The organism is Stenotrophomonas sp. GD03877, assembly GCF_029840555.1.
Lineage (GTDB): Bacteria > Pseudomonadota > Gammaproteobacteria > Xanthomonadales > Xanthomonadaceae > Stenotrophomonas > Stenotrophomonas geniculata.
This window is the reverse complement of sequence record NZ_JAOCCT010000008.1, coordinates 54,672-112,053: the sequence shown is the minus strand read 5'-3', so window position 1 is coordinate 112,053 and position 57,382 is coordinate 54,672. Positions and strand designations below refer to the sequence as shown.

The following is a 57,382-nucleotide window of genomic DNA, read 5'->3' as shown; positions in this document are numbered from 1 at the left end:
TGCCCGACCCAGGCCATCACCGGCCCGCAGCGTCTGGATGCACGACGCTGTATCTCCTACCTGACCATCGAGCACGACGGCGCCATTCCCGAAGACATGCGCCCGTTGATCGGCAACCGCATCTACGGCTGTGACGACTGCCAACTGGTCTGCCCTTGGAACAAGTTCGCCAAGCGTACCGACGAAGCCGATTTCCGCGCACGCAACAACCTCGATACCGCGCGGCTTGACCAGCTGTTCGCCTGGGATGAAGCCGAGTTCCTGCGCCGCACCGAAGGCAGCCCGATCCGGCGCAGCGGCCATGAGCGCTGGCTGCGCAACATCGCCGTGGCGCTGGGCAATGCACCGTCCTCGGCCGAAGCGCTGGCCGCGTTGCAGACCCGCGTCGATGATCCCTCGCCACTGGTGCGTGAACACGTGCAGTGGGCGCTGGGCCAGCACACGGTGCGCTGACGTGCGATCCTGAGCCCCCGTTCCGCCCGCAGCACGCCGTTCCCATGCAGCCACGCAACAACGACATCCTCACTCCCAGCCAGCTCAACACCCTGGCCCGCGACCTGCTGGAAGGCAGCTTCCCGGCGATCTGGGTCGAGGCCGAGCTGGGCAGCGTGGCGCGTCCTTCTTCCGGGCACCTGTATTTCACCCTGAAAGACGCACGTGCACAGCTGCGCGCGGCGATGTTCCGGATGAAGGCGCAGTACCTGAAGTTCGTGCCGCGCGAAGGCATGCGCGTGCTGGTGCGCGGCAAGGTGACCCTGTATGACGCCCGTGGCGAGTACCAGATGGTGCTGGACCACATGGAGGAAGCCGGCGAAGGCGCATTGCGCCGCGCCTTCGAAGAGCTGAAGGCACGCCTGGAGGCCGAGGGCCTGTTCGACCCGGCGCGAAAGCGGCCGATGCCGGCGCACGTGCAGCGCCTGGCGGTGATCACCTCGCCCACCGGCGCCGCCGTGCGCGATGTACTGAGCGTACTGGCCCGCCGCTTCCCGCTGCTGGAAGTGGACCTGCTGCCGACCCTGGTGCAGGGCAGCAGCGCCGCTGCACAGATCACCCGCCTGCTGGAGGCCGCCGATGCAAGTGGTCGCTACGACGTGATCCTGCTGACCCGCGGCGGCGGTTCGCTGGAAGACCTGTGGGCCTTCAACGATGAAGCACTGGCCCGTGCGATCGCCGCCAGCCGCACCCCGGTGGTGTCGGCGGTTGGCCACGAAACCGACTTCAGCCTGAGCGACTTCGCCGCCGACCTGCGCGCGCCGACACCATCGGTGGCCGCCGAACTGCTGGTGCCGGACCAGCGCGAACTGGCGCTGCGCCTGCGCCGCACGGCGGCACGCATGGTGCAGTTGCAGCGGCACACAATGCAGCAGGCCATGCAGCGCGCCGATCGCGCGCTGCTGCGCCTCAACGCACAGAGCCCGCAGGCCAGGCTGGATCTGCTGCGTCGCCGCCAGCTGGACCTGGGCCGGCGCCTGCATGCCGCGTTCAACCAGCAGCAGGAACGCCGTGCCGCATGCCTGCGCCATGCAGCGGCGATGTTGCGCGGGCACCATCCGCAGCGCCAGCTCGACGCGATGCAGCGCCGCCTCGCCGCCCTGCGTGGGCGTCCGCAGGCTGCAATGCAGCGCCTGCTGGAACGCGATGCACTGCGCCTGCGCGGGCTGGCGCGTTCGCTGGAAGCGGTCAGCCCGCTGGCGACCGTGGCCCGTGGCTACAGCATCCTGACCCGCAGTGACGATGGCACCCTGGTACGGAAGGTCGACCAGGTGCAGCCTGGCGATGCGCTGCAGGCGCGCGTCGGCGACGGCGTGATCGACGTGCAGGTCAAGTAGAGGGTTGTTCGGCAGGGCTGCGCCCTGCACCCACAGAGGCTTCAAGCCAAGGCAACGTCAACGTCAAAAGCAGGCATTCCGTGGGATGGCGGGGCGATGTCGGAGTGCGGGGACGCCGCAAGTACGTCCTTGTAGGCTTGGCAGCCGCATCCATGCGGCTGACACCCCGCACTCCGACACCGCCCCACCTCTGACAGATTCCGGTGGCTGTTGGTAGGTGTCGACCTTGGTCGACACGGTAGATCCACGCATGTGTGGATGAATCTCCATCGGAATCGAATATTTCGAATCGAGATCGAAAAGCATCCGCGCATGGCGTGGATCTACAGCAGGTCGCAGAAATCTGTCGAAGGCGGGGTGGGTCCGGTTGCGGGAGTGTCCGCGGCATGGATGCCGCGGCCAAGCCCCCATGGACGGGTTTACGGCGTCTCCCGCAACCGGAACCACCCCGCCATCCCACAGGAGACCAGCTTCTGCTGTTGCCGTTGCTTGAAGCCTCGGCAGGTGCCGGGCGCAGCCCGGCCGACACCCCCAACAGGCAGCCGGCGCCCGGAACAGGTACCCTATGCCGCCATCAGACAACCAACGTGACATGACCGACGCCCTCGTCGCTCCGCAGTGGGCCTCCCGCCTGCGCGACATCGCCGACTTCCCCAAGCCCGGCATCCTCTTCAAGGACATCATGCCGCTGCTCGCCCATGGCGAGGACTTCCGCGGTGCCATCACCGCGATGGCCGACCGTTGGCGCGACCAGAAGCTGGACGCGGTGGTTGGCATCGAATCGCGTGGTTTCATCCTCGGTGCCGCCATGGCGCTGGAACTGGGCGTGGGCTTCGTGCCGGTGCGCAAGCCGGGCAAGCTGCCGGGTCAGGTGCTGCGCGAGGAATACACGCTGGAATACCGCAGCGACTGCATCGAAGTGCACGCTGATGCGCTGCCGGCCGGTGCCCGCGTGGCGATCATCGACGACGTGCTGGCCACGGGCGGCACGCTGGTCGCCGCGTTGTCGCTGGTGCGCCGCCTGGGTGTTGACGTGGTCGGTGCCGGCGTGCTGGTCGAGCTGGACGGCCTCGGCGGCCGCGCGCGCTGGGAAGCGGACCTGCCGCTGCATACTGAATTGGTGTTCTGATCGATCGATGGGTGCCAACCAAGGTTGGCAGCACCTTTCGCGACTGACGCTACGGAATGGGCCAACCAAGGTTGGCCGCTACCAGGTCAGGTCGTTGCCAACCGTGGTTGGCAACGCTGCTTCAATCACATCATTCGCACGCGGAAGCGACGGCCCTTGATCTTGCCGGCTTCCAGCTTGGCCACGGCCTTGTTGGCCTGCTCGCGGGCGATCGCCACGTAGGAGCGGGTCGGGAAGATCGCGATCTTGCCGATGAACTTGCTCGACAGGCCGGCGTCGCCGGTCAGTGCGCCGAGGATGTCGCCCGGGCGCAGCTTGTCGGTCTTGCCACCGTCGATGCGCAGCGTGCGCATCGCGGCCTGCGGCAGCTCGGCCGGGCGCGCGGTCGCCAGCGGTGTCTTCTGCCAATCCAGCGGTTGCCCCATGTGCGCTTCGATGGCTTCGGCGCGGGTCTTTTCACGACCAGCCACCAGGCTGATCGCCAGGCCGCTGGCACCGGCACGGCCGGTACGGCCCACGCGGTGCTGGTAGCTCTCCACGTCGGTCGGCAGCTCGTAGTTGATCACCGCGGCCAGCTCTTCCACGTCCAGGCCACGTGCGGCCACGTCGCTGGCGACCAGCACGTTGCAGCTGCGGTTGGCCAGCAGCAACAGCACTTCCTCGCGATCGCGCTGTTCCATGTCGCCATGCAGGGCCAGTGCCGAGAAGCCGAACTGCTGCAGCGAGTTGGCCACTTCGTCCACGTCCTTGCGGGTGTTGCAGAACACTACCGCCGATTCCGGCGTGTACTTCAGCAGCAGGCCGGCAAGCGCCTTCTGGCGGTGTGCCGGTTCCACCTCGCAGAACAGGTGGCGGATGGCCGGGGCCTGGTCTGCGCCTTCCACGGTCACTTCCACCGCATCGCGCAGCAGGTCACGCGCCATGGCGCGGATGCTGTCGGGGAAGGTGGCGGAGAACAGCAGGCTCTGGCGGTCCTTGTGGGTGCGGCCGGCGATCTCGCGGATCGGCTCCTCGAAGCCCATGTCGAGCATGCGGTCGGCTTCGTCCAGCACCAGCGTGCGCACCGCGCCAAGATTCAGCGCGCGCTTGCGTGCCAGCTCCTGCACGCGGCCGGGCGTACCGACCACCACGTGCGGGTCATGGCCTTCCAGCGACGCCAACTGCGGGCCCAGCGGCACGCCGCCCACCAGCAGCAACAGCTTCAGATTCGGAATGCCGGTGGCCAGCTTGCGGATCTGCTTGCCGACCTGGTCGGCCAGTTCGCGGGTCGGGCACAGCACCAGCGCCTGCACGCGGATCAGGCTGGGGTCGATGGCCTGCAGCAGGCCGAGGCCGAAGGCGGCGGTCTTGCCGCTGCCGGTCGGCGCCTGTGCGATCACATCGCAGCCATCCAGGATGGCCGGCAGGCTCTGCGCCTGCACGGGGGTGAGGGTGGTGTAGCCGAGGGCGTCCAGGCCGGGCTGCAGGGCCGGGCTCAGCGGCAGGGTCGAGAAGTCAGTCATGGCGCATTGTACCCGTCCGCGCGGCCGCTCCCTGCCACAGGGCCTTCATCCATGTGGGTGCCGACCTTGGTCGGCACGCTCTTCCTCAGCCCAGCACCGCCAACACGCCCTGATGAATCGCCAGCCCCCCAAACAGCAGCCAGGCGAACAGGATCAGCGCCAGCAGCAGCGGCTTCAGGCCCGCCTGGCGCAGTGCCGAGACGTGGGTGGTCAGGCCCAGCGCGGCCATCGCCATCGCCAGCAGCACGGTATCCAGCTGCACCAGCCCGGCCTGCAGGCCCGCCGGCAGCAGATGCAGCGAGTTGAAACCGGCCACCGCCACGAAACCGAACGCGAACCACGGCACCACGATGCGCGCCTTGCTGCCGTCGGCGCTGGCCTTGCCGCCGCGCGCCAGCCACAGCGACAGTGCGACCAGGAACGGTGCCAGCAGCATCACCCGCACCATCTTGGTGATCACCGCCGTGTCGGCCGCCGCTTCGTTGACCGCGCGGCCTGCCGCCACCACCTGTGCCACTTCATGCACCGTCGCACCGGTGAACAGACCGTATTCGCGCGCGTCCATTGCCAGCCAGCCGTGCGACTGCACCAGTGCATACAACGCCGGATACAGGAACATCGCCAGCGTGCCGAACACCACCACCGTAGAGACCGCGACCGTGACCTGTGCAGCGCGGCCGCGCACCACCGGTTCGGCGGCCATCACCGCTGCCGCACCGCAGATCGCGCTGCCAGCACCGATCAGCATCGCTGCCTCACGCTCCATCTTGAACACGCGCACACCAAGCCAGCAGGCCAGGCCGAAGGTGCTGGCGACCACCAGCACGTCCATCAGCACGCCAGTGACGCCGACATGGCCGATGTCCTGGAAGGTCAGGCGCAGGCCGTACAGCACGATGCCAGCGCGCAGCAGCCAGTGCTTGGAAAAGCCGACACCGGCCGCGCTGCTCGGCGCCAGCCGCGGGTAGAACGTGTTGCCGACCACGATGCCGGCGACGATGGCCACGGTCAGCGCACTCAGGCCGTGTGCCTGCAACCAGGGCAGCTCGGCCAGGTACAGCGACGCCGCCGCGATCAGGCCCACCAGCAGCAGGCCGGGCAGGCGCGGCTCCCAGCGTTGGCGCAGGGCGGGCAGGGACCAGGGGGAGAGGGCAGGGGCGTTCATGGCACGGGCAGCGCTGGAGAGATGGGGCAAGCGTGCGCCTGAGTCGATGACCTGTAAAACGAATAATATGGGTGAAACCTACCCATCAAGGAGGTAAGTGCCATGCGCCTGACCTTGCGCCAGTTGCAGGTCTTCGTCGCCATCGCCGATCACGGCAGCACTACCGCCGCCGGCCAGGCCATCGCGCTTTCGCAATCGGCCAGCAGCGCCGCCCTGCAGGAGTTGGAAGCCCACTTCGGCACCCCGCTGTTCGACCGCATCGGCCGCCGCCTGGCGCTGAACGGGCACGGCCGCGCACTGCTGGAGCCGGCGCGTACCTTGCTGGTCAACGCCGCCGATCTGGAGCGGCAGCTGGCCGCCGGCGGCGACCCGTCGCAGGGCGCGCCGCTGCGGCTGGTGCTGGCGGCCAGTACCACCATCGGCAATTACCTGCTGCCGCCACGCATCGCCGAACTGCTGCGCCAGGCGCCACAGGCCGAGGTCGATCTGCGCATCGACAACAGTGCCGGCGTTGTCGCCGCCGTGCAGCGCCTGGACGTCGACGCCGGCCTGATCGAAGGCCCCTGCCACGAACGCGGCCTGCAGGTCACGGCCTGGCAGCAGGATCCGCTGGTGATCGTGGCTGCCGCCGACACCCCCGCGCGCTGGTCGCTGGATGAACTGCGCCGCGCACGCTGGCTGCTGCGCGAGCCCGGCTCCGGCACCCGCGAAGCCGTCGAACAGGCCCTGCTGCCGCATCTGCGCGGCTTCGCCCAGACCCTGCAACTGGGCAATACCGAAGCAATCAAGCAGGCCGCCATCGCCGGCCTCGGCCTGGCCTGTCTTTCGCGTCACGCGCTGGAAGAGCCCCTGGCCCTGGGCCGCCTGCGTGTGCTCGAAACCCCGTTGCCCGCCCTGCAACGCACCCTGTGGCTGGTCCGCCACCCGGGCAAGCAATGGTTGCCGGGGTTGCAGGCGTTGTTGGGGGAGGTGGGGTAATCCATCAGAACCCCAGTGGATCCCATCCATCGACAGTCCCTCCAGCGTTCATCCACGCATGGCGTGGATCTACCGTGTCGACCAAGTTCGACACCCACCAGAGCAGAATGCCGTTCCGACAGATCGCGGGAAGCTGTCAGAGGCGGGGCGGTGTGGGTTTGCAGGACCGTTGGCGCCACGGATGGCGCCATCGAGCCCCCAAGGATGGGTTTACGGCGTGTCCTGCAGACCCACACCGCCTCGCCAGCCCACAGGAAACCCGCTTCAGCTGTTGCTTTGGCGGTTGACGTTGCCTCTGCGGGTGCCGGGTGCAACCCGGCCGACGCCCCCAACCCGTACAATATCCGGATGCCTCTGATTACCCTACAGAACGTCGACTTCAGCGTCGGCGGCCCGTTGTTGCTGGAAAAGGCCGAACTGTCGATCGAGCCGGGCGAACGCATCGCCCTGATCGGCCGCAACGGCGCCGGCAAATCCACCCTGCTCAAGCTGCTGTCCGGCGACCACAAGCCCGATGACGGCGAAGTCCGCGTGCAGCAGGGCGTGCGTGTCACCCGCCTGGAGCAGGAAGTGCCGCACGGCGCGGCCGGCTCGGTGTTCGACGTCGTCGCCGATGGCCTCGGCGAACTGGGCCAGTGGCTGGCCGAGTTCCACCACCTGAGCCATGCCGAGGTATTCGACGGCGAAGCCCTCGGCAACGTGCAGGCCAAGATCGACGCCGCCAACGGCTGGGGCCTGGACCAGCGCGTCAGCGAAACCCTGACCAAGCTCGACCTGGACGGCGAGGCCGAGTTCGGTCGCCTGTCCGGCGGCATGAAGCGCCGCGTGCTGCTGGCCCGCGCGCTCGTGTCCAGCCCGGACGTCCTGCTGCTGGACGAACCGACCAACCACCTCGACATCGAAGCCATCGACTGGCTCGAAGCGTTCCTGAAGGGCTGGAGCGGCAGCGTGGTGTTCGTCACCCACGATCGCCGCTTCCTGCGTGCGCTGGCCACCCGCATCGTTGAGATCGATCGCGGCCAGGTCACCAGCTGGCCGGGCGACTGGGCCAACTACGAGCGCCGCCGCGAGGAACGCCTCAACGCACAGGCGCAGGAAAACGCGCGCTTCGACAAGCTGCTGGCGCAGGAAGAAGTGTGGATCCGACAGGGCATCAAGGCGCGTCGCACCCGCGACGAAGGCCGCGTGCGCCGCCTGAAGGCGATGCGCACCGAGCGCTCGCAGCGCCGCGACCTCAGCGGCAACGTCAAGATGGAAGCCGCGCAGGGCGTCAGCTCCGGCAAGAAGGTCATCGATGTCAAGGACATTTCGTTCGCCTTCGGCGAGCGCACCATGGTCCGCGACTTCACCACCACCATCCTGCGTGGCGACCGCATCGGCCTGATCGGCCCCAACGGCAGCGGCAAGACCACGCTGCTGAAGCTGCTGCTGGGTGAACTGCAGCCGGCCAAGGGCGAAGTCAATGCCGGCACCAATCTGCAGATCGCGTACTTCGACCAGTACCGCGCGGTGCTGCGCGAAGACTGGAGCGCGATCGAGAACGTGGCCGAAGGCCGCGATTTCCTCGAGTTCAACGGCAAGCGCAAGCATGTGCATGCCTACCTGCAGGACTTCATGTTCACCCCGGAACGCGCGCGTGCGCCGATCACCCGCCTGTCCGGTGGCGAGCGCAACCGCCTGCTGCTGGCCAAGCTGTTCGCGCAGCCGTCCAACCTGCTGGTGATGGACGAACCGACCAACGACCTCGACGTGGAAACCCTGGAGTTGCTGGAAGAGCTGCTGGGCGAGTACACCGGCACGCTGCTGCTGGTCAGCCACGACCGTGACTTCATCGACAACGTGGTGACCTCCACGCTGGTGATGGAAGGCGACGGCGTGATCGGCGAGTACGTGGGCGGTTACAGCGACTGGCAGCGTTATGCGGCCAGCATCGCAGCGCCTGCCGCGGCCCCGGCAGCCAAGCCTGCGGCGGCTGCACCGGCCGCCACGGCCGCTGCTCCGGCTGCCCCCAAGCGCAAGCTGGCCTACAAGGAAGCCCGCGAGCTTGAGCAGCTGCCGAAGACCATCGAGAAGCTGGAAGGCGATGTCGAAGGGCTGACCTCGGCGATGAACGACCCGTCGTTCTACACCCGCAGCAGCGTCGAAGTGACCGCGCACACCCAGCAGCTGGCCAAGGTGCAGGCCGAGCTGGATGCCGCGTACGCGCGCTGGGAAGAGCTGGAAGGTTGAGTATCGGTCGGCGCCAGCAGTGCCCGATTGATGTAGATCCGAACCCGCGTTCGGCTCGTCGTGATCTGACCGGAGAGCAGCCGAGCGTAGGCTCGGCTCTACCGAGGCATGCCAGCGGACGTTGTAGAGCCGAGCCTACGCTCGGCTGGTAGATCCACGCCATGCGTGGATATCACCCGCAGTGCGGACCAGGGTCCGCACCCACCAAAGCGGATTCCGCACCCATCGGGGGGGGGCGGTCATTTAACCCCGTGCAGATCCCGCAGCTGGCTGGGCCGGCTGCCGAAGTACGCCGCCAGATCGGCGATGTCCTGGTCACTCAGGTCCTTCGCCTGCGGCGTCATCAGCATGTGCTGGCGGTCACCGGCGCGGTAGGCCTGCAGCGCGTGCGCCAGGTAGTCACCGTACTGCCCGCCCAGCTTGGGGTAGGTCGGGTCGATCGGCGCGTTGCCGTCGGCCCCGTGGCAGTCGATGCAGCTCTGGTTGGTGGCCTTGCCCTTCACCTTGGCGCGGGCTTCACCGGCGGCCTCGCGGCCTGCGGGCAGGCCGGCCGAAGACGAAGAGCTGTGTTCGCCGCTGGCATGGCCCGGGTCGGCGGCGGATTTCTCGCTGTTTTCCACCTGCGACTGCGAACAGGCCGCCAGCAGCAGGGCAACGGACAGGGCGATGGCGTGACGCATCGGATGCGCGGCTTTCGACATGGGCGGGCCTTACTTGACGGTGGACAGGTAAACAGAGAGATCGGCGATCTCCTGTTCGCTGAAACTCATCGACTGCGCCTGCATCGTCGGATGCCGGCGCTTGCCCTGGCGGTATTCGGTCAGGGCCTGGGCCAGGTACTGCTGGGTCTGGCCGCCGATCTTCGGCACCCGGTAGCTGGGGTAGGCGTTCTTGTAGCCGGTGATCCCGTGGCAGCCCTGACAGGTGTAGGCCAGGACACGGCCATTGTCGAAGTTGCCGGTGGGGGCGGCGGGCGCCGGGGCCGGGGCCGGTGTGGCAGGAGCAGGAGCGGGCTGTGCGGCGGCCCCAAGGGGCAGGAGGACGGCCAGAGCGAGACAAGCGGCGAGCGGCTGCGGGCGCATGGTGTCGTTTCCGGGGATTCGGGTCTGGTCGTTCCGGCGTGGGGTACGGAACGACCCGAGTATAGCCTCAGGTTTCATCTAGCTGAAATGGGGTCGTTCCCACCGGTGGCGTGAAGGCACCATGACCTTTGGGATATGGTGTTGCCGTGAAGTGGTGCATTACTTTGCTACCACACCTGTCCACGCATCCATCAGGGACCTGACGATGTCGCACCCATTCTTCCTGTCCGGCCGTCGCAGCGGAATCTGCGTTGCCGCACTGCTGATCTCCACCTCCCTGCTGCTGGGCGGTTGCGCCGCAGGGCCCAATTCCGAAGCCAAGGCCGCCGAGACCAAGGAGGAGAAGAAGGTCGACGCGGTGCCGGTCGAAGTGGCGGTCGCCAGTCACCGTGCGGTCGCTGCCAGCTACACGGGTACCGCCGCGCTGGAGCCGCGCGCCGAGTCGCAGGTGGTCGCAAAGACCTCGGGCGTGGCGCTGGCGGTGCTGGTCGAGGAAGGCCAGCGCGTCACCGCCGGCCAGCCGCTGGTGCGCCTGGATCCGGACCGCGCACGCCTGGCCGTTGCCCAGAGCGAAGCGCAGATGCGCAAGCTGGAGAACAACTACCAGCGCGCTCAGAAGCTGGTGGGCCAGCAGATGGTCAGCGCCGCCGATGTCGACCAGCTGCGTTTCGACCTGGAGAACGTCCGCGCGCAGTACCGCCTGGCCACGCTGGAACTGTCCTACACCACGGTGGTGGCGCCGATCTCCGGCGTGATCGCCTCGCGCTCGATCAAGACCGGCAACTTCGTGCAGATCAACACCCCGATCTTCCGCATCGTCGACAACTCGCGGCTGGAGGCCACCCTCAACGTGCCCGAGCGCGAGCTGGCCACGTTGCGCGCCGGTCAGCCGGTAACCCTGGCCGCCGATGCACTGCCGGGCCAGAGCTTCACCGGCACCGTCGACCGCATCGCGCCGGTGGTGGATTCGGGCAGCGGCACGTTTCGCGTGGTCAGCGCCTTCGACGGCGCCGCCCACGCGCTGCAGCCCGGCATGTTCGGGCGCATCCGCATCGATTACGACCAGCGTACCGATGCGCTGGTGGTGCCGCGCCTGGCGCTGCTCGACGACGGTGAGCCGGCGGTGTTCCGGGTGCGCGAAGGCAAGGTCGCACGCGTTCCGGTCAAGCTGGGTTACGCCGAGGGCCCGTGGGTGGAGATCCGTGATGGCCTGGCGGCCGGTGATCAGGTGGTCACCGCCGGCAAGGTCGCGCTGCGCGACGGCACCGCAGTGCAGGTGATCGCTGATCCGAAGGCAAAGGCGAAGACGGTCGCAGCGGCCGCCAAGCCGGCAGACAAGGCCGGGAGCAAGCAATGACCGCCCCGGGCCACGACCACGGTGCCTCGCCGGCGAGCGACGGCGCCGCCGCCGGCATGCGCGGCGGCCTGGTGGAATTCGCCACCCGCCGCCGCGTGACCATCGCCATGTGCACGGTCACCCTGCTGCTGTTCGGGCTGATCGCGCTGGGCAACCTCAAGGTCAACCTGCTGCCCGACCTGAGCTACCCGACGCTGACCGTGCGCACCGAGTACACCGGTGCGGCGCCGACCGAAATCGAAACCCTGATCACCCAGCCGGTCGAAGAAGCGGTGGGCGTGGTCAAGAACCTGCGCAAGCTGAAGTCGGTCTCGCGCACCGGCCAGAGCGACGTGGTGCTGGAGTTCGCCTGGGGCACCAACATGGACCAGGCCAGCCTGGAGGTGCGCGACAAGATGGAAGCGCTGAACCTGCCACTGGAGGCCAAGGCCCCGGTGCTGCTGCGCTTCAATCCGTCCACCGAGCCGATCATGCGCCTGGTGCTGTCGAACAAGGTGGCACCGGCCAGCGATGCCGACGCGATCCGCGAGCTGACCGGCCTGCGCCGCTATGCCGATGAAGACCTGAAGAAGAAGCTGGAGCCGGTCACCGGCGTCGCAGCGGTCAAGGTCGGCGGTGGCCTGGAAGACGAGATCCAGGTCGACATCGACCAGCAGAAGCTGGCGCAGCTGAACCTGCCGATCGACACCGTCATCAAGCGCCTGAAGGACGAGAACATCAACATCTCCGGCGGTCGCCTGGAGGAGGGTTCGCAGCGCTTCCTGGTGCGCACCGTCAACCAGTTCGCCGACCTGGAGGAAATCCGCAACCTGCTGGTGACCACCCAGGCCGCCAATGGCAGCGCGGCCGACTCGGCACTGCAGCAGATGTTCAACATCGCCGCATCGACCGGTTCGGCGGCCGCGATCGCGGCGGCGTCGGCGGCGCAGAGCGCGTCCTCCGGCGGTGGTTCCAGCGTGGTCGCCAACGGTGTGCCGGTGCGCCTGAAGGATGTGGCCACCGTGCGCCAGGGCTACAAGGAACGCGAAGCGGTGATCCGCCTGGGTGGCAAGGAATCGGTCGAACTGGCGATCTACAAGGAAGGCGACGCCAATACCGTGTCCACCGCCGAAGCGCTGCGCAAGCGCCTGGAGCAGATCAAGGGCACGTTCCCGTCCGACGTCGAGATGACCACCATCGAGGACCAGTCACGCTTCATCGAGCACGCCATCGCCGACGTCAAGAAGGATGCGGTGATTGGCGGCCTGCTGGCGATCCTGATCATCTTCCTGTTCCTGCGCGATGGCTGGAGCACGTTCGTGATCAGCCTGTCGTTGCCGGTCTCGATCATCGCCACGTTCTTCTTCATGGGCCAGCTCGGCCTCAGCTTGAACGTGATGTCGCTGGGCGGTTTGGCACTGGCCACCGGCCTGGTGGTGGACGACTCGATCGTGGTGCTGGAGAGCATCGCCAAGGCCCGCGAGCGTGGCCTGGGCATCCTGCAGGCGGCCATCGTTGGTACCCGCGAAGTGAGCATGGCGGTGGTCGCCTCGACCCTGACCACCATCGCGGTGTTCCTGCCGCTGGTGTTCGTCGACGGCATCGCCGGCCAGCTGTTCCGCGACCAGGCACTGACCGTGGCGATCGCCATTGCGATCTCGCTGCTGGTGTCGATGACGCTGATCCCGATGCTGAGCTCGCTGAAGGGACGGCCGCCGCTGGCGTTCCCGGAAGAGGCACCGAACGAGCCGTGGCAGCCGCAGAACCGCTGGCAGAAGCCGGTGGCGCTGGGTCGCCGTGGTGCCGTGGCGACCGCGCGCTGGAGCTTCTATGCACTGGCCTGGCTGGTCGTGCGGGCGTGGCGTGGCGTGGTGGCGGTGGTCGGTCCGGTGATGCGCAAGGCCAGCGATCTGGCGATGAAGCCCTATGCGGGTGCCGAGCGCGGCTACCTGCGGCTGCTGCCAAGTGCGCTGGCGCATCCGGGCAAGGTGCTGGGCGTGGCCTCGATCATCTTCGTGGCGACCATGGCGCTGGTGCCGATGCTCGGTGCCGACCTGATTCCGCAGCTGGCGCAGGACCGCTTCGAAATGACGGTGAAGCTGCCGGCCGGCACGCCGCTGAAGCAGACCGATGCGCTGGTGCGCGAGCTGCAGCTGGCCCACGGCAACGGCGAGGGGGTTGCCTCGCTGTATGGCGTCAGTGGCAGCGGCACCCGCCTGGATGCCAGCCCGACCGAAAGCGGCGAGAACATCGGCAAGCTGACCGTGGTGATGGAAGGCGGCGGCAATGCACGTACCGAAGCGGAGATCACCGAGCGCCTGCGTGACACCATGGGCCAGCATCCGGGTGCACAGGTCGACTTCGCGCGCCCGGCGTTGTTCAGCTTCTCCACGCCGCTGGAAATCGAGCTGCGCGGGCAGGACATGGCGACCCTGGAAGTGGCCGGCCAGCGCCTGGCGGCGATGCTGCGCGGCAACGCGCACTACGCCGACGTGAAGTCGACGGTGGAGGAGGGCTTCCCGGAAATCCAGATCCGCTTCGACCAGGAACGCGCGGGTGCGCTGGGCCTGACCACGCGCCAGATCGCTGATGTGGTGGTCAAGAAGGTGCGCGGTGATGTCGCCACCCGTTACAGCTTCCGCGACCGCAAGATCGACGTGCTGGTGCGTGCACAGGAAGGTGATCGTGCCAGCGTGGAAAGCATCCGTCGCCTGATCGTCAATCCCGGCAGTACCCGTCCGGTGACGCTGGACGCGGTTGCCGAAGTGGTTGCCACCACCGGCCCCAGCGAGATCCATCGTGCCGACCAGACCCGCGTGGCCGTGGTCTCGGCCAACCTGCGCGACATCGATCTGGGTGCGGCCATGCGTGAAGTGCAGCAGATGGTGGCCGAGCAACCGCTGGGCGCGGGTGTCGGCCTGCACATCGGCGGCCAGGGTGAGGAGCTGGCGCAGGCGGCGAAGTCGCTGATCTTCGCCTTCGGCCTGGCGATCTTCCTGGTCTACCTGGTGATGGCCTCGCAGTTCGAGTCGCTGCTGCATCCGTTCGTGATCCTGTTCACCATCCCGCTGGCGCTGGTCGGCGCGATCCTGGCACTGATGCTGACCGGCAAGCCCATCTCGGTGGTGGTGTTCATCGGCTTGATCCTGCTGGTCGGCCTGGTCACCAAGAACGCGATCATCCTGATCGACAAGGTCAACCAGCTGCGCGAGGCCGGCGTGGCCAAGCATGAGGCGCTGGTAGAGGGCGCACGTTCGCGCCTGCGGCCGATCATCATGACCACGCTGTGCACGCTGTTTGGGTTCCTGCCGCTGGCGGTGGCGATGGGCGAGGGCGCCGAAGTACGCGCGCCGATGGCGATCACCGTGATCGGTGGCCTGCTGGTGTCGACCCTGCTGACCCTGCTGGTGATCCCGGTGGTGTACGACCTGATGGATCGCCGCGGCGATGCCTATTACCGCGAGCGTGGCCGCAAGCACGCCGGTGAGATCGAGCCGGGTGCGGCGGGCAGCGCGGCGGGTGCGGAGGAACCGGCATGAGTGTTGCCGAGTTCTCCATCCGCCGCCCGGTCACCACCATCATGTGTTTCGTGTCACTGGTGGTGATCGGCCTGATCGCCTCGTTCCGGCTGCCGCTGGAAGCGCTGCCGGACATCTCCGCGCCGTTCCTGTTCGTGCAGATTCCGTACACCGGTTCGACGCCGGAGGAAGTGGAGCGGACCATCATCCGCCCGGTGGAGGAATCGCTGGCGACGATGACCGGCATCAAGCGCATGCGTTCGTCGGCCACCTCCGAAGCGGCGCTGATCTTCATCGAGTTCAGCGACTGGGACCGCGACATCGCCATCGCCGCGTCCGACGCGCGCGAGCGCATCGATGCGATCCGCAGCGACCTGCCGGACGACCTGCAGCGCTACAACGTGTTCAAGTGGTCCAGCAGTGACCAGCCGGTGCTGAAGGTGCGCCTGGCCAGCACCACCGACCTGACCACCGCGTACGACATGCTCGACCGCGAGTTCAAGCGGCGCATCGAGCGCATCCCCGGCGTGGCCCGCGTCGACATCACCGGCGCACCGCCGAACGAGGTGGAGATCGCCATCGATCCGAACCGCCTCAACGCGCACGGTCTGAGCATCAATGAGCTGAGCGAGCGCCTGCGCACGCTGAACTTCTCGATCTCGGCCGGGCAGATCGACGATAACGGCCAGCGCGTGCGCGTGCAGCCGGTAGGCGAGATCACCGACCTGCAGGAAATGCGTGACCTGGTGATCAACGCCAAGGGCCTGCGCCTGGGCGACATCGCCGACGTGCGCCTGAAACCGGCGCGGATGAACTACGGGCGTCGCCTGGACGGCAACCCGGCGGTCGGCCTGGACATCTTCAAGGAACGCAGCGCCAACCTGGTGGAAGTCTCGCGCGCGGCGCTGGCCGAGGTCGAATCGATCCGCGCGGAGCCGTCGATGCGCGACGTGCAGATCAAAGTGATCGACAACCAGGGCAAGGCGGTGACCTCCTCGCTGCTGGAGCTGGCCGAGGCCGGTGCGGTCGGCCTGATCCTGTCGGTGACGGTGCTGTTCTTCTTCCTGCGCCACTGGCCATCGACGCTGATGGTGACCCTGGCCATTCCAATCTGCTTCACCATCACCCTGGGCTTCATGTACTTCGTCGGGGTGACGCTGAACATCCTGACCATGATGGGCCTGCTGCTGGCGGTGGGCATGCTGGTCGACAACGCCGTGGTGGTGGTGGAGAGCATCTACCAGGAGCGCGAGCGCCTACCGGGGCAGCCGCGGCTGGCCTCGATCATCGGCACCCGCAACGTGGCCATCGCGCTCAGCGCCGGCACGCTGTGCCACTGCATCGTGTTCGTGCCGAACCTGTTCGGCGAGACCAACAACATCAGCATCTTCATGGCGCAGATCGCGATCACCATCTCGGTCTCGCTGCTGGCCTCGTGGCTGGTCGCGGTCAGCCTGATCCCGATGCTGTCCGCGCGCATGGCCACGCCCAAGCTGGTGCACTCGCAGACCGGCATGATCGCGCGCCTGCAGCGCCGCTACGCCAGGCTGCTGGACTGGTCGCTGCATCATCGTGGCTGGAGCCTGCTCGGCATTCTGCTGGTGGTGCTGGTCAGCCTGGTGCCGATGAAGCTGACCAAGATCGACATGTTCGGTGGTGACGGCGGCAAGGACATCTTCATCGGCTACATGTGGAAGGGCGCCTACACCTACCGGCAGATGTCCGAGGAAGTGGCGCGGGTGGAGAACTGGATCGACGCCAACCGTGAACGCCTGCACGTCAAGCAGGTCTATTCCTGGTACAGCGAGCAGGAAGGCAGCTCGACCGTGGTCACCCTGGACGAGAAGTACGCCAAGGACATCAAGGCGCTGCAGGAAGAACTGCGCAAGGGCCTGCCGAAGTCGGCCCGCACCGACTACTTCGTCGGCAACCAGGGTGGCGACGGCGGTGGTGGCGGCAACCAGGGCGTGCAGGTGCAGCTGGTCGGCGACTCCAGTTCGATGCTGCAGGAGATCGGCCAGGAAGTAGTGCCGCTGCTGGCCCAGCGCGCCGAGCTGCGCGATGTGCGCATCGACAATGGCGAGAAGGGCGGCGAGCTGAAGGTGCGCGTTGACCGCGAGCGTGCGGCGGCGTTTGGTTTCAATGCCGAGCAGGTGGCGAGCTTCGTCGGCCTGGCGCTGCGCGGTGCGCCGATGCGCGAGTTCCGCCGCGGCGACAACGAAGTACCGGTATGGGTGCGCTTCGCTGGCGCCGAGCAGAGCAGCCCGGAAGACCTGGCCGGCTTCAGCGTGCGCACCGGCGATGGCCGCACCGTGCCACTACTGAGCCTGGTCACCGTTGACGTCGGCTCGTCGGCCACCCAGATCGGCCGCACCAACCGCCAGACCACGCTGACCATCAAGGCCAACCTGGCCGAGAAGGTCACCGCACCGGATGGCCGCAAGGCGATGGAGTCGGTGCTCAAGCCGATGAACTTCCCGGCCGGCTATGGCTTCACCTTCGATGGCGGTGACTACGGCAACGATGACGAAGCGATGCAGCAGATGGTGTTCAACCTGTTGATCGCGCTGGTGATGATCTACGTGGTGATGGCGGCGGTGTTCGAGTCGCTGCTGTTCCCGGCGGCAATCATGAGTGGCGTGCTGTTCTCGATCTTCGGCGTGTTCTGGCTGTTCTGGATCACCGGCACCTCGTTCGGGATCATGTCCTTCATCGGCATCCTGGTACTGATGGGCGTGGTGGTGAACAACGGCATCGTGATGATCGAGCACATCAACAACCTGCGGCGCGGCGGCATGGGACGCACGCAGGCGCTGGTGGAGGGCTCACGCGAGCGATTGCGCCCGATCATGATGACCATGGGCACGGCGATCCTGGCGATGGTGCCGATCTCGCTGACCAACACGCAGATGTTCGGCAATGGCCCGGAGTACGCGCCGATGGCGCGCGCGATTGCTGGCGGCCTGGCGTTCTCGACCGTGGTCAGCCTGCTGTTCCTGCCGACCATCTACGCGGTGCTGGATGACCTGCGCAATGCCGTGACGCGGCTGATCCGCCGTGCACGCGGCCTGGAGATGGTAGAGCCGGGCGCTGCCCGGCTGTAATACACGTCAACGTGTTGTGGTGTGGGGGAGGCCGGTCGTAGTGGGGCGGCCTCCCCCTTTTTTTCGTTCGCCGCGTGTGTTTTCCCATGTAGAGCCGAGCCGATGCTCGGCTGCTGTTCGCCGCGTCGCGGCGTCGCCCGAGCATGGGCTCGGGCGCTACAGATTCTGTGGCCGGTTGAAAGGCCTACCCCGCGACCTTGCCCCACACCTTGAAGGTGGTCAGCCACAGGCCGAGCATGCTGCCGATGTTGGTCAGCATGAAGGTCAGCACCACGCGGGTGACGCGGTTGCGGTACCAGCCTTTCAGGCTCTGCGCGTCGTCGCGCAGCTTGAGGAAGTCCTCGTAGGCCGGCTTGCGCAGGCGCGCTTCCACCAGCGCCGAGAACGCGCCGGTGGGGATGCTCAGGCGGAACGGCTTGAACGGCGCCACCGCGATGGCAGTGAGGATGCTCAGCGGATGGCCGCCGGCCAGCAGGCAGCCCAGGCCCGCCAGGCCGCCGGTATACATCGCCCAGGTCGCCAGCAGTTCGGTACCGACGCCGAGGCCGCCGCGGTAGAAGCCCACGCCGATGCCGGTCGCCACAATGGCCAGGATGCCCAGCGTGAACCACGGAATGTTGCGCTTCTTCGGTACCGCTTCCAGCTCGGCGCGCAGCGGCGCCGGTGCCTCGGTGTCGGTTTCCAGGTAACGCGCCAGCCCTGCAAGGTGACCCGCACCGACAACCGCCAGCACTTCACGCTGCTGCGGGTTGTGCTCCTCGCGCAGGCGCGTGGCCATGTAACGGTCACGCTCGCCGATGATGGTCTCGTACAGCGCTGGGCTCTCGCTGGCGAACTCACCGAAGCTCGATTCCAGCATGTCGCCCTGCTTGAGCTTCTCGATCTCGTTCTCGCCCACTTCCTCGGACGAGAACAGGCCGGCGCCGAGGCCGGCGACCAGCTTCAGCTTGCCGAAGAAACCCAGCCGCTGCGAGGCGCGGCGGAAGGTCAGGCCGACCTCGCGGTCGATCAGGTGCACCGGCAGGTCGCGTTCGCGGGCCAGTTCCACCGCGCGCTTCAGTTCGGCGCCCGGCTCGATGTCCAGCTGTTCGGCCAAGCGGCGCTGGTAGGCGGACAGCGCCAGGTTGGCCGCGAACAGGGCGACGCGGCCCTTGCGGATCACCTCGACCAGGTCGAGCTTGGCCAGCGTGTCCGGATCGCTCAGTGCCTGCAGGCGCTGCGGGTCCAGTTCAACGGCCACCGCATCGAAGCGGCCGCTGTCGATGGCTTTTTCCACCGCCTCGACGCTGGCGCGCGAAACGTGGGCAGTGCCCAGCAGGGTGTAGCGCACACCGTCGCGTTCGACGACGCGTACCGGCTGGCCGGCGAACAGGTCGTCGCCGGTCTCGGGAAGGGTTTCGGTCATGGGTTCATTCATTGGAAGGTGCGGTGTCGGCGCCGTCGCCGAGCGCGCGCTGCATCTGCACGGTATCCAGCCAGCGGCCGTGCTTGCGGCCGAGGCCACGGAACACGCCGACCAGCTCGAAGCCGAAGCGTTCGTGCAGCTTGATTGAAGCGGTATTGGTCGGTTCGCCGATCACCGCCACCATCTGCCGGTAGCCACGCGCCACGCAGGCGTCGATCAGGGCCTGCAGCAGGCCGGTGCCGACGCCCTTGCCCTGGAAGCCGGCATCGACGTAGACCGAGTTTTCCACGGTCCACTGGTAGGCGACGCGGGTGCGGTAGGTGTTGGCATAGGCATAGCCGGCCACCTGGCCGTCGATCTCGGCGACCAGGTAGGGGAAGCCGCGATCGATGATGTCGCGCATGCGGCGCAGCATCTCGGTCGCGTCCGGGATGTCGTACTCGTAGGTGTTGACGAAGTCGGTCACTTCCACCGCATAGATTGCAGTGATCGCGGCGATGTCGGCCGGGCCGGCATCACGGATGAGGACGGCCATGCGCGGGCTCCGGCTCAGTCGATGTAGCGCTTGAGCAGGTCACCGTACGCGTCGATGCGACGGTCGCGCAGGAACGGCCAGATGCGGCGCACGTGCTCGCTGCGCTGCAGGTCGACATCGCACAGCAGAACCGTGGCATCGGTGCCGGCTTCGGCCAGGAACTCGCCCTGCGGGCCGAGCACGTGGCTGTTGCCCCAGAACTGGATGCCCGACGCGCCCAGCGGCGAACCCTCGTGGCCGACGCGGTTGCAGCTCAGCACCGGCAGGCCGTTGGCCACGGCGTGGCCGCGGTGGCTCAGCACCCAGGCGTCGCGCTGGCGGGTCTTCTCGTCCTGCACGTCGTCCGGATCCCAGCCGATCGCGGTCGGGTACAGCAGCAGCTCGGCACCGGCCAGCGCCATCAGGCGCGCCGCTTCCGGATACCACTGGTCCCAGCAGACCAGCACACCAAGGCGACCCACCGAGGTATCGATCGGCTTGAAGCCGATGTCGCCCGGGGTGAAGTAGAACTTCTCGTAGAAGCCCGGGTCGTCCGGGATATGCATCTTGCGGTACTTGCCCAGCAACGTACCGTCCTTCTCGAAGACGACGGCGGTGTTGTGGTACAGGCCGGCAGCGCGGCGCTCGAACAGCGAGCCGACCAGCACCACGCCATGCTTCTTCGCCAGCGCGCCAAGGCGCTCGGTGCTAGGGCCCGGAATCGGCTCGGCCAGGTCGAACTCGTCCACCGACTCGTGCTGGCAGAAGTACGGACCGTTATGCAGTTCCTGCAGCAGCACCAGCTTGGCACCCTGCGCAGCCGCCTCGGCCACGCGTGCTTCGATCACCGCCAGGTTGGCGGCGGCATCACCGTGGTTGCGCTCCTGGATCAGGGCGACGGTAAGGGGGCTGCGCGAGTTCATGCGGGGCGTTCCTGCGGGGGAAAACCAGCATGTTAGCGCGGATGGGCGGCGACGGCGTGTCGCGCGCTGAATGGCCGGTGTTGTAGAGCCGAGCCCATGCTCGGCTGCGCTCTGCTTCGATCGCGCGAGCGGCCAGCCGAGCGTGGGCTCGGCTCTACAAGAAGCCAGTCGAGCATGGCTCGACTCTACAAAAGCGGTGCCGGGCGGGGCCCGGCATCATCCGTCATGCCTTCAGCAGGCCTTCCGGCAGCTGCATGGTGATGCAGTGCAGGCTGCCGTTCTGCCAGATCAGCGAGCGGCAGGGGACCTGCACGATCTCGCGGCCCGGGTGCGCCTGGGCCAGTACATCGCGGGCCAGGTCGTCGGCCGGATCGCCATAGGCCGGCATCAGCACCGCACCATTGACGATCAGGTAATTGGCGTACGACGCAGCCAGGCGGCGGCCTTCGTCGATCACCGGCTGCGCCCACGGCAGCGGGAACAGGCGGTACGGCTGGCCATCTTTGGTGCGCAGCGCGGCCAGCTCATTGCCCATCGCCTGTAGTTCGGCATAGTGCGAATCGCTCGCGTCGTCGCAGGCCTGGTAGACGATGCTGTCAGCCGAGGCGAAGCGGGCGAGGGTGTCGATATGCGCGTCGGTGTCGTCGCCTTCCAGGTAGCCGTGGTCCAGCCACAGCACGCGGTCCTGCTGCAGCCAGTCGGCCAGGTCGGCGCTCAGGCTGGCGCGGTCGCGGTCCGGGTGGCGCTCGTGCAGGCACTTCCAGGTGGTCAGCAGGGTGCCTTCGCCGTCGGTCTCGATGCCGCCGCCTTCCAGCGCGAACGGGATGCTGCGCACCGGCGCGTCGTTGAACACGCCGGCCTGGTCCAGCACGCCCACCAGCTGGTCATCCAGGGTGGCGTCGAACTTGCCGCCCCAGCCGGTGAAGCGGAAATCCAGCAGCTGGAAGCCGCCGTCGGCACGGCGCAGGGTGATCGGGCCGGAGTCGCGCAGCCAGGTATCGTCGTAGGCGGCCGTGGTGAAGTGGACCTTGTCCATGTCGATGCGGTTGGAGCGCAGCCGCATCTCGGCGTAGGTCTCCACATCATCGTCGGCCACGCAGATCAGCACCGGCTGGAAGCGGGTGATGGCCGCGACCAGAGCGATGTAGGTCTCTTCCACCTGGCCCAGGCGGTCGGCCCAGTCGGTGTCGGCGGTGGGCCAGGCAATCAGGACGCCGCTCTGGGCTTCCCACTCGGCAGGAAAACGAAGGGTCTGGTTCATGGTCTCGCTACACAGGCCCGCCCACGGCGGGTAAAGGGATCAACGGATCGGCGGTTTCGGGCCGATTTCGTTCGGGTCCGCCTGGTTGGCCACCACGTCGATCACCTTCTGCTTCTCGAAGTAGACGGTGAACTGCGGGTACACCCAGCGGTTGATGGTCGGCCATTGCCGCTTCTGCCCGCCACGCGGCTGCAGCTGCTCGCTCGGCGCGCCGAACTGCGCCTGCACCTGCAGCATGCTCTGGCCGCGCACGGGCAGGGCACCGGCCGGCTTCTCGCGGGCACGGTCGACAAGCAGGGTATCGGCCATCGCCGGCGTGGCGGCGGCAAGGGTGGCCATCACGGCCAGGGCGGACAGGTAACGCTTCATCTCGATCTACTCCCCAGTGGTCAAGAAAGGCGATTACAGCAAAAACGGCAGGAAAAAGCCGCATAAACAAAAAACCGCCCGAAGGCGGCTTTTTGCATCGGGTCGGCCCCGCGTAGGGCCAGCCGCAGCCGCGAAGGCTGTTGGGCTTAGCGCTGACGCGCCTTGAAACGCGGGTTCGACTTGCAGATGACGAAGATCTTGCCACGACGACGCACGACCTTGCAGTCACGGTGACGGGCCTTCGCCGACTTCAGGGAGGACAGGACTTTCATGGCATACCTCGGCGTAAACAGTAGTTGTTCGGGTGGAGCGTGGCCGCGATATGCGAAAGACAATCGGCAGTTGACGCTCGTTCAAGCCCGCCATTCTACCGGGCTTTTCCTCGTGGTTTCAAGTGGTTGCACAAAAGATCCCGCTGGGGGTGTCTGGCAGGGGCTAGAATGACCCCTTCACACGCTCTGGGAACCCCATGAATCCACTCGCTCCCGTCCTGACCATCGACGGCCCTTCCGGGGCCGGCAAGGGTACCATCAGCCGCATCATCGCGCGCCGGATGGGCTGGCATTACCTGGATTCGGGCGCGCTGTACCGGGCAGTGGGCGTGGCCGCGAGCTGGGCCGACATTGATACGTCCGATGCCTCGGCGCTGGTGCGCTGCACCTTCGACACCCATGTTCAGTTTGTTGAACAGGGCGAGTCGATGCGGGTCATGGTCAACGGCACCGATGCCACCGACGAGCTGCGCCTGGAGACCACCGGCGCCCTGGCCTCGGCCATTGCCGCCATTCCCGAGGTCCGGGCTGCCCTGAAGGAGCGCCAGCGCGCATTCAGGGAGCTGCCGGGCCTGGTCGCCGACGGCCGCGACATGGGCACGGTGATCTTCAAGGACGCCCCCTACAAGGTCTTCCTGACCGCCAGTGCCGAGGAGCGCGCCGAGCGTCGGCATAAGCAGTTGAAAGACAAGGGGGTTTCTGTTAACTTTGATGACCTCCTGCGCGAGATCATGGCCCGCGACGCCCGTGATGCTCAGCGTACCGTGGCGCCCCTGAAGCCGGCAGACGATGCTGTCCTCATCGACACCACAGGCATCGGCATCGCAGATGTCGTTGCCAGAGTGATGGATCTGCTTCCGGCTCCGGCTGCCTGATCCGTTCGCGCGGGAGCACTGCCAGCAACATCGGTGGTGGTCGCGCATAGCAGTGCTGTACCAGCTCCGTCGCGCAATGATGCGTGGCGGTTTTCCTACTACACACGACCTGCGTTTCCGGGGTCGACCAACAGGCGGGCGGTCGCCATTCCCCTGAAGGGGACGCCACCGACCCATGTGTCCAACAGAGTAAATCTAATGACCGAATCATTTGCCGAACTGTTTGAAGCCAGCCAGGCCAACCTGGCCAAGCTGAAGCCGGGCGCCATCGTCAGCGGTACCGTTGTTGAAGTCCGCGGCGACGTCGTGGTGATCAACGCTGGCCTGAAGTCCGAAGGCATCGTGCCGATCGAACAGTTCCGTAACGACGCTGGCGAAATCGACGTCGCCGAAGGCGACATCGTCAAGGTCGCCCTCGACTCGATCGAGAACGGCTTCGGCGAAACCGTCCTGTCGCGCGAGAAGGCCAAGCGCGCGATGGTGTGGGACGAGCTGGAAGAAGCGTTGGAAAAGAACGAAACCATCACCGGCCGCATCAGCGGCAAGGTCAAGGGTGGTTTCACCGTGGACATCAAGGATGTCCGCGCCTTCCTGCCGGGTTCCCTGGTCGATGTGCGCCCGGTGCGCGATCCGGCCTACCTGGAAGGCAAGGAGCTCGAGTTCAAGCTCATCAAGCTGGACCGCAAGCGTAACAACGTCGTGGTCTCGCGCCGCGCTGTCGTCGAAAGCGAGCACTCGGAAGAGCGCGAGCAGCTGATGGACAAGCTGCAGGAAGGCGCGATCCTGAAGGGTGTCGTCAAGAACCTGACCGATTACGGCGCGTTCGTGGACCTGGGCGGTATCGACGGCCTGCTGCACATCACCGACATGGCGTGGAAGCGCGTGCGTCACCCGTCGGAAGTCGTGAACGTCGGCGACGAGCTGGACGTCCGCGTGCTGAAGTTCGACCGCGAGCGCAACCGCGTTTCGCTGGGCCTGAAGCAGCTGGGCGAGGATCCGTGGGACAACATCGGCCGTCGTTACCCGGCCAACAGCCGCGTCTTCGGCAAGGTCTCCAACGTCACCGATTACGGTGCGTTCGTTGAGATCGAGCCGGGCGTCGAAGGCCTGGTGCACGTCTCCGAGATGGATTGGACCAACAAGAACGTCAACCCGTCCAAGGTTGTCCAGGTTGGTGATGAAGTCGAAGTGATGGTGCTGGACGTCGATGAAGAGCGTCGCCGTATCTCGCTGGGCATGAAGCAGGTTGCCGCCAATCCGTGGGAAACCTTCGCTGCCACCCACAAGAAGGGTGACAAGGTGTCGGGCCAGATCAAGTCGATCACCGACTTCGGCATCTTCATCGGCCTGGACGGCGGCATCGACGGCCTGGTCCACCTGTCCGACATCAGCTGGAACACCACCGGCGAAGACGTCGTTCGCAACTTCAAGAAGGGCGATACCCTGGACGCCGTCGTCCTGGCTGTCGATCCGGAGCGCGAGCGCATCTCCCTGGGCGTGAAGCAGCTGGAGCAGGATCCGTTTGGCCAGTACATGGCTGCCAATCCGAAGGGCTCCAAGGTCGAAGGCGTGGTGAAGGAAGTCGACGCCAAGGGCGCGATCATCGAGCTGGCTGACGGCATCGAAGGTTACGTCTCGGCCCGCGACATCGCCAACGAGCGCGTTGACGACGCCACCCAGCACCTGAAGGTCGGCGACAAGGTCGAAGCCAAGTTCGTGGGCATGGACCGCAAGGGCCGTACCCTGCAGCTGTCGATCAAGGCCAAGGACGACGCTGAAATGCGCGAAGTGCTGGAGGAATACCAGTCCTCTTCGGCTTCCAGCGGCACCACCCAGCTGGGCGCGCTGCTGCGTGCACAGCTGAACGGCAACAAGTCCGAGTAATCGGCCTTACGCTGTTCGTTGTTTCCTGGACGGCCCGGGCATTGCCCGGGCCGTTTCAGGCTGGGATACCCCTGATGTGAGCCGGTAATGACCAAATCCGAACTGATCGAAATCCTTGCGCGCCGCCAGGCGCACCTGAAGGCCGATGATGTCGATCTGGCGGTGAAGTCGTTGCTGGAAATGATGGGCGGATCGCTGTCCGCCGGGGATCGCATCGAAATCCGTGGTTTTGGCAGCTTCTCGCTGCACTATCGTCCGCCGCGCCTGGGTCGCAACCCGAAGACCGGCGAATCGGTTGCCCTGCCGGGCAAGCATGTCCCCCATTTCAAGCCGGGCAAGGAACTGCGCGAGCGGGTCAGCAGTGTGCTGCCGCTGGACGCCGATCCGGCCTGAGCCTGCCGTCGCGCCACCGCGTGCGAATCCAGCCGCGAGTCGGATAAGCTACGGACTCCTGCCACTGGAGCTGTCGCATGAAGGTTTTTCGTCTGCTGGTCCTGCTGGCGGTACTGATCCTTGGATTGATCATCGGTGCGGTCAACATGACCGCGATGTCGATCAACCTGCTGTTTACCCAACTGCACACCTCGGTGGGCGTGGCCCTGATCGCCGCGCTGCTGGTGGGTGTCATCGTCGGCGCTGGCCTGGTGCTGGTGAGCGTGGTCATTCCGCTCTACAGCCAGTTGCGCCGCGCCAACAAGTCCGCTGTCGCCACGCCGGCACCGGTTGCTTCCCCCCAATCTTTTGATGGACGCTGATCGAAGATGGATTTCGTCACCGAGTGGTTCTGGTTCTTCCTGTTCGTTCCGCTGGCCGCACTGGCCGGGTGGGTGATCGGACGGCGTGGTGGTCAACGCCACGGTGACAGCCAGGTCAGCCGCCTGTCGAGCACCTATTTCCGTGGCCTGAACTACCTGCTCAACGAGCAGCCGGACAAGGCCATCGAGCTGTTCCTGCACATCGCCGAGCTGGACAAGGAAACCTTCGAGACCCAGGTCGCGCTGGGCCATCTGTTCCGTCGCCGCGGCGAAGTCGACCGCGCCATCCGCCTGCATCAGGGCCTGGTCAACCGCCACGACCTCAGCGATGCGCAACGCGTGCAGGCGCTGCTGGCGCTGGGCGAGGACTACATGAAGTCCGGCCTGCTGGACCGCGCCGAAACCGTGTTCACCGAACTGGCCCAGCTGGACCAGCGTGCCCCGCAGGCACTCAAGCACCTGATCGGCATCTACCAGGCCGAGCGCGACTGGGAAAAGGCGATCGACAACGCCACCCGTTTCGAGGATGTCACCGGCGAGCCGATGGGCAAGCTGATCGGGCAGTTCGAATGCGAACTGGCCGAACGCTTCCGCGGTGCCGGCAAGCTGGAAGAGGCGAGGGCAGCGATTGCCCGGGCCTACCAGGCCGATGCGATGTCGGTCCGTGCCGGCATCATTGAAGGCCGCCTGGAAACCGATGCCGGCAATCCGGAAGCGGCCGTGCGCGCCTTCGAGCGCGCGGCGCGCAACGATCCGGAGTACCTGCCGGAGCTGCTGCCGGCGCTGATGCAGAACTACCGCAAGGTGGGCGATCTGGCCGGCGCGCGCGCCTTCCTGTCGGAGATGACCGAGCATTACCGTGGCATTGCCCCGGTGCTGGCGCTGACCCGTCTGATGGAAGAGCAGGAGGGCGTGGCCCCGGCCCGTGCCTACCTGGGCCGCCAGCTCAAGGATCGCCCGTCGGTGCGTGGCGAGTCCGCGCTGATCGACCTGACACTGGCTGAAGGTGCCGATTCCACGGCGACCCTGCACGACCTCAAGCACATCACCGACCAGTTGCTGGTGCGCAATCCGGCCTATCGCTGCACCCGTTGTGGTTTCGGTGCGCGCACCCACCACTGGCAGTGCCCGAGCTGCAAGGAGTGGGGTACGGTCAAGCCGCTGCTGAACTACGCGGTGCTCTGATCCATGCCGTGGCTCGTGATGGGCGCGCTGCTGGGTCTGGCCCTGCTGAGTGCGGCACTGACCTGGGCAGCGCGGGGCTACGCGCTGCGCCGGCAACTGTTTGACCAGCCGGGCGAACGCCGCAGTCATAGCGTGGCGACCCCGCGTGGCGGCGGCATCGCCATCGTCATCAGCCTGCTGGTGACCGCCGGTGTTGCCATGTGGGCCTGGCCCGAAGCGCGTCCGAGCCTGCTGGTCGCCAGCCTTGGCCTGGCGCTGGTGGCGGGTATCGGCTGGTGGGACGATCACCGGCCGCTTCCGGCCATGCGCCGCCTGATGGTGCACTTCATCGCCGCCGCGCTGCTGGCCGCGCTGGTCAAGGTCCATGGCGGCAGCTGGCTGCTGGCCGTACTGGTCCTGCTGTTCACTGCCTCGCTGATCAACATCTGGAATTTCATGGATGGGATCAACGGCATCGCCGCCAGCCAGGCCATCGTGGTCGCGCTGGGGCTGGCGCCGCTGCTGCCTTGGCCGTACTCGCTGGCGGCGGTCGCGTTGGGCCTGGCCTGCCTTGGCTTCCTGCCGTTCAACTTCCCGCGGGCCCGGATCTTCATGGGCGATGTCGGAAGTGGCGCGCTGGGCTACGCGGTGGCGGCAGTGCTGGCACTGGCCAGCGTAAAGACCGACATCCACTGGATCCTGCTGCTGGTGTCGGCATCGCCCTTCCTTGTGGACGCGGGCTTCACACTGCTGGCGCGCATCATTTCCGGACAACGCTGGATGGAACCCCATACCCAGCACGTTTACCAGCGCGCGGTGCAGGCAGGAGCCAGTCACGCCCAGGTAACAGGGATGTACTTTGCTTTGGGCCTGTTCAGTATTACAGTGCTTAATGTCTGCTCCAATTTGCAGCCGAGGTGGGAGGCTGCCGTGGCGATCGCGTGGTTCACCGCGCTGAGCGTCCTCTGGCTCCTCCTGCGCAATGGATTGCGCCACCCAAAAGGAAATACCTGACTTATGGCTTCACCCTGGCGGGACAGAATCCTCGGCCTGATGCCGCGTTCGGCCATCGTCTGCCATGACCTGTTCATGGTCTGGGCATGCTGGCAGCTGCTCCACGCGGGGCGGTACTCGATCCTGGCCAACGCCCCCGAGCTCCCACTCTGGAACGTCGACACCACGCTGGTGCTGCTGCTGCAGGGCATGGTGTTCTGGCGCGTGGGGCTCTATCGCGGCCTGTGGCGGTTCGCCAGCGTCAGCGACCTGCTGAACATCTTCAAGGCCAGCTTCATCGGCATGGTCGCCATCGTGCTGGTGCTGATGTGGAAGCGCTTCGACGGCGTGCCGATGTCGGTGCTGGTGATCTATCCGTTCGCGCTGTCGGCGCTGCTGGGTGCGCCGCGCCTGCTGTACCGGGCCTGGAAGGACTATCAGGCGCTGCAGTCGGACTCGTCCGCGCGTCGCGTGCTGATCCTGGGTGCCGGCCAGGCCGCCGAGACCCTGGTCCGCGACCTGCGCCGTTCAGGCAATTTCGAGCCGGTCGGCCTGCTGGACGACGCGCCGCACCTGCGCGGTGCCAAGCTGCAGGGCCTGCCGATCCTCGGCACCCTGGACGATGCGCCGACAGTGGTCCGCGAGACTGCGGCCAAGCTGTTGGTGATCGCCATTCCGTCGCTGGACGCTGCGGGAATGCAGCGCATCGTCGCCATCTGCGAAAGCACCGGCGTGCCGTTCCGCACCGTGCCCAAGCTCAGCGATATCCTGCAGGGCCAGTCGCTGCCCGGGCAGTTGAAGGAAGTGGCGATCGAGGACCTGCTCGGCCGCAAGCCGATCATGCCGGACTGGAACCTGATCCGTGGCTGGTTGGGCGGGCGTACGGTGATGGTCACCGGCGCCGGTGGTTCGATCGGCTCCGAGCTGTGCCGCCAGTGCGCGCGTCACGGCGCCGGCCGCATCATCCTGCTCGAGATCAGCGAACTGCTGCTGCTGACCATCGAGGGCGAGCTGCGGCGCAGCTTCCCGGATGTCGAGGTCGAAGCGGTGCTGGGCGACTGCGGTGACCCGGCGGTGATCCGCCACGCCCTGTCGCTGCACCCCGTCGACACCGCCTTCCATGCCGCCGCCTACAAGCATGTGCCGGTGCTGGAGCGGCAGCTGCGCGAAGCGGTGCGCAACAACATCCTGGCTACCGAGAACGTGGCCCGCGCCTGCCTGGAGGCACACGTGGAGCATTTCGTGTTCATCTCCACCGACAAGGCGGTCGACCCGGTCAATGCGCTGGGCGCCAGCAAGCGCTATGCGGAGATGATCTGCCAGAGCCTGGACCAGAAGTCCACGCATACCCGTTTCGTCACGGTGCGCTTCGGCAACGTGCTGGCCTCGGCTGGCAGCGTGGTGCCGTTGTTCCGCGAACAGATCCTGCGTGGCGGGCCGGTGACCGTCACCGATCCGGAAGTCAGTCGCTACTTCATGACCATTCCGGAGGCCTGCCAGCTGATCCTGCAGGCGGCCGCTTCGGCGTCGCACGGTGCGATCTATACGCTCGACATGGGCGAGCCGGTGCCGATCCGCGTGCTGGCCGAGCAGATGATCCGCCTGGCCGGCAAGCAGCCGTACAAGGACATTCCGATCATCTACACCGGGCTGCGTCCGGGCGAGAAGCTGCACGAGACGCTGTTCTATTCGGACGAGGACTACCGTTCCACCGCGCATCCGAAGATTCTCGAGGCCGGTGTACGCACGTTCTCGCGTGATCTGGTGTTGGGCAATGTTCCACGCCTGCGCGATGCCGTGGCTGGTTACGACACCACCAGCATCCAGGAGATCCTGTTCGCGACGATGCCGGAGTTTTCTCCCATCGAACAGGATGCTTACATTTCATCCGCTAAAGTCGTGCCTTTTCCGGCACGTGAGGCCAACAGGCACCAATGAGCAAGCGAATTCGCAAGGCAGTTTTTCCAGTGGCAGGGCTCGGGACGCGCTTTTTACCGGCAACCAAGACGGTTCCGAAGGAAATGTTGCCGATCATTGATCGTCCGCTGATCCAGTACGCGGTCGATGAAGCGATCGAAGCCGGTTGCGACACCCTGGTGTTCATCACCAACCGCTACAAGCATGCCGTGGCCGACTACTTCGACAAGGCCTACGAACTGGAGCAGAAGCTCGAGCGCGCCGGCAAGCAGGAGCAGCTGGAGATGATCCGCCATGTGCTGCCCAATGGCGTGCGCGCGATCTTCGTGACCCAGGCCGAGGCCCTGGGCCTGGGCCATGCGGTGCTGTGCGCCAAGGCCGTGATCGGCGACGAGCCGTTCGCGGTGCTGCTGCCGGATGACCTGATCTGGAACCGCGGCGACGGCGCACTGAAGCAGATGGCCGACCTCAACGAGGCCAGTGGTGCAAGCGTGATCGCCGTTGAAGACGTGCCGCACGACAAGACTGCCAGCTACGGCATCGTGGCCACTGACGCGTTCGACGGCCGCAAGGGTCGCATTTCGCAGATTGTGGAGAAGCCGAAGCCGGAGGACGCGCCGAGCGACCTGGCGGTGGTCGGCCGTTATGTACTGAGCCCGAAGATCTTCGAGCTGCTGGAGCAGACCGGCAGCGGTGCCGGTGGCGAGATCCAGCTGACCGACGCGATCGCGCAGCTGCTGAAGACCGAAGAGGTTGATGCCTACCGTTTCGAGGGCACCCGCTTCGACTGCGGCACGCATCTGGGGCTGGTGGAGGCGACGATCCGCTTTGCGCTGGACAACCCAAAGCTGGCAGGGTCGGCGCGGGAGAAGCTGACGGCGATGTTGGCGGAATAAGGTTTATCAAGCGCTCCGTTCGCGGCGCCTTGATTGATACGTGGGGGAGGGGGCGGATGGCCCTCTCCAAAACACGCCAAAGCCCTTCCATGGTGCTCGATGGCGCCATCCATGGCGCCAACGGTTTTGGAGAGGGCCATCCGCCCCCTCTCGACAGTTTCCGTGCGGCGCGGACGGGAAGGGCGGAATCAAAGGCAGAAGCACAATCAAAAAAGGCAGCCTCTGGCTGCCTTTTTTGATTGTTGGGGTCAGATCCCTTTGCGCAGCAAAGGGCTCTGACCCCGGCCTTTGACCCTGCCTTTGCTCATCCCTCCGCCGCGCGGAATGTTGGGTGGCGCGGGTGGGTGAGGCTGACCGGGACTGTCAGCGGCATGGATGCCGCTGCCAAGCCCCCAGGGACGGGTTTACGGCGTGTCCCGGGCAGCCTCACTCACCCGGGCCCCACAGCCAACCAACAATCAGCCGGCAACGCTTTGAACCTTACAGCGCCTCGAAAATACCCGCTGCGCCCATGCCGGTGCCGATGCACATCGTCACCATGCCGTACTTCTGCTGGCGACGACGCAGGCCGTGCAGCAGGGTGGCGGTACGGATCGCACCGGTTGCGCCCAGCGGGTGGCCCAGGGCGATCGCGCCGCCCAGCGGGTTGACCTTGCCCGGGTCCAGGCCGCAATCGCGGATCACCGCCAGCGACTGCGCGGCGAAGGCTTCGTTCAGTTCAATCCAGTCCAGCTGGTCCTGGGTCAGGCCGGCCTGCTTCAGTGCCTTCGGGATCGCGGCGATCGGGCCGATGCCCATCACTTCCGGGCGCACGCCGGCCACCGAGAAGCTGACGAAACGGGCCAGCGGGGTCAGGCCGTAGTCCTTGATCGCCTGTTCGGAGGCCAACAGCACGGCACCGGCGCCATCGCTCATCTGCGAGGAGTTGCCGGCGGTGACGGTGCCGCCAAACTGGCCGTTGCGGAACACCGGGCGCAGCTTGGCCAGGCCTTCGGCGGAGGAGTCCGGGCGCGGGCCTTCGTCGGTGTCGGCGACCTTGTTGCGGGTGATGATGCGCTGGCCATCGGCCAGGTCGGGCTGATGCGAGACGATCTCGTACGGGCTGATCTCTTCCTTGAACTCGCCGTTCTGGATGGCGGCCATGGCCTTCTGGTGCGAGGCGAGGGCGAAGGCGTCCTGGTCTTCGCGCGAGACCTTCCACTCTTCGGCCACCTTCTCGGCGGTGATGCCCATGCCGTAGGCGATGGCCACGTGGTCGTTGTCGAACACGCTCGGCGCCATCGCGATCTTGTTGCCCATCATCGGCACCATCGACATCGACTCGGTACCACCGGCCAGCATCAGGTCGGCGTTGCCCAGGCGGATCGCGTCGGCGGCCTGCGCCACGGCCTGCAGGCCGGAGGAGCAGAAGCGGTTCACGGTCTGCGCGGCGATGGTGTTCGGCAGGCCGGCCAGCAGCACGCCGATGCGGGCGACGTTCATGCCCTGCTCGGCTTCCGGCATCGCGCAGCCGATGATCGCGTCATCGATGCGGTTGACGTCCACGCCCGGGGCCTGGGCGACGACACTGCGCAGCACGTGCGCAAGCATGTCGTCGGGGCGGGTGTTGCGGAACATGCCCTTGGGCGCCTTGCCAACCGGGGTACGGGTGGCGGCGACGATGTAGGCGTCCTGGATTTGCTTGGTCATTGCAGTGATCTCTCGATTTTTTTAGCCGGAGTGCCGACCAACGGTCGGCACCCACCGGGGCAGAGGGAGTGCCCACCAAGGTGGGCACCCACCAAAAGCAGGGATGGCGATCAGTTACGCAGCGGCTTGCCGGTCTTCAGCATGTGCGCGATGCGGGCCTGGGTCTTTTCCTGCTGGGCCAGTTCGACGAAGTGCTTGCGCTCCAGGGTCAGCAGCCACTCTTCGTCCACCAGGGTGCCGCGGTCGACCTTGCCGCCGCACAGCACGGTGGCGATGCGCTCGGCGATCTCGTAGTCGTACGGGCTGATGAAGCGGCCTTCCAGCATGTTGACCAGCATCATCTTGAAGGTGGCGATACCCACGTCACCGGCCACCTGGATGCGGCGTGCCGGCAGCGGCGGACGGTAGCCCGCTTCAGCCAGGGCGCGAGCTTCGGCCTTGGCGATGTGCAGCGCTTCGTAGCTGTTGAACACCACCTTGTCGGTGCTGCGCAGCAGGCCCAGTTCCTTGGCGTTGACCGCGGAGTTGGACACCTTGGCCATCGCCACGGTCTCGAAGGTCTTCTTCAGTTCGGCGAACACGTCACCGCCCGGGCCTGCGGCCTGCGAGGCGCGCACGGCCAGTTCCTTCAGGCCACCACCGGCCGGCAGCAGGCCGACGCCGGCCTCGACCAGGCCGATGTAGCTTTCCAGGAAGGCCACGGTCTTGGCGCTGTGCATCTGGAACTCGCAGCCACCACCCAGCGCCAGGCCACGCACGGCGGCAACCACCGGCACCAGCGAGTACTTGATGCGCTGGCTGGTGCGCTGGAAGTTGGCAACCATTTCTTCGAACTGGTCGACCTTGCCGGCCTGCAGCAGGCCCAGTGCACCGGCCAGATCGGCACCGGCAGAGAAGGGCTCCTTCTGCTGCCAGATCACCAGGCCCTGGAAGTCCTTCTCGGCGCGGCTGACGCATTCCTGCAGGCCGTCCAGCACCTGGTCGGACACGGTGTTCATCTTGGTCTTGAAGCTGACCACAGCGATGCCATCACCGTCGTGCCACATGCGCAGGCCGTCGTTCTCGAACACGGTCTCGCCCGGCGCGAACGTCTCGCCCAGCAGCGGATCGGGGAAGCGCTGGCGCTGGTACACCGGCAGCGACGAGCGCGGCAGCTTGGCATTGCGCGACGGGCTGTAGCTGCCTTCGGCGGCGTGCACGCCATCGCGGCCATCGAACACCCAGTCCGGCAGCGGGGCGTTGCTCATGCTCTTGCCGGCCACGATGTCATCGGCGATCCACTGTGCCACCTGCTTCCAGCCGGCGGCCTGCCAGGTTTCGAACGGGCCCAGCGACCAGCCGTAGCCCCAGCGGATGGCCAGGTCGACGTCGCGCGCGGTTTCGGCGATGTCGGCCAAGTGGTATGCGCTGTAGTGGAACAGGTCGCGGAAGGTCGCCCACAGGAACTGCGCCTGCGGGTGCTGGCTTTCGCGCAGCTTGGCGAACTTCTCGGCCGGGTTTTTGATCTTCAGGATCTCGACCACTTCCGGCGCGGCAGCGCGATCGGCCGGGCGGTAGTCCTGCTTCTCCAGGTCCAGCACCACGATGTCCTTGCCGACCTTGCGGAAGATGCCGGCGCCGGTCTTCTGGCCCAGCGCGCCCTTGGAAATCAGCGCGTCCAACCACTTCGGCGACTTGAAGAACTCATGCCACGGATCATTCGGCAGGGTGTCGCCCATGGTCTTGATGACGTGCGCCATGGTGTCCAGGCCGACCACGTCGGAGGTGCGGTAGGTGGCCGACTTCGGGCGGCCGACCAGCGGGCCGGTCAGGCCGTCCACTTCATCGAAGCCCAGGCCGAACTGCTGGGTGTGGTGGATGGTGGACAGGATCGAGAACACGCCGATGCGGTTGCCGATGAAGTTCGGGGTGTCCTTGGCGTACACCACGCCCTTGCCCAGAGTGGTGACCAGGAATGCTTCCAGGCCTTCCAGCACGCTGGCGTCGGTGGTGGTGGCCGGAATCAGCTCGGCCAGGTGCATGTAGCGCGGCGGGTTGAAGAAGTGCACGCCGCAGAAGCGGTGGCGCAGCTGCTCGGGCAGCACGTCGGCCAGCTTGTTGATGCCCAGGCCCGAGGTGTTGGAGGCCAGCACGGCGTGGTCGGCCACGAACGGCGCGATCTTCTTGTACAGGTCCTGCTTCCAGTCCATGCGCTCGGCGATGGCCTCGATGATCAGGTCGCAGTCCTTCAGCTGCTCCAGGCCGGACTCGTAGTTGGCCGGGGTGATGGCTTCGGCCAGCGACTTGCTGGCCAGCGGCGCCGGGCTCAGCTTGCCCAGGTTGGCGATCGCCTTCAGCACGATGCCATCGGCCGGACCCTCCTTGGCGGGCAGGTCGAACAGCACGGTGTCGACGCCAGCGTTGGTGAGGTGAGCGGCGATCTGGGCACCCATGACGCCGGCACCCAGCACGGCGGCGCGGCGGACTAGCAGGGAATTGGACATGGTGTAGGGCCTTTGTTGGTCAGCAGTTACTGGGTGGAATCAAAGGGAAGCGGGCAGGGCGCTGGCGCGTGCGGCGGCGCGGAACCCGGCTTCGGCGAAATGGATCAGTTCGTGGGCGGCATGGGCACGATGCGCCGCTTCGGTGACACCGGCGGGACGCTTGATCAGCCCGAAGTCGGCCATGGCATAGGTGAGCGAGCCGGCCAGGAAGTCCAGGCGCCAGTACAGCTCTTCCTTGCTCAGGCCGGGCACGCACTCGCCGATGGCCTTGCCGAACGCACGCAGCACGTGGCCGTAGTGGTCAGATAGGAACTTGCGCAGGTTGTCGTTCTTCTCGGCATAGGCGCGGGCGATCACGCGCACGAAGGCGCCGCCGTTCTGGCGGTCCTGGGCCAGCGCCAGCGCCGGTTCGACGAAGGCGGCCAGCACCGGGCGCAGTTCACCGGGGTGTTCGCTGCGGGCCCGCTCCAGCTGCGACAGGCGGGCACCGGTCATCTCGTCCATGCGGCGGCGGAAGACCTCGTTGACCAGGTTTTCCTTGGAACCGAAGTGGTAGTTGACCGCGGCGATGTTGACGTCGGCCTGGCTGGTCACCTGCCGCAGCGAGGTGCCGGCGAAGCCGTGCTGGGCGAACAGCTCCTCGGCCGCGCCGAGGATCCGGTCCTTGGTCGAGAAGTGGGCGGGCTTGGCCATCGGTGGGCGGACCTTAATCAAACGATTGTTTGATACTAGAACCAGACGGTACCGTATGGCATTTTGCAGTGCAGCAAAATCGGCCGGCTCGGTCAGATTTCACTCAGGTGGGTGAATGGGTGGACCTGAACCTGTAGAGCCGAGCCCGCGCTCGGCTGCTCTTCGGCCCAAAGGCCAGCCGAGCATGGGCTCGGCTCTACTACAGGGCCACACGGCCCTCTACCACCCGGCCACGTTATCTTTTACAATTCGCCTACGTTTATCAGGCTAAGCCCGCGTCCCGACGCGGGTTTTTTTCATGTTACCCTTCGGGCCATCAGCGGCCCGATTCCATTGGAGACATCCCATGGCGCTGGAGCGCACCCTTTCGATCATCAAGCCGGACGCCGTTGCCAAGAACGTCATCGGCGAAATCTACGCCCGCTTCGAGAAGGCCGGCCTGAAGGTCGTGGCCGCCAAGTACAAGCAGCTGTCGCGCCGTGAAGCCGAAGGCTTCTACGCTGTGCACCGCGAGCGTCCGTTCTTCAACGCGCTGGTCGAGTTCATGATCTCCGGCCCGGTGATGATCCAGGCCCTGGAAGGCGAGAACGCCGTCCTGGCCCACCGCGACCTGCTGGGCGCCACCAACCCGAAGGAAGCCGCTGCGGGCACCATCCGCGCCGACTTCGCCGAATCCATCGATGCCAACGCCGCCCACGGCTCGGACTCGGTCGAGAATGCCGCGATTGAAATCGCCTACTTCTTCGCCGCCACCGAAGTCGTCTCGCGCTGAGAGTAATGCCGTGAACGAGGTCGTACAGTCCCCCGCCATCCAGCCGCTGCCGAAGTCGGCACCCACGGCTGGCAAGCAGAACCTGCTCGACCTCGATCGCGCGGGCCTGGAGAAGTTTTTCGTCGAGGTGCTTGGCGAAAAGAAGTTCCGTGCCCACCAGGTGATGAAGTGGATCCACCATCGCTACGTCACCGACTTCGATGAAATGACCGACCTCGGCAAGGTCCTGCGCGCCAAGCTGCAGGCCCATGCCGAGGTGCTGGTTCCGAACATCGTGTTCGACAAGCCCTCCGCCGACGGCACCCACAAGTGGCTGCTGGCGATGGGCGTGGATGGCAAGAACGCCATCGAGACCGTGTACATCCCGGACAAGACCCGCGGCACGCTGTGCGTGTCTTCGCAGGTCGGTTGCGGCCTGAACTGCACGTTCTGCTCCACCGCCACCCAGGGCTTCAACCGCAACCTGACCACCGCCGAGATCATCGGCCAGGTGTGGGTTGCCGCACGCCACCTGGGCAACGTGCCGCACCAGATGCGCCGCCTCACCAACGTGGTGATGATGGGCATGGGCGAGCCGCTGATGAATTTCGACAACGTCGTGCGCGCCATGAGCGTGATGCGCGACGACCTGGGCTACGGCTTGGCCAACAAGCGCGTGACCCTGTCGACCTCCGGCCTGGTGCCGCAGATCGACCGCCTGTCTGCCGAAAGCGACGTGTCGCTGGCGGTGTCGCTGCATGCGCCGAACGATGCGCTGCGCGAAACCCTGGTGCCGCTCAACAAGAAGTACCCGATCGCCGAGCTGATGGCCTCGTGCGCACGCTACCTGCGCGCCAACAAGCGCCGCGAATCGGTCACCTTCGAATACACCCTGATGAAGGGCATCAACGACAAGCCCGAACATGCCCGCGAGCTGGCCCGCCTGATGCGCCAGTTCGACAACGCGGTGCAGGCCAAGGATTCGGGCAAGGTCAACCTGATTCCGTTCAACCCGTTCCCGGGTACCCGCTACGAGCGTTCGGAAGAGGCGCACATCCGCGCCTTCCAGAAGATCCTGCTCGACAGCAACGTGCTGACCATGGTCCGCCGCACCCGTGGCGACGACATCGATGCCGCCTGTGGCCAGCTCAAGGGCCAGGTGATGGACCGCACCCGCCGCCAGGCGGAGTTCAACAAGACGCTGCAGGCGGGGAAGGGGAGCGATGCCGCGGCCTGACCGCCTCTGGCTGGTTCTGCTCGCAGGCGTGCTGGCCGTTGCGGTCGGCGGCTGCAAATCCCAACCCAAGGCCAGGCTGGGCCCCAGCGAAGCGCCGGTCTACTCGGTCCGCGATCCGGACAACGTGCGGCGTCAGGTGCGCCTGCAGGACCTGCTGGCACTGGCCGCCCGCGACATGCAGGTCGGCAACCTCGATGCGGCCGAACGCAAGGCGCGCGAGGCGCTGAAGCTGGCACCCGAATCGCCTGATGCGCTGGTGCTGATGGCCGGCATCGACGAGCGCCGTGGCCGTACCCAGCAGGCCGGCGAAAGCTTCCGCAGGGCTGCCGAACGGGCGCCGCAGCGCGGGGACGTCCTCAACAATTACGGCGCGTGGCTGTGCCAGCAGGGCCGGCCGGCCGAGTCGCTGGCCTGGTTCGATCGTGCGCTGCAGGCGCCGGGCTACGCCACACCGGCCGAGGCCCAGGCCAATGCCGGGGGCTGTGCCCTGGACGCTGGCCAGCTTGAACGTGCCGAGCGCGACCTGCGCGCGGCGCTGTCGACGCTGCCGGGAAACCCGGTCGCGCTGGAGGCGATGGCCCAGCTCAGCTTCCGCCAGGGCCGCTACATGGAGGCCCGGGCCTTCGCCGAACGTAGGATTGCGGCTGCACCCGCAACGCGTTCCGTGTTACAACTTGCGTCTCAAATCGAAGCGCGGCTGGGTGATCGGGCGGCATCTGATCGCTATATTCAGCGGATTCGACAGGAATTTCCGCAGGAAGCGGGCTCCTAACTCCAGGGTTGATGCATTGTGATTGATGACCAGACTGTGAGCGCTCTCGAGACTGCGGCCGGCTGCGGCAGCCGCCTGCGCCAGGCCCGCGAGGCGGCCGGACTGACCCTCGAAGATGTCGGCTCGCGCCTGCGCATGCCGGTCCAGGTGGTCAGGTCGCTGGAAGAAGAACAATGGCAGAAGCTTGGCGCGCCGGTGTTCGTGCGCGGCCAGCTGCGCAGCTACGCGCGGCTTCTGGATGTGGACGTGGGAGAGCTGCTGGAGCAGGCCCAGGTCGGCCCGGTGGTTCCGCCCACCCTGGTCAGCCATACCCATACCCCGCGTGCGCGCCGCATTGCCGAGAATCTCGGCCGTCGCGTGCTGTATGTCGGCATCACCGCGGTGCTGGCGGTGCCGGTGTGGTTCGCCACCCGTGGCCATTTCGATGGCAGTGCCACCCCGTCGCCGAATACCGCCTCGCTGGACGCCATCCCGGCCGCCGTGCCGGTAACCCCGTCCGCTGCGGGTGTCGAGCCCTCGGCGCCGGCTGAAGTGGCGAGTGCTCCGGCCAGCAAGCCGGCGGCAACCCCGTACGTGGCCTCGCTGGCCCCGGTACCGCGTTCAGCCCCGGCGCCAGCGGCTGCCGCCAACACGCTGGACATGCAGTTCAGCGGCGACAGCTGGGTCGATATCGGCGGCCCGGACGGCGCTACCGTCGAGAAGGCGCTGATCAAGTCCGGCGAGAGCCGCAGCTTCACGCCGGGCCAGGTGACCCGGGTGACCCTGGGCAACGCCTCGGCGGTCCAGGTTCAGCAGAACGGCGCTATCGTCGATCTGACCCCCTACCAGCGAGCCAACGTGGCACGCTTTCAGGTATCCTCTGAAGGCTCCGTAGTCCCGGTTTCGCACTGAGGCGCGGTTTCACCACCTTCGATTAATCCCAATGGTCCCTCCCGATGGGCGGGGCGAGAGTACGCATGGCGATCGACGATCTGCTCGACGAGCACGAACAAAGTGAACGCGTCCGCAGCTGGCTGCGGAAGAATGGCGCCAGCATCCTCGGTGGCGTAGTCATCGCCATCGGTGCCATTGCCGGCTGGCAGTGGTACCAGAAGGATCAGGGCGGCAAGCTGGCCTCGGCCAATGTCGAGTACCAGAAGGCGCTCGTTGGCCTGCAGCAGAACAAGCTCGACGACGCCTCCAAGGCGGTCAAGGCGCTCGAAGCCGGCCCGTCCAGCATCTACGGCGACCTCGCCGCGCTGCAGCTGGCCAAGGCCCAGGTCGACGCCGGCAAGAACGAAGAAGCCCTGGCCACCCTGCGCGGCGTGAAGGTCGAAGGTGACCTGCAGCGCGTGGTCGACCAGCGTGTGGCCCGCCTGCTGGTGGCCACCGGCAAGAGTGACGAGGCGATCAAGCTGCTGGGCAGCGCCACTGACAGCAGCAGCCTGGAAATCCATGGCGACGCGCTGATGGCGCAGGGCAAGCGCGATGACGCCCGGAGCCAGTACGAGAAAGCGCTGAAGTCGCTGGACGTGGCAGCGCCGCAGCGGCGCCTGCTGGAAACCAAGGTTATGGACGCCGGCGGCACCGTTGCCGCCCCTGCGGAGTCGGTTTGATGAGTCAGAAGGTCATGATCACCCGCGTCGCCACCGTGCTCCTGATGGGCATGGCCCTGAGCGGCTGCAGCACCGTGAAGGGCTGGTTCGCCGGCAAGGACGCGGCCGCGAAGAAGGCACAGGAACCGGCTGAGCTGGTCAAGTTCGAGCCGACCCTGAAGGTCAACAAGGCCTGGTCGGTCAACCTCGGCAAGGGCGAGCGCCGCATCGGCGTGCGCCAGGGCCCGGCGGTGGCCAACGGCCACGTGTTCGCTGCGGCGCTCACCGGTGGCGTGCACGCCATCGACCTGCAGACCGGCAAGAAGGTCTGGACCTGGGAGCCGAAGAAGGAAAAGAAGAAGGCCAAGCTGCGCCTGTCCGGCGGCCCGGGGGTCGGTGAGAACCTGGTCGTGATCGGCACGCTGGATGGCCAGGTCATCGCCCTGGACATCAACGACGGCAGCGAGAAGTGGCGCGCCCGTGTTCCGGGTGAAGTCATCGCCGCGCCGGCCATCGCCCAGGGCGCGGTCTACGTGCGCAGCAATGACGGCCGCATCACCGCGTTCGATGCCGGCAACGGCACCCAGAAGTGGTTCAACCCGAGCGAGCTGCCGGCACTGACCGTGCGTGGCAACGCGCCGGTGGTGACCGGCCCGGGCGTGCTGTTCATCGGCAAGGACGAGGGCGCGGTTGCCGCCCTGGCCCAGCAGGATGGCCGCACCCTGTGGGAACAGAACGTGGGCAACGGTGAAGGCCGTACCGAGCTGGAGCGCATGGCCGATGTCGACGGCGCGCCGGTGCTGGATGGCAACACCCTGTTCGTGAGCAGCTTCAAGAACCAGACGATGGCCATCGAAGGCCCGACCGGTCGCCCGCTGTGGGCGCGCGACCATGGCGGTGCCGGTGGTGTGGCGGTCTCGTCTGGCAATGTGTTCGTCACCGACAACAAGGGCGGCGTGTTCGGCCTGGACAAGGCCAGCGGCGCAGCGATGTGGTCGCAGACCGCACTGGCCCGTCGCTCGCTGACCGGTCCGGCACTGCACGGCGACTACGTCGTGGTCGGCGACTACAAGGGATACGTGCACTGGTTGCAGACCTCCGATGGTGCGATGGCGGCACGGGCGAAAAGTGGCGGCGACGCCCTGCTGGCCCAGCCGGTCGTCGTAGACGGGGTGCTGCTGGTGCAGAACGTTGATGGCAAGCTGACCGCCTTCCGGTTGGCAAATTAAAAATTGGAGTAATCGCGATGCTGCCTTTGGTCGCCCTGGTTGGACGGCCGAATGTCGGCAAGTCGACTATTTTCAATGCGCTTACGCGCACCCGTGACGCGCTGGTCCATGACCAGCCCGGCGTCACCCGCGACCGCAACTACGGCGTCTGCCGCCTCGACGAGGACAACCATTTCCTCGTCGTGGATACCGGCGGTATCGCGGAAGAGGAAGAGGGTCTGGCAGGGGCTACCACCCGCCAGGCCCGCGCCGCTGCGGCGGAAGCCGACCTGATCCTGTTCGTGGTTGACGCCCGTGAGGGTACGTCGGCGATGGACGACGAGATCCTGGCCTGGCTGCGCAAGCTGTCGCGCCCGACGCTGCTTCTGATCAACAAGATCGACGGCACCGACGAGGACACCGTGCGTTCGGAGTTCGCCCGTTACGGCTTCGGCGAGATGCTGACCGTGTCGGCTGCGCACCGCCAGGGCCTGGACGACCTGCTGGACGAAGTGGTCCAGCGCCTGCCGGAAGAAGGCAGCGGCGAAGAGCTGGACAACGATCCGAACCGCATCCGCATCGCCTTCGTCGGCCGCCCGAACGTGGGCAAGTCGACGCTGGTCAACCGCATTCTTGGCGAGGAGCGCATGATCGCCTCCGACGTGCCGGGCACCACCCGTGACTCGATCGCGGTGGACCTGGAGCGTGACGGCCGCGAATACCGCCTGATCGATACCGCCGGCCTGCGCCGTCGTTCGCGCGTGGACGAGGTCGTCGAGAAGTTCTCGGTGGTCAAGACCATGCAGTCGATCGAGCAGTGCCAGGTGGCCGTGCTGATGCTCGACGCCACCGAAGGCGTGACCGACCAGGACGCCACCGTGCTCGGCGCCGTGCTCGATGCCGGCCGCGCGCTGGTGATCGCCATCAACAAGTGGGACGGCCTGACCGAGTACCAGCGCGAGCAGGCGGAAACCATGCTGTCGCTGAAGCTGGGCTTCGTGCCGTGGGCTGAGTCGGTGCGCATCTCGGCCAAGCATGGCTCGGGCCTGCGTGAGCTGTTCCGTGCGGTGCACCGCGCGCATGAATCGGCGAACAAGACCTTCACCACCAGCGAAGTGAACAAGGCGCTGGAAGTGGCTTACGAGACCAACCCGCCGCCGACCATCCGCGGCCATGTCTCCAAGCTGCGCTACGTGCACCCGGCCGGCGCCAACCCGCCGACCTTCATCGTGCACGGCACGCGCCTGAAGGAGCTGCAGGAGTCGTACAAGCGCTACCTGGAGAACTTCTTCCGCAAGCGCTTCAAGCTGATCGGCACACCGGTGAGCTTCATCTTCCGCGAGGGTACCAACCCGTACGAGGGCAAGAAGAACGTCCTCACCGAGCGGCAGGTCAAGGCCAAGCGGCGCTTGATGAAGCACGTCAAGGGCAAGTGATGCAAAAAAAGGCGGCCTGAGGGCCGCCTTTTTCGTTGTGATGCATGGGCGGCCACCTTGCTCAGGCGTGGCCCCATGGCAACAGCACGCCACGGAACCTCATCCTTCCTGACGACAGACGGTCATACGCCTCGGTCGCCTGGTCCAGATCAAAGGTCTCGACCATCGGCTTCACCTTGCCGGCGGCGGCAAGCTGCAGCACTTCGCTGAGGTAGTGCTGGCCACCATGGGTGGCGCCGATCACGCGCTGGCGCATCATGTGGAACGGCACGCCTTCGGACGAGATCGAGAAGGGCTGGCTGAAGTCCAGGCCGCACAGCACGACGCGCCCGTCGACACGCAGGCCGGTCATCGCGTCTTCGGCCGAGCTGAATTCATTGGTGGTCACCAGCAGCACGTCGGCGCCGCCGATGGCCTTCAACTCCTTGCCATTGGCCACGACCTTGTCGGCGCCCAGCTGCTGGGCGAGCGCATGCTTGTCCGCGGAATGGGTGATGGCGATGGTCTCGAAGCCACAGGCCTTGGACAGCTGCAGGGCGACATGGCCCAGTCCACCGATACCCAATACCGCGATCTTCTCCCGTGGCTGGGGCGCCGCATCGCGCAACCCACTCCAGGTGGTGTATCCGGCACACATCATCGGCGCCGCGTCCACGTAGGAGAGGCCGTCAGGCAGCAGTACCGTGCCTTCGGCGGAGATGGCGATGTACTGTGCGTGTCCACCCTGCGCGGCGAAGCCAGTGGTGCGGGGCGCATCGCAGTTCATCGCGGTCTGCCCGGACAGGGGGCGGCTCTCGCGGCAGTAGGGGCAGCGCCCGCACGCGGATTGGACCCATGAGGTGCCCACGCGATCACCCACCCGGCGCGTGTGCACACCCGCGCCCACTTCCACGACCTCGCCGACCACTTCATGCCCCGGTGTCTGCGGGTAGATGTCGCCGCCATAGCCCTGGGTTGCCCACACGTCCGTGTAGCACATGCCCGATGCGTGGACCTTGACCAGCACCTGGCCCGGTTCGATCACGGGCAGCGGCACGTCCTGGACCTGCCACGGTGCATTCGGCCCGGTCATCACAACCGCTTTCATCGTCTTCATCGTCTTGATCCTGTCCCGGTGGGTGAGCGCCGAGGGCGTGTGCCCGCCGACACCCGGAGCGTAGAATCGGTTGACTATCAAGACAATCGCTTCAATATTTCACGATATGGTGAGCCGTATTCAACAAACGAGCGGGGGTGATCTGACCGCCTTCACTGCCTTCCTCGCGGTGGCGGCGCATCGGAGCTTCCGCAGCGCTGCGGCAGAGTTGAACATCACGCCGTCGGCGATCAGTCATGCGATCAAGGCGCTCGAGCAGCGGCTGGGTGCGCGCCTGTTCAATCGCACCACGCGCAGCGTGTCGCTGACCGACGCCGGGGAGCGCCTGGCGGAAAAACTGCGGCCGGCCATGGCCTCGATCGAGGAGGCCCTGCAGTCCGTGGATTCCGAAGCGGGCACGCCGCGCGGCACGGTCCGCATCAACGCCAGTGAGGGCGCCATACGGCTCGTACTGAAGCCGGTGCTTGCGCGGTTCCTGCGCCAGTACCCGCAGGTCCACCTGGACATCGTCAGTGACGGCAGGTTGGGCGATATCGTTTCGGAGGGCTTCGATGCGGGTATACGCCTGACCGAAGCCGTGCCCCAGGACATGGTCGCGATTACGGTGACCGCCCCGATGCGCTTCGCGGCGGTGGCCTCGCCGGCGTATCTGCAGGCGCGTGGCCATCCACTGCGGCCGCTGGATCTGCATCAGCACGACTGCATCCGTTTCCGCTTTGAAAGTGGGGCGATCTACCGGTGGGAGTTCGAGCACCAGGGCACTACCGAGCGGGTGAACGTCTCCGGGCCGATCACGCTGACGGACCAGCCGTTGATGGTCGACGCGGCCATTGAAGGGATCGGCATCGCCTTCGTTCCCGAGCATCTGGCACTGGAACCGTTGGCCGATGGCCGCCTGCTGCGGTTGCTTGAGGACTGGTGTCCTGAATTTCCTGGCCTCTCGCTGTACTACCCCGGCCACCGGCATGTGCCGCCCGGGCTGAAAGCGCTGATCGGTCTTCTTCAGGAACAGCACGGCGGGCGCGGGTAGACCGGGTAGCGCCGGGCTACGCTTGTGGTGGACCTGTAGAGCCGAGCCTATGCTCGGCTGCTTTTCGCGCATCGCCGCGCGCCAGCCGAGCATAGGCTCGGCTCTACAGATCCTGGTCAAGGCGAGCCGGCGCAACGTGCGTGATAATGCGGCCATGAGCATCCAAGAGCTTTCCCCCGCGCTGGCGCGCGAGCGCCTGGCCCACGGCGCCGTGCTGATCGATGTGCGCGAGGCGCACGAACGGGCCGGTGGCATGGCCGAAGGCGCGCGCGGCGTGGCCAAGGGCGAGCTGCAGGCCGACCCGGCCGCGCATCTGCCGCGGCGCGACCAGGAGATCCTGCTGATCTGCCAGAGCGGCAAGCGCTCGGCCGATGCCGCGCAGTTCCTGCTGGAGGCCGGGTACGCCCAGGTCGCTTCAGTGACGGGCGGTACCGTGGCCTGGCGCGAGCAGTCGCTGCCGCTGGTGCAGCCGCTGGCCAGTGCCGCCGACCGCGATTTCTATGATCGCTATTCGCGGCATCTGCTGCTGCCGCAGGTGGGCGAGGCCGGCCAGCGCCGGCTGCAGCAATCACGCGTGCTGGTGCTGGGCGCGGGCGGCTTGGGTGCGCCAGCCGGCTTCTATCTGGCCGCGGCCGGGGTAGGGCACCTGCGCTTTGCCGACCATGATCGGGTGGAGCGCAGCAACCTGCACCGGCAGATCGTGCATACCGAAGCCAGTGTCGGCCAGCTCAAGGTCGATTCCGCGCGCGAGCGCCTGCTGGCGCTGAACCCCTCCATCGACGTCGAGGCGGTGCCCGAGCGGGTCACCTCCGAGAACGTGGATGCGCTGCTGGAGGGAGTGGATGTGGTGCTGGATGGGTCGGACAACTTCCCGCTGCGCTACCTGCTCAACGACGCCTGCATCAAGCACGCCAAGCCGCTGGTGTATGCCGCCATCGAGCGCTTTGATGGCCAGGTCAGCGTGTTTGATGCCGGCCGCCAGCGTGGCGTGGCGCCGTGCTACCGCTGCCTGTTCCCCGAACCGCCGCCGCCGGAGTTTGCGCCGAACTGTTCCGAGGCCGGTGTGCTGGGCGTGTTGCCCGGCTTGGCTGGGGTGCTGCAGGCCACCGAGGTGCTGAAGCTGCTGCTCGGCATCGGCGAGCCGCTGGTCGGGCGCCTGCTGCGCTTCGATGCGCTGGGCATGCGCTTCCGCGAGACCGGCATCCGGCCGGACCCGCAGTGCCCGGTGTGCGCGCCGGGCGTGCCGTTCCCGGGGTATATCGATTACGCCGCGTTCTGCCGGGGCGGGTGAATCCGACCGGGCGGCATCCACGCGTGGCATGGATCTACCGGGGCATGACGGCTGGGCGTCCATCCACGCATGGCGTGGATCTACTGTAGAGCCGAGCCCATGCTCGGCTGCTTCTGGCCTCGGCACGAAGAGCAGCCGAGCGTGGGCTCGGCTCTACAGGTCATGGCACCCACTGAAGCACGTGCATGGTTTCGGGATGATGTTGGGGGTCATTCCCTGCATCGTTCCACCTCCAAGACAATCCGACGCAACATGCGTGCTATTGCCGTCATCGGCATTGCTCTATTGTTGAACCCGATTCTGGATCTTGGGGAACACACCGCATGGCGGTAGAAGCAGCGACCAGCGAGCTGGTCAAGGTCGTCGCCCTGTTGGGCGCGGCGGTGGTGATGGTGCCTTTGTTCCGCCGGGCCGGCCTGGGCTCGGTGCTGGGCTACTTCGCCGCTGGCCTGGCGATCGGACCGTTCGGGCTGGGCTGGTTCTCCGACCCGCAGGCGATCCTGCATACCGCCGAGCTCGGCGTGGTGATGTTCCTGTTCGTGATCGGCCTGGAAATGCGGCCCTCGCACCTGTGGAGCCTGCGCAAGGAGATCTTCGGGCTGGGCACGCTGCAGATCGTCACCTGTGCGCTGGTGCTGACCAGCATCGCCAAACTGTTCGGCCTGCCGTGGCAGGTGGCCTTCATCGGCGCCACCGGTTTCGTGCTCACCTCCACTGCGGTGGTGATGCAGCTGCTGGCCGAGCGCGGTGACATCGCGCTGCCGTCGGGGCAGAAGATCGTCTCCATCCTGCTGTTCGAAGACCTGCTGATCGTCCCGTTGCTGGCGCTGGTGGCCTGGATGGGCCCCAGTGCGGGCAGTGCCGATGGCGAGGGTTCGCGCTGGCTGTCGGTGGCGATCGGCGTCGGTGCCATCGTCGGCCTGGTGCTGGTCGGCCGCTTCCTGCTCAACCCGTTGTTCCGCGTGCTGGCCGAATCGAAGGCGCGCGAGGTGATGACCGCCGCCGCGCTGCTGGTGGTGCTGGGTGCGGCACTACTGATGCAGCTGTCCGGCCTGTCGATGGCGATGGGCGCGTTCCTGGCCGGCGTGCTGCTGAGCGAATCGACCTTCCGCCACCAGATCGAAGCGGACATCGAACCGTTCCGCGGCATCCTGCTCGGCCTGTTCTTCCTCAGCGTGGGCATGGCGCTGGACCTGGGCGTGGTGGCGGGCAACTGGCAGCTGATCCTCGGCCTGGTGCTGGCGCTGATGGCGGCCAAGGCGCTGTGCATCTACGTGGTCGCGCGCATCATGGGCAGCGACCACGCGCAGGCGCTGGACCGTGGCGTGCTGATGGCGCAGGGCGGCGAGTTCGCTTTCGTGCTGTTCTCCGCCGCGGCATCGGCCGGCGTGATCAACCTGGAGATCAATGCCAACTTCACCGCCGTGGTGGTGCTGTCGATGGCGCTGACCCCGCTGGTGGTGCTGGTCTACAAGCGCATCGCGCCGAAGCCGACGGTGAACATGGATGGCGTGGACGAGGCCGAGGGCCTGTCCGGCAGCGTGCTGCTGATCGGCTTCGGTCGCTTCGGCCAGGTCGCCAGCCAGTCGCTGCTGGCGCGCGACGTGGACGTGACCATCATCGACAACGATGTGGAAATGATCCAGAGCGCCGCGCGCTTCGGTTTCAAGATCTACTACGGCGACGGCACGCGGCTGGATGTGCTGCATGCGTCCGGCGCCGCCACTGCACGCGCGATCGCGGTGTGCGTGGACAAGGCCGAAGCCGCCGACCGCATTGTTGAACTGGTGGCGCACGAGTTCCCGCAGGCCAAGCTGATGGTGCGTTCATTCGACCGTGAGCATTCGCTGCGGTTGATCCATGCCGGCGTCGATTTCCAGATCCGCGAGACGTTTGAATCGGCCGTGCTGTTCGGCCAGGCCGCGCTGGTGGAGCTGGGTGCGGACGAAGACGATGCGGTGGAGATTGCCGAGCAGATCCGTCGCCGCGATGCCGAGCGTTTTGAGCTGGAAATTGCCGGTGGTGGTCTGAATGCAGGTGCGCGGATGATCTATGGCAACAGCCCGCAGGGCGTGCCGACGCCGACGCCGTTCACCGCGCCGAAGCGCGAGAGCAAGACCCTGAACCCGCAGGATGTGCCGGAAGAGGAGTAGAGCCGAGCCCATGCTCGGCTTGCTCTTCGGTCAGGTTGCGATAAAGCCGCGCTACGCGCGTGAGCCGAGCGTAGGCTCGGCTCTACAGGGCCGGGTCGGTCGGCGTCGCGGCGGTGGGCGAGGGGGCCTGAATCGGGGACAATAGCGTCCCCGCCGCCCCACGCCTGCCTCCGATGACCGATTCCGCCCCCCAGCATCCTGCCCGCATCCTTGATGGCCGCCGTATCGCCGAGGACCTGCTCGACAGCCTGAAGGTGCGCGTCGACGCCCGCGTGGCCGCCGGTGGCAGCCGTCCGGGCCTGGCCGTGGTGCTGGTCGGTGGCGACCCGGCCTCGACCGTGTACGTGCGCAACAAGCGCCGCGCCGCCGAGAAGGTCGGCATCGAGGCACACGACTACGACCTGCCGGCTGGCACCACCGAAGCCGAGCTGCTCGACCTGATCGACCAGCTCAACGCCGATCCCAAGATCAACGGCATCCTGATCCAGCTGCCGCTGCCGGGCATCCCCGACGCGCGCCGGCTGATCCAGCGCATCGATCCGCGCAAGGACGTGGACGGCTTCCACCCGGAAAACGTCGGCCACCTGGCCCTGCGCGAGTTCGGCCTGCGCCCGTGCACCCCGCGCGGCATCACCACGCTGCTGGGCCACACCGACCAGCCGGTGCGTGGCCGCAACGCCACCATCGTGGGCGTGAGCAACCACGTCGGCCGCCCGATGGGCCTGGAACTGCTGATTGCCGGCTGCACCGTGACCAGCTGCCACAAGTTCACCCCCAAGGACGTGCTGGAACAGGCCGTGCGCAACGCCGACATCCTGGTGGTGGCGGTCGGCCGCCCGGGCATCGTGCCGGGCGAATGGGTGAAGCCGGGCGCGGTGGTGATCGATGTGGGCATCAACCGGCTGGACGACGGCCGCCTGGTGGGCGATGTTGGGTTTGAGGCCGCTGCCCAGCGGGCGAGCTGGATCACCCCGGTGCCGGGTGGCGTGGGCCCGATGACCGTGGCCACGCTGATGCAGAACACCCTGGAAGCCGCGGAAGCGCTGAGCTGACCTCACCTGGGGCTGTTCTCAGGTGTCTGAGGGAAAGTGCGGACCAACGGTCCGCACCCACCTGAAGCGGCTGGATCTGGCCCTTGGGTCGGCTCGCGAGATGTGCTCGAGATGTGCTCCTGGTGGGTGCCGACCGTTGGTCGGCACAATGCTGGCGCACAGGTGTCTGAAGGGTAGTGCGGACCAACGGTCCGCACCTACCAAAGATGCCCCAGGGCTGGCCCAGGTGATCCTCTCAAGGTCAAGGTGGGTGCCGACCGTTGGTCGGCACAATGCCGGTGCACAGGTGTATGAAGGTAGTGCGGACCAACGGTCCGCACCCACCGAGGCAGGTTTCACCGCCCCCTGAACCAATCACCGCCCGCGCGACACTGCGTCGCATCTACCCCCTGCCACGCGGCGCGAAAACAGGGTAAAATGTCGCGCTTCCCCACATCTCGGGTATGCCGATGCTGCGCATCCAGGCTGAAGCACTCACTTACGACGACGTCTCGCTCGTCCCCGCCCACTCGACCATCCTGCCCAAGGACGTCAACCTCGAAACGCGGTTGACTCGCGACCTGAAGCTGAAGCTTCCGATCCTGTCCGCAGCCATGGATACCGTCACCGAAGCCCGCCTGGCCATCGCCATGGCCCAGCTCGGCGGCATGGGCATCATCCACAAGAATCTCAGCCTGGAACAGCAGGCCGCGGAAGTGGCCAAGGTCAAGAAGTTCGAGGCCGGTGTCATCCGCGACCCGATCACCGTCGGCCCGGAAACCACCATCCGCGACGTGCTGGCCCTGACCCAGGCGCACAACATCTCCGGCGTGCCGGTGGTGGGCAGCGACGGCCAGCTGGCCGGCATCGTGACCCACCGCGATATGCGCTTTGAAACCGAGCTGGACGATCCGGTCCGCCACATCATGACCAAGAAGGATCGCCTGATCACGGTCAAGGAAGGCGCCGCGTCTGACGAAGTGCTGCAGCTGCTGCACCGCAACCGCATCGAAAAGGTGCTGGTGGTCAATGACTCGTTCGAACTGCGTGGCCTGATCACCGTCAAGGACATCCAGAAGAACACCGACTTTCCCAATGCTGCCAAGGATCTGTCGACCCGCCTGCTGGTCGGCGCGGCCGTCGGCGTCGGTGGCGATACCGATCGCCGCGTGGAAGCGCTGGTCGCCGCGGGCGTGGACGTGATCGTGGTCGATACCGCGCACGGCCACTCGCAGGGCGTGCTGGACCGCGTCAGCTGGGTCAAGAAGAACTTCCCGAACGTGCAGGTCATCGGTGGCAACATCTGCACCGGCGAAGCCGCACTGGCGCTGCTGGATAGCGGCGCGGATGCAGTGAAGGTGGGCATCGGCCCGGGCTCGATCTGCACCACGCGCGTCGTCGCCGGTGTCGGCGTGCCGCAGGTCACCGCCATCGATCTGGTGGCCGAAGCGCTGCAGGACCGCATTCCGCTGATCGCCGACGGTGGCATCCGCTACTCGGGCGACATCGGCAAGGCGCTGGCCGCCGGTGCCTCGACCATCATGGTCGGCGGCCTGCTGGCCGGTACCGAAGAGTCGCCGGGCGAGACCGAGCTGTACCAGGGTCGTTCGTACAAGAGCTACCGCGGCATGGGTTCGCTGGCTGCGATGGAGAAGGGGTCGAAGGACCGCTACTTCCAGGACGCCGCCACCGCCGACAAGCTGGTGCCGGAAGGCATCGAAGGCCGCGTGCCGTACCGCGGCCCGGTGGGCGGCATCATCCACCAGCTGATGGGCGGCCTGCGCGCCACCATGGGCTACGTGGGCTGCGCGACCATCGAAGACATGCGCAGCAAGCCCAAGTTCGTGAAGATCAGCGGCGCCGGCCAGCGTGAGAGCCACGTCCACGACGTGACCATCACCAAAGAGCCGCCGAACTACCGCGCCTGATGCGCTTGCGAACTGCTCTTGCGATTACGGGCAGCCTGCTGATGGCAGGCTGTTCGTTGTCCGAACCGCCGCCGCGCTCCGGGTCTCCGGGCGCGGCGGTTTCGCAATTGCAGGACGTGCAGGCATGCCAGAACGCGTTCTCGCTGCCGAAGGGCTGGCAGGTGCAGGCCGCAGGCGAGCAGCGCTGGCTGCTGAAAGGCACCGGCGAGCGCCCGCTGCAGGTCACGCTGCAATGCATCACCGAGCTGCTGCACGGGCCGGATGATCCGGTGCTGACGCCGGTACTGGGTCCGCTGGAGCCCGCGCGGATGAGCGTGCGGTGGGCGTCCTGGGGCGCTGCGGAGTCGGGCTTCTCGATGGCGGCGCTGCAACGACGCATCGTGCCCGGCACTGAAGTGCAGGAAATCGCCGAACTGCGGCGCGCTGACCGCCCCAACCCCAACGCACCGCATGGCCTGCTGATGCTGCGCTGGGACGAGGAAGACCCCTCACATATTCAACAACGCGAGGCGTTCATCGCCACGCTGACGCAGAGCCTTGAAGCGCCGGGCGCTGTGAAAAACACCACTGGAACGGCACCATGACCAACATCCATAACGACAAGATCCTCATCCTCGATTTCGGCGCACAGTACACGCAGCTGATCGCCCGCCGCATCCGCGAGCTGGGCGTCTACTGCGAAATCTGGGCCTGGGACCACAACCCGGCCGAGATCGCGGCGTTTGGCGCCAAGGGCATCATCCTGTCCGGTGGCCCGGAATCGACCACGCTGCCGGGTGCCCCGGCCGCGCCGCAGGAAGTGTTCGACAGCGGCCTGCCGATCTTCGGCATCTGCTACGGCATGCAGACCCTGGCCGCGCAGCTGGGCGGTGCCACCGAGGCGGCGGATCAGCGCGAATTCGGCCACGCCGAAGTGAACGTGATCAACCCGGATGCACTGTTCAAGGGCCTGAGCGACCACGGCGGCGAGCCGAAGCTGAATGTCTGGATGAGCCACGGCGACCACGTCTCCGTTGCGCCGCCCGGCTTCACCATCACCGCCACCACCGACCGCATTCCGGTGGCCGCCATGGCCAACGAAGAAAAGCGCTGGTACGGCGTGCAGTTCCACCCGGAAGTGACCCACACCCTGCAGGGCCAGGCGCTGCTGCGCCGCTTCGTGGTGGACGTGTGCGGTTGCCAGACCCTGTGGACCGCCGCCAACATCATCGACGACCAGATCGCCCGCGTGCGCGAACAGGTGGGCGATGACGAAGTGATCCTGGGCCTGTCCGGCGGCGTTGATTCGTCCGTGGTGGCCGCGCTGCTGCACAAGGCCATCGGCGAGAAGCTGACCTGCGTGTTCGTGGATACCGGCCTGCTGCGCTGGCAGGAAGGCGACCAGGTGATGGCGATGTTCGCCGAGCACATGGGCGTAAAGGTTGTGCGCGTGAACGCTGCCGACCGTTACTTCGCCGCGCTGGAAGGCGTAAGCGACCCGGAAGCCAAGCGCAAGATCATCGGCAACCTGTTCGTTGAGATCTTCGATGAAGAGTCGAACAAGCTGAAGAACGCCAAGTGGCTGGCGCAGGGCACCATCTACCCGGACGTGATCGAGTCGGCTGGCAGCAAGACCGGCAAGGCGCATGTGATCAAGAGCCACCACAACGTGGGCGGCCTGCCGGAGCACATGAAGCTGGGCCTGGTGGAGCCGCTGCGCGAGCTGTTCAAGGACGAAGTGCGCCGCCTGGGCGTGGAGCTGGGCCTGCCGCGCACCATGGTCTACCGCCACCCGTTCCCGGGCCCGGGCCTGGGTGTGCGCATTCTGGGCGAGGTGAAGCGCGAGTACGCCGAGCTGCTGGCCAAGGCCGATGCCATCTTCATTGATGAGCTGCGCAAGGCGGACCTGTACGACAAGACCAGCCAGGCGTTTGCTGTGTTCCTGCCGGTGAAGTCGGTGGGCGTGGTGGGCGACGCGCGGGCTTACGAGTGGGTGATTGCGCTGCGGGCCGTGGAGACAATCGACTTCATGACGGCGCATTGGGCGCATCTGCCGTATGAGTTCCTGGGTACGGTGAGCAACCGGATCATCAATGAGTTGCGGGGGGTGTCGCGGGTTGTCTATGACATCTCGGGGAAGCCGCCGGCGACCATTGAGTGGGAGTGAAATCAGGTCCTTCGGAGACTATCGCCAGCTATCGAAATTCTGTCATAACGTGTTGATTTAGAAGGAAATGCGTCACGACAGCTATCGGTGACTATCGCCGGCCAGCAAAACAGGTTGGCGGTAGAACTGACGGTACGAACCGGGGGCTGGATTAAGACCCTCCCGTTTACTATCCAGACTAAACCGGTCTTTGACGGTAAAAGTCTCCTCGGGAAAGCTTGTTTCATGCGGCTTTCCGAGCATCAGCAGGTCTCCTGGCCCCTGACGGTAAAAGCCGTCACGAACAGGAGGAAAAACCTCGATGCTTACCGACACCGCACTGCGCAACCTCAAGCCTAAGCCCAAGACTTATAAGGCTTTTGACCGCGATGGCATGTACGTGACGGTATCGCCCGTCGGTACCGTCACCTTCCGCTACGATTACCGTCTCAACGGTCGCCGTGAGACGCTGACCATCGGCCGCTACGGGCCGGCAGGCATCTCGCTGGCCCTGGCCCGCGAAAAGCTGATCGACGCCAAGAAGGCCGTCGCCCAGGGTAAATCCCCCGCGCTGGAGAAGCAGCGCGAGAAGCGCCGACTGACCGCCGCCAAGACCTTTGGCGACATGACCGAAAAGTGGCTGGCGGGCGCCCGGATGGCCGACAGCACGAAGGCGATGCGCAAGAGCATCATCGATCGGGACATCCTGCCGGCGTTCCAGAACCGGCAGCTCAACGAAATCGCGGCCGATGACCTGCGCGCCCTCTGCAACAAGGTGAAGGCGCGCGGCGCGCCTGCCACCGCGGTCCACATCCGCGACATCGTGAAGCAGGTCTACGCCTTCGCCATCCTGCACGGCGAGAAGGTGGACAACCCGGCCGACGACGTGGGCGCGGCGTCGATCGCGACCTTCGTGCCGAAGGATCGTGCCTTGTCACCGCTGGAAATCCGGTTGATGTCGCGGCAGATGGAGTCGGTGGCCACCTATCCGACCATCCGGCTGGCGTTGCGGATGATCGTCCTGACGCTGGTGCGCAAAAGCGAGCTGATCGAGGCCACGTGGGACGAGGTCGATTTTGAGAGCGCCACCTGGACGATCCCGAAACAGCGCATGAAAGGGCGCAATCCGCACGTGGTCTATCTGTCGCGCCAGGCGCTCGACATCTTCGTGGCGCTGCATACCTGCGCAGCCGGCTCGAAATTCGTGCTGCCGTCGCGCTACGACTCCGACCGCTGCATGTCCCATGCGACCTTGAACCGGGTCACGCAGATCGTGGCAGAGCGGGCCAAGGCCGCCGGCCTGCCGCTGGAACCGTTCACCGTGCACGATCTGCGTCGCACCGGCTCGACGCTGCTGAACGAGGTGGGCTTCAACCGCGACTGGATCGAGAAGTGCCTAGCGCATGAGGAAAGCGGGCGCTCCTCGCGCTCGGTCTACAACAAGGCCGAGTACGCCGAGCAGCGGCGTCACATGCTGCAGGAGTGGGCCAACATGGTTGATGCCTGGATCGACGGGCAGACCTACGTGCCGAGGCTGATGCCGGAGCATGTGGTCGTGCCGGTGTTGAGCGCGACGGTCTGAAATGGCGGCCTAGGTTGTCACTTGACAACCTAGGCCGGTCACCCCGATACTGGAGATCACTGATGGCCCGTCCCTCTCATCCGAAGAAGGAGGTCGAGGAAGCTCTCAGGCACGCCGAAGGGCAGGGTTGGCGCGTCGAAGTCGGTGGCAGCCACGCCTGGGGGCGGATTTATTGCCCATACAACGATGAGGAGTGTCGCTGCGGCGAGTTCTGCATCACCAGCGTATGGAGCACGCCGAAGAACCCTGGCAACCACGCACGCGCTCTGCGGCGTGTCGTCAACTGCACCACGCATCGCAAGCAGCGCGAGGCTGAAGGCGGTGCCGAGGAGTAGCACGATGGAATACACCTTCACCCTGAAGTACCAGCTCACCGAAGACGACAGCGACCCGGATGGCCTGGTCGAGCGTCTGGGCGAGGCCGGCTGCGACGATGCCCTGGTCGGTATCGGCCAGCCGGGGCGGCTGGCGTTGGAGTTCACCCGAGAGGCGGACAGCGCGGACGCGGCCGTGCGCAGCGCGTTGGCCGACGTGCGCAGCGCCGTACCGTCGGCCAGGTTGATCGAGGTGGCGCCGGATCTCGTCGGGTTGACCGATGTGGCCGAGATCGTCGGCGTGTCGCGGCAGAACATGCGCAAGCTGATGCTGGCCCATCCGGGCAGCTTCCCGGCGCCGGTGCATGAAGGCAGTGCGTCGATCTGGCACCTGGCGGACGTGCTGGCCTGGTTGCAGGCCAAGGGCAGCTATTCGCTGACCAGGGACGTTCAGGAGGTGGCGCGGGTGGCCTTGCAGGTCAATGTGGCGAAAGAAGGCCGCCGGGTGTCACACTCGGCGTCCAAGGAGCTGGAAGCCTTGGTGGGATAACCGCCGTAGCTCCGCTTCATTCCTCTCTCGAACCCGCCCGAACAGGGCGGATTTTCCGTAGATGGACATCGGGCTTCGAGACGCCGCTGCGAGGAGCTTGCTTGCGCTGCTCGACCCACGCTTCCACTTCGGCCAAGTCCCACACGACGCAGCGCGGTGTCAGGTTGAAGCGGCGCGGGAACTCACCGCGGCGCTCCATTTCGTAGATCGTCGTTTCGGCCAGAGGGACGATCTGCCGCAGTTCTTGGCGGCGAATGGTGCGCCGGAAGGGAAGGGGGCTTTGCTTCGGGAACTGCGGCAGCGCCTCGTAGGCTTCCGTTCCCGGCAAGGGGAGCGCGTTGGATGTTTGCGATAGCTGTTCCACCTCGGACTCCATGAGTGCGCTGCATGGAGACATGGTGAAGTTCAGTGCCTATCGGGACAACTTGCTGCGGCGTAGAACAGCGAACTCAAGCGCTCTTGCGGTGTCTTTCGATTTCACTCGACGGCTACTGCAGCTCTTGTTCGAGCCAATGGCTCTTCTTCGGCGACGAGCTGCTTCATTGCGTTCAATTCAACGGTCTGCGCCGCCCTGCGGCGAGCCTCGACCCTTTCAGGTGCCATCTCCAACTGAAATGCGGTCTGCATGCACTCTCCCAGCACGCGCTGGAACTCTAGTTCATCGGTCCGTGCGAAAAGCACGCGTCGATGCGCGTCGTCGATCAGCATCAACCTCACAGGATTTAAGCTAAGGAGATGGCGCCAGCGGCGATCCATTGACACGAAATAGGGGATGAAGAAGGAGCCGGCCTGGCTAGCTGTGGCGATTTGCTCCATAACGCGGAGCAATGTCATGTCCCAGGCCATGCCGCGAATCTTCTGCAACATCTCAGGGGAACTGCCCATGATGGGGCCGAAGAATGGCGATCCCTGGCTAGAGGTCATGCTACTCCAGATCAGCCGCAATTCGGTAAGCGGGATCGACCCTAGTTTATGGATGCTGAAACGGAGCAATTCACGCAGGATGCGATTCTTGTCCCGTTTGCGTTCCTCATGCCAAAGTCGAGCGAACCGCAGTAGCAGCGCCTGCGCTCCAGCGCTCTTTGCTTCGTGATGATCGATATGCTCACTGGCTTGAAACTCCGCCAGGAAGGCTTCGGCATCGGGCCGGAGCAGGGCTTTCAGGTCCTCGTATGAAGCATCGAAAGCGAAGCGGCTGGGATCATCCTGAAAGGCATGCCAATTCAGGTGGTCGAGCATGCGGAAAGCGATCAGCGTATTCAGGGGGCGCTCGTTTGAGGGCTCGTTACGGGCCATGCGCGTGTTCTCGATGAGAAACGGCATCACATCGAACTGCACA

48 protein-coding genes and 1 pseudogene (2 of these 49 only partly in view) are annotated in these 57,382 nt (G+C 66.2%); 33 read left to right on the top strand and 16 right to left on the bottom strand.

Features of this window, described 5'->3' with window-relative positions; all coding sequences use genetic code 11:
- The 3 genes from queG to N5D20_RS08465 form a co-directional block, all read left to right on the top strand.
- A protein-coding gene (gene queG, locus N5D20_RS08475) for a tRNA epoxyqueuosine(34) reductase QueG (RefSeq protein ID WP_049437400.1) crosses the window boundary here: on the top strand, positions 1–453 show its 3' end. The gene continues 618 nt to the left of window position 1, outside the view; the window shows 453 of its 1,071 coding nt (coding positions 619–1,071); its start codon lies off the left edge, out of view; the stop codon is at positions 451–453.
- Between the two features lie 44 nt (positions 454–497).
- A complete protein-coding gene (xseA, locus tag N5D20_RS08470; protein WP_197578459.1) occupies positions 498–1,829 on the top strand; it encodes an exodeoxyribonuclease VII large subunit in 1,332 nt (443 codons plus the stop codon).
- Positions 1,830–2,421: 592 nt separating this feature from the next.
- Complete coding sequence (locus N5D20_RS08465; protein ID WP_049457836.1) at positions 2,422–2,958, top strand: adenine phosphoribosyltransferase; 537 nt, start codon at positions 2,422–2,424, stop codon at positions 2,956–2,958.
- 125 nt (positions 2,959–3,083) lie between these two features.
- Here N5D20_RS08465 and dbpA read toward each other — a convergent pair whose 3' ends face one another.
- Together dbpA and N5D20_RS08455 are read right to left on the bottom strand one after the other, a co-directional pair.
- Positions 3,084–4,460, bottom strand: a complete 1,377-nt coding sequence (gene dbpA, locus N5D20_RS08460) for an ATP-dependent RNA helicase DbpA (protein ID WP_197578700.1) — start codon at positions 4,458–4,460, stop codon at positions 3,084–3,086.
- An 85-nt stretch (positions 4,461–4,545) separates the two neighbouring features.
- The gene (locus N5D20_RS08455; protein WP_197578699.1) at positions 4,546–5,625 is read right to left on the bottom strand and encodes a YeiH family protein; all 1,080 of its coding nucleotides are present in this window, start codon (positions 5,623–5,625) and stop codon (positions 4,546–4,548) included.
- A 102-nt stretch (positions 5,626–5,727) separates the two neighbouring features.
- Between N5D20_RS08455 and N5D20_RS08450 the strand changes: the two genes are divergently transcribed.
- Entirely contained in the window at positions 5,728–6,603 is an 876-nt protein-coding gene (locus tag N5D20_RS08450) for a LysR family transcriptional regulator (protein ID WP_049437239.1), read from the top strand.
- Positions 6,604–6,951: 348 nt separating this feature from the next.
- Positions 6,952–8,832, top strand: a complete 1,881-nt coding sequence (locus N5D20_RS08445; protein WP_197578698.1) for an ATP-binding cassette domain-containing protein — start codon at positions 6,952–6,954, stop codon at positions 8,830–8,832.
- Positions 8,833–9,071: 239 nt separating this feature from the next.
- Here N5D20_RS08445 and N5D20_RS08440 read toward each other — a convergent pair whose 3' ends face one another.
- Both N5D20_RS08440 and N5D20_RS08435 read right to left on the bottom strand, forming a co-directional pair.
- On the bottom strand, positions 9,072–9,533 hold the full coding sequence (locus tag N5D20_RS08440) for a cytochrome c (RefSeq protein ID WP_197578697.1): 462 nt from the start codon (positions 9,531–9,533) through the stop codon (positions 9,072–9,074).
- A gap of 9 nt (positions 9,534–9,542) precedes the next feature.
- Entirely contained in the window at positions 9,543–9,914 is a 372-nt protein-coding gene (locus tag N5D20_RS08435; protein ID WP_197578696.1) for a c-type cytochrome, read from the bottom strand.
- A gap of 205 nt (positions 9,915–10,119) precedes the next feature.
- Here N5D20_RS08435 and N5D20_RS08430 point away from each other — a divergent pair, with 205 nt between their 5' ends.
- From N5D20_RS08430 to N5D20_RS08420, 3 genes and pseudogenes are all read left to right on the top strand, one after another.
- Entirely contained in the window at positions 10,120–11,271 is a 1,152-nt protein-coding gene (locus tag N5D20_RS08430) for an efflux RND transporter periplasmic adaptor subunit (protein ID WP_197578695.1), read from the top strand.
- Between the two features lie 62 nt (positions 11,272–11,333).
- Positions 11,334–14,789, top strand: a pseudogene (locus tag N5D20_RS08425) (efflux RND transporter permease subunit); the annotation flags it as partial.
- The gene (locus N5D20_RS08420; protein WP_197578693.1) at positions 14,786–17,872 is read left to right on the top strand and encodes an efflux RND transporter permease subunit; all 3,087 of its coding nucleotides are present in this window, start codon (positions 14,786–14,788) and stop codon (positions 17,870–17,872) included. The pseudogene N5D20_RS08425 and the gene N5D20_RS08420, both read left to right, overlap by 4 nt.
- Positions 17,873–18,056: 184 nt before the next feature.
- Here the strand turns inward: N5D20_RS08420 and N5D20_RS08415 are convergent, their stop codons facing one another.
- The 6 genes from N5D20_RS08415 to ykgO form a co-directional block, all read right to left on the bottom strand.
- Entirely contained in the window at positions 18,057–19,289 is a 1,233-nt protein-coding gene (locus tag N5D20_RS08415; RefSeq protein WP_010484557.1) for a TraB/GumN family protein, read from the bottom strand.
- A complete protein-coding gene (locus N5D20_RS08410) occupies positions 19,282–19,812 on the bottom strand; it encodes a GNAT family N-acetyltransferase (RefSeq protein ID WP_049437233.1) in 531 nt (176 codons plus the stop codon). The genes N5D20_RS08415 and N5D20_RS08410 overlap by 8 nt, the downstream gene beginning before the upstream one ends.
- A gap of 14 nt (positions 19,813–19,826) precedes the next feature.
- On the bottom strand, positions 19,827–20,714 hold the full coding sequence (locus N5D20_RS08405) for a carbon-nitrogen hydrolase (RefSeq protein WP_197578692.1): 888 nt from the start codon (positions 20,712–20,714) through the stop codon (positions 19,827–19,829).
- Between the two features lie 223 nt (positions 20,715–20,937).
- Positions 20,938–21,975: an agmatine deiminase family protein gene (locus N5D20_RS08400; protein ID WP_010484562.1), complete on the bottom strand. Its 1,038-nt coding sequence runs from the start codon at positions 21,973–21,975 to the stop codon at positions 20,938–20,940.
- 39 nt (positions 21,976–22,014) lie between these two features.
- Entirely contained in the window at positions 22,015–22,314 is a 300-nt protein-coding gene (locus tag N5D20_RS08395) for a hypothetical protein (protein WP_279914395.1), read from the bottom strand.
- 176 nt (positions 22,315–22,490) lie between these two features.
- Positions 22,491–22,616: a type B 50S ribosomal protein L36 gene (gene ykgO / locus N5D20_RS08390; RefSeq protein WP_005409283.1), complete on the bottom strand. Its 126-nt coding sequence runs from the start codon at positions 22,614–22,616 to the stop codon at positions 22,491–22,493.
- A gap of 197 nt (positions 22,617–22,813) precedes the next feature.
- On the opposite strand from ykgO, the gene cmk reads away from it, so the two are divergent.
- From cmk to galU, 8 genes are all read left to right on the top strand, one after another.
- Positions 22,814–23,491: a (d)CMP kinase gene (cmk, locus tag N5D20_RS08385; protein ID WP_197578690.1), complete on the top strand. Its 678-nt coding sequence runs from the start codon at positions 22,814–22,816 to the stop codon at positions 23,489–23,491.
- 198 nt (positions 23,492–23,689) lie between these two features.
- Positions 23,690–25,375, top strand: coding sequence for a 30S ribosomal protein S1 (rpsA, locus tag N5D20_RS08380; RefSeq protein WP_005416230.1), 1,686 nt, complete (start codon positions 23,690–23,692; stop codon positions 25,373–25,375).
- A gap of 87 nt (positions 25,376–25,462) precedes the next feature.
- The gene (locus tag N5D20_RS08375; protein ID WP_005409286.1) at positions 25,463–25,768 is read left to right on the top strand and encodes an integration host factor subunit beta; all 306 of its coding nucleotides are present in this window, start codon (positions 25,463–25,465) and stop codon (positions 25,766–25,768) included.
- A gap of 77 nt (positions 25,769–25,845) precedes the next feature.
- A complete protein-coding gene (locus tag N5D20_RS08370; RefSeq protein ID WP_010484569.1) occupies positions 25,846–26,130 on the top strand; it encodes a LapA family protein in 285 nt (94 codons plus the stop codon).
- 6 nt (positions 26,131–26,136) lie between these two features.
- On the top strand, positions 26,137–27,315 hold the full coding sequence (lapB, locus tag N5D20_RS08365; RefSeq protein ID WP_005416232.1) for a lipopolysaccharide assembly protein LapB: 1,179 nt from the start codon (positions 26,137–26,139) through the stop codon (positions 27,313–27,315).
- Between the two features lie 3 nt (positions 27,316–27,318).
- Positions 27,319–28,308 carry a glycosyltransferase family 4 protein gene (locus N5D20_RS08360; protein WP_049411927.1) on the top strand — a complete coding sequence of 330 codons (990 nt, stop codon included), beginning with the start codon at positions 27,319–27,321 and terminating at the stop codon, positions 28,306–28,308.
- A gap of 3 nt (positions 28,309–28,311) precedes the next feature.
- Entirely contained in the window at positions 28,312–30,225 is a 1,914-nt protein-coding gene (locus N5D20_RS08355) for a nucleoside-diphosphate sugar epimerase/dehydratase (RefSeq protein WP_049437230.1), read from the top strand.
- Positions 30,222–31,100, top strand: coding sequence for a UTP--glucose-1-phosphate uridylyltransferase GalU (gene galU, locus N5D20_RS08350; RefSeq protein WP_197578689.1), 879 nt, complete (start codon positions 30,222–30,224; stop codon positions 31,098–31,100). The genes N5D20_RS08355 and galU overlap by 4 nt, the downstream gene beginning before the upstream one ends.
- Positions 31,101–31,580: 480 nt before the next feature.
- On the opposite strand, the gene N5D20_RS08345 is transcribed toward galU, so the two are convergent.
- The 3 genes from N5D20_RS08345 to N5D20_RS08335 form a co-directional block, all read right to left on the bottom strand.
- Positions 31,581–32,789: an acetyl-CoA C-acyltransferase gene (locus tag N5D20_RS08345; RefSeq protein ID WP_197578688.1), complete on the bottom strand. Its 1,209-nt coding sequence runs from the start codon at positions 32,787–32,789 to the stop codon at positions 31,581–31,583.
- Positions 32,790–32,899: 110 nt separating this feature from the next.
- Positions 32,900–35,272 (bottom strand): 3-hydroxyacyl-CoA dehydrogenase/enoyl-CoA hydratase family protein, encoded by a 2,373-nt coding sequence (locus N5D20_RS08340; RefSeq protein ID WP_197578687.1) that lies wholly within the window; start codon positions 35,270–35,272, stop codon positions 32,900–32,902.
- A gap of 39 nt (positions 35,273–35,311) precedes the next feature.
- Positions 35,312–35,965, bottom strand: coding sequence for a TetR family transcriptional regulator (locus N5D20_RS08335; RefSeq protein ID WP_019338406.1), 654 nt, complete (start codon positions 35,963–35,965; stop codon positions 35,312–35,314).
- Positions 35,966–36,311: 346 nt separating this feature from the next.
- Between N5D20_RS08335 and ndk the strand changes: the two genes are divergently transcribed.
- The 7 genes from ndk to der all read left to right on the top strand — a co-directional run bounded on the left by ndk (position 36,312) and on the right by der (position 42,943).
- On the top strand, positions 36,312–36,737 hold the full coding sequence (gene ndk / locus N5D20_RS08330) for a nucleoside-diphosphate kinase (RefSeq protein WP_008265389.1): 426 nt from the start codon (positions 36,312–36,314) through the stop codon (positions 36,735–36,737).
- 10 nt (positions 36,738–36,747) lie between these two features.
- Complete coding sequence (gene rlmN / locus N5D20_RS08325) at positions 36,748–37,953, top strand: 23S rRNA (adenine(2503)-C(2))-methyltransferase RlmN (protein WP_005409296.1); 1,206 nt, start codon at positions 36,748–36,750, stop codon at positions 37,951–37,953.
- Positions 37,940–38,725 (top strand): type IV pilus biogenesis/stability protein PilW, encoded by a 786-nt coding sequence (gene pilW, locus N5D20_RS08320; RefSeq protein WP_019338407.1) that lies wholly within the window; start codon positions 37,940–37,942, stop codon positions 38,723–38,725. Before rlmN ends, pilW begins: the two co-directional genes overlap by 14 nt.
- 18 nt (positions 38,726–38,743) lie before the next feature.
- On the top strand, positions 38,744–39,616 hold the full coding sequence (locus N5D20_RS08315; RefSeq protein WP_019338408.1) for a RodZ domain-containing protein: 873 nt from the start codon (positions 38,744–38,746) through the stop codon (positions 39,614–39,616).
- A gap of 65 nt (positions 39,617–39,681) precedes the next feature.
- A complete protein-coding gene (locus N5D20_RS08310) occupies positions 39,682–40,320 on the top strand; it encodes a tetratricopeptide repeat protein (RefSeq protein ID WP_010484590.1) in 639 nt (212 codons plus the stop codon).
- A complete protein-coding gene (bamB, locus tag N5D20_RS08305; protein ID WP_010484593.1) occupies positions 40,320–41,528 on the top strand; it encodes an outer membrane protein assembly factor BamB in 1,209 nt (402 codons plus the stop codon). The genes N5D20_RS08310 and bamB overlap by 1 nt, the downstream gene beginning before the upstream one ends.
- 17 nt (positions 41,529–41,545) lie before the next feature.
- Positions 41,546–42,943 (top strand): ribosome biogenesis GTPase Der, encoded by a 1,398-nt coding sequence (gene der / locus N5D20_RS08300; protein ID WP_049453247.1) that lies wholly within the window; start codon positions 41,546–41,548, stop codon positions 42,941–42,943.
- 61 nt (positions 42,944–43,004) lie between these two features.
- Here der and N5D20_RS08295 read toward each other — a convergent pair whose 3' ends face one another.
- The gene (locus N5D20_RS08295) at positions 43,005–44,039 is read right to left on the bottom strand and encodes an alcohol dehydrogenase catalytic domain-containing protein (RefSeq protein WP_197578686.1); all 1,035 of its coding nucleotides are present in this window, start codon (positions 44,037–44,039) and stop codon (positions 43,005–43,007) included.
- Positions 44,040–44,145: 106 nt separating this feature from the next.
- Between N5D20_RS08295 and N5D20_RS08290 the strand changes: the two genes are divergently transcribed.
- From N5D20_RS08290 to N5D20_RS08245, 10 genes are all read left to right on the top strand, one after another.
- Positions 44,146–45,069 carry a LysR family transcriptional regulator gene (locus N5D20_RS08290; protein WP_197578707.1) on the top strand — a complete coding sequence of 308 codons (924 nt, stop codon included), beginning with the start codon at positions 44,146–44,148 and terminating at the stop codon, positions 45,067–45,069.
- A 49-nt stretch (positions 45,070–45,118) separates the two neighbouring features.
- Positions 45,119–46,360: a molybdopterin-synthase adenylyltransferase MoeB gene (gene moeB / locus N5D20_RS08285; RefSeq protein ID WP_197578685.1), complete on the top strand. Its 1,242-nt coding sequence runs from the start codon at positions 45,119–45,121 to the stop codon at positions 46,358–46,360.
- Positions 46,361–46,683: 323 nt separating this feature from the next.
- Entirely contained in the window at positions 46,684–48,513 is a 1,830-nt protein-coding gene (locus tag N5D20_RS08280; RefSeq protein ID WP_197578684.1) for a monovalent cation:proton antiporter-2 (CPA2) family protein, read from the top strand.
- A 173-nt stretch (positions 48,514–48,686) separates the two neighbouring features.
- The gene (gene folD, locus N5D20_RS08275) at positions 48,687–49,565 is read left to right on the top strand and encodes a bifunctional methylenetetrahydrofolate dehydrogenase/methenyltetrahydrofolate cyclohydrolase FolD (protein ID WP_049402332.1); all 879 of its coding nucleotides are present in this window, start codon (positions 48,687–48,689) and stop codon (positions 49,563–49,565) included.
- A gap of 449 nt (positions 49,566–50,014) precedes the next feature.
- On the top strand, positions 50,015–51,472 hold the full coding sequence (gene guaB, locus N5D20_RS08270; protein ID WP_005416248.1) for an IMP dehydrogenase: 1,458 nt from the start codon (positions 50,015–50,017) through the stop codon (positions 51,470–51,472).
- Positions 51,473–51,579: 107 nt separating this feature from the next.
- Positions 51,580–52,056, top strand: coding sequence for a hypothetical protein (locus N5D20_RS08265; RefSeq protein WP_197578706.1), 477 nt, complete (start codon positions 51,580–51,582; stop codon positions 52,054–52,056).
- The gene (gene guaA / locus N5D20_RS08260; RefSeq protein WP_005413109.1) at positions 52,053–53,618 is read left to right on the top strand and encodes a glutamine-hydrolyzing GMP synthase; all 1,566 of its coding nucleotides are present in this window, start codon (positions 52,053–52,055) and stop codon (positions 53,616–53,618) included. Before N5D20_RS08265 ends, guaA begins: the two co-directional genes overlap by 4 nt.
- A gap of 301 nt (positions 53,619–53,919) precedes the next feature.
- Positions 53,920–55,179 carry a site-specific integrase gene (locus N5D20_RS08255; protein WP_016448863.1) on the top strand — a complete coding sequence of 420 codons (1,260 nt, stop codon included), beginning with the start codon at positions 53,920–53,922 and terminating at the stop codon, positions 55,177–55,179.
- 62 nt (positions 55,180–55,241) lie between these two features.
- Entirely contained in the window at positions 55,242–55,514 is a 273-nt protein-coding gene (locus N5D20_RS08250) for a hypothetical protein (protein WP_279914389.1), read from the top strand.
- A 4-nt stretch (positions 55,515–55,518) separates the two neighbouring features.
- Positions 55,519–56,043 (top strand): hypothetical protein, encoded by a 525-nt coding sequence (locus N5D20_RS08245; protein WP_016448861.1) that lies wholly within the window; start codon positions 55,519–55,521, stop codon positions 56,041–56,043.
- Between the two features lie 16 nt (positions 56,044–56,059).
- On the opposite strand, the gene N5D20_RS08240 is transcribed toward N5D20_RS08245, so the two are convergent.
- The gene (locus N5D20_RS08240) at positions 56,060–56,419 is read right to left on the bottom strand and encodes an AlpA family phage regulatory protein (protein ID WP_016448860.1); all 360 of its coding nucleotides are present in this window, start codon (positions 56,417–56,419) and stop codon (positions 56,060–56,062) included.
- 101 nt (positions 56,420–56,520) lie between these two features.
- On the bottom strand, positions 56,521–57,382 hold the 3' portion of the coding sequence (locus tag N5D20_RS08235; protein WP_016448859.1) for a hypothetical protein. The gene runs 407 nt beyond the window's last position; 862 of the gene's 1,269 nt are visible here — the last part of the coding sequence; its start codon lies off the right edge, out of view; the stop codon is at positions 56,521–56,523.

Excerpts from the sequence above, each read along its gene's own strand:
- xseA (WP_197578459.1), top strand. The coding sequence starts at position 498 with ATGCAGCCACGCAACAACGACATCCTCACTCCCAGCCAGCTCAACACC.
- N5D20_RS08465 (WP_049457836.1), top strand. The coding sequence starts at position 2,422 with ATGACCGACGCCCTCGTCGCTCCGCAGTGGGCCTCCCGCCTGCGCGAC.
- dbpA (WP_197578700.1), bottom strand. The coding sequence starts at position 4,460 with ATGACTGACTTCTCGACCCTGCCGCTGAGCCCGGCCCTGCAGCCCGGC.
- N5D20_RS08455 (WP_197578699.1), bottom strand. The coding sequence starts at position 5,625 with ATGAACGCCCCTGCCCTCTCCCCCTGGTCCCTGCCCGCCCTGCGCCAA.
- N5D20_RS08450 (WP_049437239.1), top strand. The coding sequence starts at position 5,728 with ATGCGCCTGACCTTGCGCCAGTTGCAGGTCTTCGTCGCCATCGCCGAT.
- N5D20_RS08445 (WP_197578698.1), top strand. The coding sequence starts at position 6,952 with ATGCCTCTGATTACCCTACAGAACGTCGACTTCAGCGTCGGCGGCCCG.
- N5D20_RS08440 (WP_197578697.1), bottom strand. The coding sequence starts at position 9,533 with ATGTCGAAAGCCGCGCATCCGATGCGTCACGCCATCGCCCTGTCCGTT.
- N5D20_RS08435 (WP_197578696.1), bottom strand. The coding sequence starts at position 9,914 with ATGCGCCCGCAGCCGCTCGCCGCTTGTCTCGCTCTGGCCGTCCTCCTG.
- N5D20_RS08430 (WP_197578695.1), top strand. The coding sequence starts at position 10,120 with ATGTCGCACCCATTCTTCCTGTCCGGCCGTCGCAGCGGAATCTGCGTT.
- N5D20_RS08420 (WP_197578693.1), top strand. The coding sequence starts at position 14,786 with ATGAGTGTTGCCGAGTTCTCCATCCGCCGCCCGGTCACCACCATCATG.
- N5D20_RS08415 (WP_010484557.1), bottom strand. The coding sequence starts at position 19,289 with ATGAATGAACCCATGACCGAAACCCTTCCCGAGACCGGCGACGACCTG.
- N5D20_RS08410 (WP_049437233.1), bottom strand. The coding sequence starts at position 19,812 with ATGGCCGTCCTCATCCGTGATGCCGGCCCGGCCGACATCGCCGCGATC.
- N5D20_RS08405 (WP_197578692.1), bottom strand. The coding sequence starts at position 20,714 with ATGAACTCGCGCAGCCCCCTTACCGTCGCCCTGATCCAGGAGCGCAAC.
- N5D20_RS08400 (WP_010484562.1), bottom strand. The coding sequence starts at position 21,975 with ATGAACCAGACCCTTCGTTTTCCTGCCGAGTGGGAAGCCCAGAGCGGC.
- N5D20_RS08395 (WP_279914395.1), bottom strand. The coding sequence starts at position 22,314 with ATGGCCACCCTTGCCGCCGCCACGCCGGCGATGGCCGATACCCTGCTT.
- ykgO (WP_005409283.1), bottom strand. The coding sequence starts at position 22,616 with ATGAAAGTCCTGTCCTCCCTGAAGTCGGCGAAGGCCCGTCACCGTGAC.
- cmk (WP_197578690.1), top strand. The coding sequence starts at position 22,814 with ATGAATCCACTCGCTCCCGTCCTGACCATCGACGGCCCTTCCGGGGCC.
- rpsA (WP_005416230.1), top strand. The coding sequence starts at position 23,690 with ATGACCGAATCATTTGCCGAACTGTTTGAAGCCAGCCAGGCCAACCTG.
- N5D20_RS08375 (WP_005409286.1), top strand. The coding sequence starts at position 25,463 with ATGACCAAATCCGAACTGATCGAAATCCTTGCGCGCCGCCAGGCGCAC.
- N5D20_RS08370 (WP_010484569.1), top strand. The coding sequence starts at position 25,846 with ATGAAGGTTTTTCGTCTGCTGGTCCTGCTGGCGGTACTGATCCTTGGA.
- lapB (WP_005416232.1), top strand. The coding sequence starts at position 26,137 with ATGGATTTCGTCACCGAGTGGTTCTGGTTCTTCCTGTTCGTTCCGCTG.
- N5D20_RS08360 (WP_049411927.1), top strand. The coding sequence starts at position 27,319 with ATGCCGTGGCTCGTGATGGGCGCGCTGCTGGGTCTGGCCCTGCTGAGT.
- N5D20_RS08355 (WP_049437230.1), top strand. The coding sequence starts at position 28,312 with ATGGCTTCACCCTGGCGGGACAGAATCCTCGGCCTGATGCCGCGTTCG.
- galU (WP_197578689.1), top strand. The coding sequence starts at position 30,222 with ATGAGCAAGCGAATTCGCAAGGCAGTTTTTCCAGTGGCAGGGCTCGGG.
- N5D20_RS08345 (WP_197578688.1), bottom strand. The coding sequence starts at position 32,789 with ATGACCAAGCAAATCCAGGACGCCTACATCGTCGCCGCCACCCGTACC.
- N5D20_RS08340 (WP_197578687.1), bottom strand. The coding sequence starts at position 35,272 with ATGTCCAATTCCCTGCTAGTCCGCCGCGCCGCCGTGCTGGGTGCCGGC.
- N5D20_RS08335 (WP_019338406.1), bottom strand. The coding sequence starts at position 35,965 with ATGGCCAAGCCCGCCCACTTCTCGACCAAGGACCGGATCCTCGGCGCG.
- ndk (WP_008265389.1), top strand. The coding sequence starts at position 36,312 with ATGGCGCTGGAGCGCACCCTTTCGATCATCAAGCCGGACGCCGTTGCC.
- pilW (WP_019338407.1), top strand. The coding sequence starts at position 37,940 with ATGCCGCGGCCTGACCGCCTCTGGCTGGTTCTGCTCGCAGGCGTGCTG.
- N5D20_RS08310 (WP_010484590.1), top strand. The coding sequence starts at position 39,682 with ATGGCGATCGACGATCTGCTCGACGAGCACGAACAAAGTGAACGCGTC.
- bamB (WP_010484593.1), top strand. The coding sequence starts at position 40,320 with ATGAGTCAGAAGGTCATGATCACCCGCGTCGCCACCGTGCTCCTGATG.
- der (WP_049453247.1), top strand. The coding sequence starts at position 41,546 with ATGCTGCCTTTGGTCGCCCTGGTTGGACGGCCGAATGTCGGCAAGTCG.
- N5D20_RS08295 (WP_197578686.1), bottom strand. The coding sequence starts at position 44,039 with ATGAAGACGATGAAAGCGGTTGTGATGACCGGGCCGAATGCACCGTGG.
- N5D20_RS08290 (WP_197578707.1), top strand. The coding sequence starts at position 44,146 with ATGGTGAGCCGTATTCAACAAACGAGCGGGGGTGATCTGACCGCCTTC.
- moeB (WP_197578685.1), top strand. The coding sequence starts at position 45,119 with ATGCTCGGCTGCTTTTCGCGCATCGCCGCGCGCCAGCCGAGCATAGGC.
- N5D20_RS08280 (WP_197578684.1), top strand. The coding sequence starts at position 46,684 with ATGGCGGTAGAAGCAGCGACCAGCGAGCTGGTCAAGGTCGTCGCCCTG.
- folD (WP_049402332.1), top strand. The coding sequence starts at position 48,687 with ATGACCGATTCCGCCCCCCAGCATCCTGCCCGCATCCTTGATGGCCGC.
- guaB (WP_005416248.1), top strand. The coding sequence starts at position 50,015 with ATGCTGCGCATCCAGGCTGAAGCACTCACTTACGACGACGTCTCGCTC.
- guaA (WP_005413109.1), top strand. The coding sequence starts at position 52,053 with ATGACCAACATCCATAACGACAAGATCCTCATCCTCGATTTCGGCGCA.
- N5D20_RS08255 (WP_016448863.1), top strand. The coding sequence starts at position 53,920 with ATGCTTACCGACACCGCACTGCGCAACCTCAAGCCTAAGCCCAAGACT.
- N5D20_RS08250 (WP_279914389.1), top strand. The coding sequence starts at position 55,242 with ATGGCCCGTCCCTCTCATCCGAAGAAGGAGGTCGAGGAAGCTCTCAGG.
- N5D20_RS08245 (WP_016448861.1), top strand. The coding sequence starts at position 55,519 with ATGGAATACACCTTCACCCTGAAGTACCAGCTCACCGAAGACGACAGC.
- N5D20_RS08240 (WP_016448860.1), bottom strand. The coding sequence starts at position 56,419 with ATGGAGTCCGAGGTGGAACAGCTATCGCAAACATCCAACGCGCTCCCC.